The 57374-nt window shown below is 57.5% G+C and carries 53 protein-coding genes and 1 pseudogene (2 of these 54 only partly in view); 30 read left to right on the forward strand and 24 right to left on the reverse strand.

The window, feature by feature from the left end:
- From V8J88_RS24960 to V8J88_RS24975, 4 genes are all read left to right on the forward strand, one after another.
- Nucleotides 1–679: the 3' portion of an N-acetyl sugar amidotransferase gene (locus V8J88_RS24960; protein WP_338847002.1), read on the forward strand. Its footprint begins 503 nt before the window's first position; only the last 679 of its 1182 coding nucleotides appear in the window; its start codon lies off the left edge, out of view; its stop codon occupies nt 677–679.
- Between the two features lie 10 nt (nt 680–689).
- Nucleotides 690–2060, forward strand: a complete 1371-nt coding sequence (locus V8J88_RS24965; protein WP_338847003.1) for an amidase — start codon at nt 690–692, stop codon at nt 2058–2060.
- A gap of 262 nt (nt 2061–2322) precedes the next feature.
- Nucleotides 2323–2703 carry a hypothetical protein gene (locus V8J88_RS24970; protein WP_338847004.1) on the forward strand — a complete coding sequence of 127 codons (381 nt, stop codon included), beginning with the start codon at nt 2323–2325 and terminating at the stop codon, nt 2701–2703.
- Nucleotides 2696–3310 (forward strand): helix-turn-helix domain-containing protein, encoded by a 615-nt coding sequence (locus tag V8J88_RS24975; RefSeq protein ID WP_338847005.1) that lies wholly within the window; start codon nt 2696–2698, stop codon nt 3308–3310. The genes V8J88_RS24970 and V8J88_RS24975 overlap by 8 nt, the downstream gene beginning before the upstream one ends.
- Before the next feature lie 177 nt (nt 3311–3487).
- On the opposite strand, the gene V8J88_RS24980 is transcribed toward V8J88_RS24975, so the two are convergent.
- Nucleotides 3488–3835, reverse strand: coding sequence for a hypothetical protein (locus V8J88_RS24980; RefSeq protein ID WP_338847006.1), 348 nt, complete (start codon nt 3833–3835; stop codon nt 3488–3490).
- A 351-nt stretch (nt 3836–4186) separates the two neighbouring features.
- Between V8J88_RS24980 and V8J88_RS24985 the strand changes: the two genes are divergently transcribed.
- The 4 genes from V8J88_RS24985 to V8J88_RS25000 are packed head-to-tail and all read left to right on the forward strand — an operon-like array spanning nt 4187 to nt 8299.
- The gene (locus tag V8J88_RS24985) at nt 4187–5326 is read left to right on the forward strand and encodes a homoserine O-acetyltransferase (RefSeq protein ID WP_338847007.1); all 1140 of its coding nucleotides are present in this window, start codon (nt 4187–4189) and stop codon (nt 5324–5326) included.
- Nucleotides 5323–5928 carry a methionine biosynthesis protein MetW gene (metW, locus tag V8J88_RS24990; protein WP_338847008.1) on the forward strand — a complete coding sequence of 202 codons (606 nt, stop codon included), beginning with the start codon at nt 5323–5325 and terminating at the stop codon, nt 5926–5928. Before V8J88_RS24985 ends, metW begins: the two co-directional genes overlap by 4 nt.
- Nucleotides 5929–5930: 2 nt before the next feature.
- Nucleotides 5931–7406 carry an MFS transporter gene (locus V8J88_RS24995; RefSeq protein WP_338847009.1) on the forward strand — a complete coding sequence of 492 codons (1476 nt, stop codon included), beginning with the start codon at nt 5931–5933 and terminating at the stop codon, nt 7404–7406.
- A complete protein-coding gene (locus V8J88_RS25000) occupies nt 7403–8299 on the forward strand; it encodes a M48 family metallopeptidase (RefSeq protein ID WP_338847010.1) in 897 nt (298 codons plus the stop codon). The genes V8J88_RS24995 and V8J88_RS25000 overlap by 4 nt, the downstream gene beginning before the upstream one ends.
- A 9-nt stretch (nt 8300–8308) precedes the next feature.
- On the opposite strand, the pseudogene V8J88_RS25005 reads toward V8J88_RS25000, so the two are convergent.
- From V8J88_RS25005 to V8J88_RS25025, 5 genes and pseudogenes are all read right to left on the reverse strand, one after another.
- Nucleotides 8309–8702 (reverse strand): annotated as a pseudogene (locus V8J88_RS25005) (VapC toxin family PIN domain ribonuclease).
- Nucleotides 8703–8862: 160 nt separating this feature from the next.
- The gene (locus V8J88_RS25010; RefSeq protein WP_338847011.1) at nt 8863–9591 is read right to left on the reverse strand and encodes an alpha/beta fold hydrolase; all 729 of its coding nucleotides are present in this window, start codon (nt 9589–9591) and stop codon (nt 8863–8865) included.
- Nucleotides 9592–9682: 91 nt separating this feature from the next.
- Nucleotides 9683–9997, reverse strand: a complete 315-nt coding sequence (locus tag V8J88_RS25015) for an energy transducer TonB (RefSeq protein ID WP_338847012.1) — start codon at nt 9995–9997, stop codon at nt 9683–9685.
- Nucleotides 9998–10325: 328 nt separating this feature from the next.
- Nucleotides 10326–10982, reverse strand: coding sequence for a TonB family protein (locus V8J88_RS25020; RefSeq protein ID WP_338847013.1), 657 nt, complete (start codon nt 10980–10982; stop codon nt 10326–10328).
- A gap of 187 nt (nt 10983–11169) precedes the next feature.
- Nucleotides 11170–11733, reverse strand: a complete 564-nt coding sequence (locus V8J88_RS25025; RefSeq protein ID WP_338847014.1) for a DUF922 domain-containing protein — start codon at nt 11731–11733, stop codon at nt 11170–11172.
- A gap of 138 nt (nt 11734–11871) precedes the next feature.
- Here V8J88_RS25025 and V8J88_RS25030 point away from each other — a divergent pair, with 138 nt between their 5' ends.
- From V8J88_RS25030 to V8J88_RS25050, 5 genes are all read left to right on the forward strand, one after another.
- Entirely contained in the window at nt 11872–12513 is a 642-nt protein-coding gene (locus tag V8J88_RS25030) for a response regulator transcription factor (RefSeq protein WP_338847015.1), read from the forward strand.
- Nucleotides 12510–13994, forward strand: a complete 1485-nt coding sequence (locus V8J88_RS25035) for an ATP-binding protein (protein WP_338847016.1) — start codon at nt 12510–12512, stop codon at nt 13992–13994. The genes V8J88_RS25030 and V8J88_RS25035 overlap by 4 nt, the downstream gene beginning before the upstream one ends.
- A 17-nt stretch (nt 13995–14011) precedes the next feature.
- On the forward strand, nt 14012–15037 hold the full coding sequence (tsaD, locus tag V8J88_RS25040) for a tRNA (adenosine(37)-N6)-threonylcarbamoyltransferase complex transferase subunit TsaD (RefSeq protein ID WP_338847017.1): 1026 nt from the start codon (nt 14012–14014) through the stop codon (nt 15035–15037).
- A 157-nt stretch (nt 15038–15194) separates the two neighbouring features.
- The gene (locus V8J88_RS25045; RefSeq protein ID WP_338847018.1) at nt 15195–15533 is read left to right on the forward strand and encodes a type II toxin-antitoxin system PrlF family antitoxin; all 339 of its coding nucleotides are present in this window, start codon (nt 15195–15197) and stop codon (nt 15531–15533) included.
- Complete coding sequence (locus V8J88_RS25050) at nt 15530–15997, forward strand: type II toxin-antitoxin system YhaV family toxin (RefSeq protein WP_338847019.1); 468 nt, start codon at nt 15530–15532, stop codon at nt 15995–15997. The genes V8J88_RS25045 and V8J88_RS25050 overlap by 4 nt, the downstream gene beginning before the upstream one ends.
- A gap of 14 nt (nt 15998–16011) precedes the next feature.
- On the opposite strand, the gene V8J88_RS25055 is transcribed toward V8J88_RS25050, so the two are convergent.
- From V8J88_RS25055 to V8J88_RS25080, 6 genes are all read right to left on the reverse strand, one after another.
- Nucleotides 16012–17364, reverse strand: coding sequence for an FAD-dependent monooxygenase (locus tag V8J88_RS25055; RefSeq protein WP_338847020.1), 1353 nt, complete (start codon nt 17362–17364; stop codon nt 16012–16014).
- An 84-nt stretch (nt 17365–17448) separates the two neighbouring features.
- Nucleotides 17449–18294 (reverse strand): DUF4184 family protein, encoded by an 846-nt coding sequence (locus V8J88_RS25060; protein WP_338847021.1) that lies wholly within the window; start codon nt 18292–18294, stop codon nt 17449–17451.
- On the reverse strand, nt 18261–19112 hold the full coding sequence (locus V8J88_RS25065) for a sulfurtransferase (RefSeq protein WP_338847022.1): 852 nt from the start codon (nt 19110–19112) through the stop codon (nt 18261–18263). The genes V8J88_RS25060 and V8J88_RS25065 overlap by 34 nt, the downstream gene beginning before the upstream one ends.
- An 8-nt stretch (nt 19113–19120) precedes the next feature.
- Nucleotides 19121–20029 (reverse strand): DMT family transporter, encoded by a 909-nt coding sequence (locus V8J88_RS25070; RefSeq protein WP_338847023.1) that lies wholly within the window; start codon nt 20027–20029, stop codon nt 19121–19123.
- A 91-nt stretch (nt 20030–20120) separates the two neighbouring features.
- Nucleotides 20121–21224 (reverse strand): aromatic ring-hydroxylating dioxygenase subunit alpha, encoded by a 1104-nt coding sequence (locus tag V8J88_RS25075; protein WP_338847024.1) that lies wholly within the window; start codon nt 21222–21224, stop codon nt 20121–20123.
- 236 nt (nt 21225–21460) lie between these two features.
- The gene (locus V8J88_RS25080; RefSeq protein WP_338847025.1) at nt 21461–22129 is read right to left on the reverse strand and encodes an NAD(P)H-binding protein; all 669 of its coding nucleotides are present in this window, start codon (nt 22127–22129) and stop codon (nt 21461–21463) included.
- A 200-nt stretch (nt 22130–22329) separates the two neighbouring features.
- On the opposite strand from V8J88_RS25080, the gene V8J88_RS25085 reads away from it, so the two are divergent.
- The gene (locus tag V8J88_RS25085; protein ID WP_338847026.1) at nt 22330–24549 is read left to right on the forward strand and encodes a DUF4214 domain-containing protein; all 2220 of its coding nucleotides are present in this window, start codon (nt 22330–22332) and stop codon (nt 24547–24549) included.
- Nucleotides 24550–24559: 10 nt separating this feature from the next.
- Nucleotides 24560–25339 (forward strand): ABC transporter substrate-binding protein, encoded by a 780-nt coding sequence (locus V8J88_RS25090; RefSeq protein ID WP_338847027.1) that lies wholly within the window; start codon nt 24560–24562, stop codon nt 25337–25339.
- Nucleotides 25340–25373: 34 nt separating this feature from the next.
- On the opposite strand, the gene hemL is transcribed toward V8J88_RS25090, so the two are convergent.
- Nucleotides 25374–26660: a glutamate-1-semialdehyde 2,1-aminomutase gene (gene hemL / locus V8J88_RS25095; RefSeq protein ID WP_338847028.1), complete on the reverse strand. Its 1287-nt coding sequence runs from the start codon at nt 26658–26660 to the stop codon at nt 25374–25376.
- A 245-nt stretch (nt 26661–26905) separates the two neighbouring features.
- Here hemL and V8J88_RS25100 point away from each other — a divergent pair, with 245 nt between their 5' ends.
- From V8J88_RS25100 to V8J88_RS25160, 13 genes are all read left to right on the forward strand, one after another.
- On the forward strand, nt 26906–27088 hold the full coding sequence (locus tag V8J88_RS25100; protein ID WP_338847029.1) for a rubredoxin: 183 nt from the start codon (nt 26906–26908) through the stop codon (nt 27086–27088).
- A gap of 285 nt (nt 27089–27373) precedes the next feature.
- Nucleotides 27374–27781: a response regulator gene (locus V8J88_RS25105; protein ID WP_338847030.1), complete on the forward strand. Its 408-nt coding sequence runs from the start codon at nt 27374–27376 to the stop codon at nt 27779–27781.
- A gap of 69 nt (nt 27782–27850) precedes the next feature.
- Nucleotides 27851–28216, forward strand: a complete 366-nt coding sequence (locus V8J88_RS25110) for a response regulator (RefSeq protein WP_338847031.1) — start codon at nt 27851–27853, stop codon at nt 28214–28216.
- Nucleotides 28217–28245: 29 nt separating this feature from the next.
- Nucleotides 28246–28812 carry a chemotaxis protein CheW gene (locus V8J88_RS25115; protein WP_338847032.1) on the forward strand — a complete coding sequence of 189 codons (567 nt, stop codon included), beginning with the start codon at nt 28246–28248 and terminating at the stop codon, nt 28810–28812.
- The gene (locus V8J88_RS25120; RefSeq protein ID WP_338847033.1) at nt 28799–29902 is read left to right on the forward strand and encodes a type IV pili methyl-accepting chemotaxis transducer N-terminal domain-containing protein; all 1104 of its coding nucleotides are present in this window, start codon (nt 28799–28801) and stop codon (nt 29900–29902) included. Before V8J88_RS25115 ends, V8J88_RS25120 begins: the two co-directional genes overlap by 14 nt.
- A 283-nt stretch (nt 29903–30185) precedes the next feature.
- Nucleotides 30186–32495 carry a methyl-accepting chemotaxis protein gene (locus tag V8J88_RS25125; RefSeq protein ID WP_338847034.1) on the forward strand — a complete coding sequence of 770 codons (2310 nt, stop codon included), beginning with the start codon at nt 30186–30188 and terminating at the stop codon, nt 32493–32495.
- A gap of 160 nt (nt 32496–32655) precedes the next feature.
- Complete coding sequence (locus tag V8J88_RS25130) at nt 32656–40260, forward strand: Hpt domain-containing protein (RefSeq protein WP_338847035.1); 7605 nt, start codon at nt 32656–32658, stop codon at nt 40258–40260.
- Nucleotides 40261–40281: 21 nt separating this feature from the next.
- A complete protein-coding gene (locus tag V8J88_RS25135) occupies nt 40282–40614 on the forward strand; it encodes a YkgJ family cysteine cluster protein (protein WP_338847036.1) in 333 nt (110 codons plus the stop codon).
- A gap of 92 nt (nt 40615–40706) precedes the next feature.
- Nucleotides 40707–40904: a YjfB family protein gene (locus V8J88_RS25140; RefSeq protein ID WP_338847037.1), complete on the forward strand. Its 198-nt coding sequence runs from the start codon at nt 40707–40709 to the stop codon at nt 40902–40904.
- Nucleotides 40905–41112: 208 nt separating this feature from the next.
- Nucleotides 41113–41304 (forward strand): hypothetical protein, encoded by a 192-nt coding sequence (locus V8J88_RS25145; RefSeq protein ID WP_338847038.1) that lies wholly within the window; start codon nt 41113–41115, stop codon nt 41302–41304.
- 296 nt (nt 41305–41600) lie between these two features.
- Nucleotides 41601–41858: a DUF2282 domain-containing protein gene (locus V8J88_RS25150; RefSeq protein ID WP_338847039.1), complete on the forward strand. Its 258-nt coding sequence runs from the start codon at nt 41601–41603 to the stop codon at nt 41856–41858.
- Between the two features lie 24 nt (nt 41859–41882).
- Nucleotides 41883–43526: a DUF692 family multinuclear iron-containing protein gene (locus tag V8J88_RS25155; protein ID WP_338847040.1), complete on the forward strand. Its 1644-nt coding sequence runs from the start codon at nt 41883–41885 to the stop codon at nt 43524–43526.
- Nucleotides 43527–43550: 24 nt separating this feature from the next.
- On the forward strand, nt 43551–44015 hold the full coding sequence (locus V8J88_RS25160) for a DoxX family membrane protein (protein ID WP_338847041.1): 465 nt from the start codon (nt 43551–43553) through the stop codon (nt 44013–44015).
- Here V8J88_RS25160 and V8J88_RS25165 read toward each other — a convergent pair.
- The 7 genes from V8J88_RS25165 to V8J88_RS25195 form a co-directional block, all read right to left on the reverse strand.
- The gene (locus tag V8J88_RS25165) at nt 44002–44238 is read right to left on the reverse strand and encodes an RNA-binding S4 domain-containing protein (RefSeq protein WP_338847042.1); all 237 of its coding nucleotides are present in this window, start codon (nt 44236–44238) and stop codon (nt 44002–44004) included. The two genes, V8J88_RS25160 and V8J88_RS25165, sit on opposite strands and share 14 nt — an antisense overlap.
- Nucleotides 44238–45341, reverse strand: a complete 1104-nt coding sequence (locus V8J88_RS25170; RefSeq protein ID WP_338847043.1) for a substrate-binding domain-containing protein — start codon at nt 45339–45341, stop codon at nt 44238–44240. The genes V8J88_RS25165 and V8J88_RS25170 overlap by 1 nt, the downstream gene beginning before the upstream one ends.
- A gap of 246 nt (nt 45342–45587) precedes the next feature.
- Nucleotides 45588–45965, reverse strand: a complete 378-nt coding sequence (locus V8J88_RS25175) for an ArsC/Spx/MgsR family protein (RefSeq protein WP_338847044.1) — start codon at nt 45963–45965, stop codon at nt 45588–45590.
- On the reverse strand, nt 45962–49222 hold the full coding sequence (locus V8J88_RS25180) for an EAL domain-containing protein (protein WP_338847045.1): 3261 nt from the start codon (nt 49220–49222) through the stop codon (nt 45962–45964). The genes V8J88_RS25175 and V8J88_RS25180 overlap by 4 nt, the downstream gene beginning before the upstream one ends.
- A 160-nt stretch (nt 49223–49382) precedes the next feature.
- Nucleotides 49383–51233 (reverse strand): thiamine pyrophosphate-binding protein, encoded by a 1851-nt coding sequence (locus V8J88_RS25185; protein WP_338847046.1) that lies wholly within the window; start codon nt 51231–51233, stop codon nt 49383–49385.
- 307 nt (nt 51234–51540) lie between these two features.
- Nucleotides 51541–52587, reverse strand: a complete 1047-nt coding sequence (locus tag V8J88_RS25190) for a phosphatidylinositol-specific phospholipase C (protein WP_338847047.1) — start codon at nt 52585–52587, stop codon at nt 51541–51543.
- 139 nt (nt 52588–52726) lie between these two features.
- Nucleotides 52727–53005, reverse strand: coding sequence for a DUF6150 family protein (locus tag V8J88_RS25195; protein WP_338847048.1), 279 nt, complete (start codon nt 53003–53005; stop codon nt 52727–52729).
- 115 nt (nt 53006–53120) lie between these two features.
- Here V8J88_RS25195 and V8J88_RS25200 point away from each other — a divergent pair, with 115 nt between their 5' ends.
- Nucleotides 53121–53468 carry a hypothetical protein gene (locus V8J88_RS25200; protein ID WP_338847049.1) on the forward strand — a complete coding sequence of 116 codons (348 nt, stop codon included), beginning with the start codon at nt 53121–53123 and terminating at the stop codon, nt 53466–53468.
- Nucleotides 53461–53802, forward strand: coding sequence for a hypothetical protein (locus V8J88_RS25205; protein WP_338847050.1), 342 nt, complete (start codon nt 53461–53463; stop codon nt 53800–53802). The genes V8J88_RS25200 and V8J88_RS25205 overlap by 8 nt, the downstream gene beginning before the upstream one ends.
- Before the next feature lie 16 nt (nt 53803–53818).
- Here V8J88_RS25205 and V8J88_RS25210 read toward each other — a convergent pair whose 3' ends face one another.
- The 4 genes from V8J88_RS25210 to tssA form a co-directional block, all read right to left on the reverse strand.
- Complete coding sequence (locus V8J88_RS25210) at nt 53819–54889, reverse strand: hypothetical protein (protein WP_338847051.1); 1071 nt, start codon at nt 54887–54889, stop codon at nt 53819–53821.
- Between the two features lie 49 nt (nt 54890–54938).
- Entirely contained in the window at nt 54939–56000 is a 1062-nt protein-coding gene (locus V8J88_RS25215) for a hypothetical protein (protein WP_338847052.1), read from the reverse strand.
- A 68-nt stretch (nt 56001–56068) separates the two neighbouring features.
- A complete protein-coding gene (locus V8J88_RS25220) occupies nt 56069–56620 on the reverse strand; it encodes a hypothetical protein (RefSeq protein ID WP_338847053.1) in 552 nt (183 codons plus the stop codon).
- Nucleotides 56621–56697: 77 nt separating this feature from the next.
- Nucleotides 56698–57374 carry the 3' portion of a type VI secretion system protein TssA gene (gene tssA / locus V8J88_RS25225; RefSeq protein ID WP_338847054.1) on the reverse strand. 484 nt of this gene lie beyond the right edge of the window, so the window shows 677 of its 1161 coding nt (coding positions 485–1161); its start codon lies off the right edge, out of view — the gene reads right to left on this strand; its stop codon occupies nt 56698–56700.

The following is a 57374-nucleotide window of genomic DNA, read 5'->3' on the forward strand; positions in this document are numbered from 1 at the left end:
TATTCCGCTCTTGATCTGGGGCGAATCGATTGCCGAAACCTCGGGCCGCGCATCTTATTTCAACCCGGTGCGCAAATTCGACCGCGAATATTTCACCAAAGTCTCGGCTAAACTGCGCCCGGATCAGATGGAAGATGAAACCTTGAGCGCGCGCGATCTCTACCCATTCAATGTGCCCAGCGCGGAAGATTGCGAGCGGGTCGGCCTGTTCGGCATCCACTTGGGCGATTTCATCTTCTGGGACGATGAGCGGCAAATGGAATTTGTGCGCGACACCTACGGCTGGAAAGAAACCCAGATCGAAGGGACATACAAGCGCTACAAGAGCGCCGAATGCATCATGCCCGGCGTGCACGACTACACCTGCTATCTGAAACGCGGCTATGGCCGCGCCACCTTCCACGCCAGCCAGGACGTGCGCGCCGGTCTGCTGACGCGCAGCGAAGGTTTTCAACTGATTGAAGAAAATGATCCGGTGCGCCCGGCGGCGCTGGATTACTACCTGAGCATCACCGGGCTGTCGGAGCAGGAATTCTATGAAACCATGGAACAGCACCGGCACAAAGCCTTGCGCGGCAAAGTGATTCCGATTGCGCCGGCGCGCGAGACGCCGAATGAAGAAGTGTTGCTGCCGTTTGCGCAGCAAATCATCGCCAAACACCGGCCCAAGCCGGAATAAGGGAGGACGCATGTCTAGCGATTCTTTCGCAGGAAAATCAATCGGCGCCATGCACGAACAGATGCGCGCCGGCAAACTCAGTGCGCAAGACCTGGCGGAAATCTGCATTGCACGCATTGCGGCGGTGGAAGCGGATTGCCTGGCCTGGGAAAATTTTGCAGCGGACATCCTGCGCCAACAGGCGCGCGCCTGCGACCAGCGTTTGGCCAGCGGCCAGCCACTGCGCTTGCTGGAGGGCATGCCGGTGGCGGTGAAAGACATCATCAACACCACCGAATACCCGACCCAGATGGGCAGCCCCTTGTGGCAGGGCTTCACCCCCGGCAACGATGCGCGCCTGGTGTACAACTTCAAACGCCAGGGCGGTTTAACTGCCGGAAAATCGGTGACGGCGGAATTCGCCGTGCATGCGCTGGGCAAAACCAAAAACCCGCACGATGCGACGCGCAACCCCGGCACCTCATCGAGCGGCTCAGCGGCGGCGATTGCCGCCGGCATGGTTCCATTTGCGCTCGGCACACAAACCGCAGGTTCAATTGTGCGTCCCTCCAGTTATTGCGGGGTGTGGGGTTGCAAGCCTTCGTTTGGCTTATTGCCGCGCACCGGCATGTTGAAAACCACCGACACCCTGGACACCGCCGGCTTTTTCGTCGGCAGCGCCAGCGATTTGCAGCGCGGCTGGCAAAGCCTGCGCGTGGCCGGACGCGATTACCCGATTGCCGAGCGGGCCATGAGCGACCCGGCGCGCAACAGCCGCCCCGCTGGCCGCCCTTGGAAAATCGCCCTCTTGCAAACCCACACCTGGCAATATGCCTGCGAAGAATCCAAACAGGCTTTACACAACTGGGCGCAACAAGTCAGCCGCGACAGCCGTTTTGTGGTGGAGATATGCGAAGCGCCGGCGATTTTGCAGCAGGCCCACGCTACTCACGCCACGATTTACGAACGCACCCTGCATTACTACTTCCAGCAGGAACACCAGCAAGCCGAATTCGTTTCGCCGGTGATGAATGAAATGCTGGCGCGCGGCGGCCAAATCGCCACCCCGGCCTTCGTCGCCGCCATGGCGCTGCAAGAGCAAATGGCGGCGGAGATGGATGCGTTTTTAAGCGGCTATGACGCCTTGCTCAGCCTTTCGACTTCGGCTTGCGCCCCCTTGCGCGACGAAGACGAAAAACCCGACCCGGCCCTGATCTGGACCATGACCCATCTGCCGGTAGTGGCAGCACCCGCCTTCGTCAACCAGGCCGGCCTGCCTTTCGGCCTGCAACTGGCGGCCAGACGCTATAACGATTTGCAATTGTTCTGCCTGGTGGAAGACTTGTGCGCGGCGGGGTTTTTACCGGAAGCGCAGCATCCGAGGGCGCTGGCGGGGAAATGAGGGACGGGGCCGCAAGGCCCCTTTTTTTTGGCGGGAGCGGATTCAACCGCGCTTGTCGGCGCGCGGGCACGGTGCGGCCTGCTGCTATCGTGCCACTACACTGCGTACTGTTCACGGCCTGCACAAGAGTGTGCAGGCGTCTTTTTCTGCACGACGCCTGAAGCCTGGCCCAACCATGTCATGACATCACTGCTTCGCCTGTGACATCAGGCTTGGCAATTTTTGCTTGCATAAATGTGTTGGCAGGATATAATTCCCTTAAGTGAATATTCCATTAAAGGAATTTATGGCTTCTATGACAAAAAAGGAGCGTCTGGCGCTATTTCTCTCGCGTTTAGATGCCGCTGCGCCAGTCAAGACCGAGGCGGCAGGATTGGCGCTCATTGCGTCAATTCTGAACCAGGTGGAAGATGCGTGCACGCAGATCCCTTACAATCCGGAGGCTTGGGCAGATGATGGCCGTATGTATCCGCCGCAGCAGGATAATCGCCGTACTTATACCGATAAGGTCGGGCGTTATCGCAGCCGGTCACATCATACGTTTATCGCATGCTATGGGGCGATCAGAATTGAAAGTTTGGGCAAGCAGGTGTTGTTTGATAAACCTGGTGCAGATGGGAAAATGGTGAGCGATTATGAATAAATTACTTGAACTGATGCAAACCTTGGAAAAACAATTTCCGGGAGTGGAGTTTATTCTGGATCAAGCTGAGTCAGACGCTGGCAGCAGCTGGATTAATATCGTTGGGCAATCTCTTGCAATAGAATATAGACCTGCTTTTGGTTTTGGTGTTTTTCTATCTGAAGAAGATGGATATGGCAGCCGGCCAGATGAGATATATACAGATGTGGAATTTCTGCTGAGAAGGCTTGGACAATTGCTGCAGCCCGTACCAGGAAACCTATCGCTTGCTATGCGCGCTGGAGAGCATTCCACTACATTGGAGGAATCCGATATTCCGAATGTCCAATTTATTGGAAAGGTTTTAAATCCTCAAGATAGAAAACACATCACATTAAAGGAAATCCGCGATGTGCTTGGCTTGACACAGGCTGAGGTTGCCAATGCCTTAGGTAAACAGCAATCTGCTATCTCAAAAATAGAGAGGCGCGACGATGTGCTGCTCAGTACATTGGTTTCTCTTATTCACAGCATGAATGGCGCCCTTGAAATCAGGGCCTTATTTGATGGGTGTGAGGTCTCTATTTACTCTGATAGAGAAATAAAATCAGAGGCTGTTGTTGAGTAAGGGGGTTTTAGCATAATGTGCTGCGGAATTTTTTGATAGATGTTTAATTTAATAAGGTAATAAAGTTATGTGAAATACAGACTATTTAATAGGAATTATTCAGTCGCTGAGCTTCCATCTTCATTTCAGCTTGGGGGGCGATGCCGGGGCTGAATAGCTACGCTTGATTTTATGTATCTATTCAGCCACTGCGCTAACAAGTCGTTTTATATGCCAAGCGGGTTGCAGCTTCATTATGCCGAGCTTGTCGAACCACGATTTTGCCGTTCGTGGTGAGCTTGTCGAACCACGGTTTAGCATTTGTGCCGCTCTATGAGCAATCGCCAGTCCAACTTGCATGCCATTAACAGGTTTCGCCTCAGCAGAATCCATGCTTCCTGCAGCATTTGTAAATTTTAATCCAACTACGTAACCGTCAATGCCGGCAACTTTGTTGTAGCTCAAAATAACAGTGTATGGTTTTTCATCCACCATTACTACTTCATTTTTTGTGTGGACTTGATTAAGCAGAGAGTGTCCAGCCATAGCGACCTTTCATATTTTGGCACTAAACGGGATGCATAGATGCTCATGGAAAACTTGCATCTAATGTTAAAAGAAGAGGAAAAAGTGTGGTTGCGGATGAAGATTTAAGTTGTTGCAATTTTAACTACTTTTGTAAAAAATGACAAGAAAAATAAGTTTCTCGAAAGCTAACAATCACCCTCAGTGTTCTGCCGTGAACTTCGCACTCGCCGCCTTGAATCCTGTGCAAATTCAAGGTGATCTTCGTTGTGCCTGCGCGGCTTGCTTGGCTCTCCCGCCGCTATCTTGCCGCAGACATCCGCCGGGCATGCTATCATGCCCGGCTGCTATCCACCCACCCAAGCTGAGACCATGGCATCCATCGGTATCGTAACTCCGCAAACCATGCGCTTTGCGCAAGCGCTGCCGCTGCAAAGCGGGGCGTCGCTCTCTGACTATCACTTGATGTATGAAACTTACGGCACATTGAATGCCGATAAGTCGAACGCCATCTTGATTTGCCACGCTTTGAACGCCTCGCACCATGTGGCTGGTTACTATGAGGATGATCCGAAAAAAACCGGCTGGTGGGACAATATGGTGGGGCCGGGCAAACCGGTCGATACCAACCGTTTTTTTGTGATCGGCGTGAATAATCTCGGCTCCTGCTTTGGCTCCACCGGGCCGATGCACATCAACCCGGCCACCGGCAAGCAATATGGCGCGCAATTTCCAGTGGTGACGGTGGAGGACTGGGTGAACGCGCAAGCGCGCCTGGCCGATGCGTTGGGCATCCAACGTTTTGCCGCTGTGATGGGCGGCTCGCTCGGCGGCATGCAGGCGCTGGCTTGGAGTGTGATGTATCCGCAGCGCCTGGCGCATTGCATTGTGATCGCCTCCACCCCCAAACTCTCAGCGCAAAATATCGCCTTTAACGACGTGGCGCGGCAGGCGATTTTGACCGACCCCGATTATCACGGCGGCGATTTTTATGCGCATGGCGTGGTGCCCAAGCGCGGCTTGCGCGTGGCGCGCATGATCGGCCATATCACCTATCTGTCAGATGACGATATGGCGGAAAAATTTGGCCGCGCCCTGCGCGCCGCTGACTACCAATTCGGCTATGGCGTCGAATTTGAAATTGAATCGTATCTGCGCTACCAGGGCGATAAGTTTTCAGAATACTTTGACGCCAATACTTATCTGCTGATCACCAAGGCGCTGGATTATTTCGACCCGGCGCGCGCGCATGAGGGCGATTTGACGCGCGCGCTGGCCGGCGCGGCGGCCAAATTTTTGCTGATTTCGTTTTCCACCGACTGGCGCTTTTCACCTGCGCGCAGTGAGGAAATCGTGCAAGCCCTGCTGGCCAACCGGCGCGAAGTGACCTATGCCGAAATCGACGCGCCGCACGGACACGACGCCTTTTTGCTGGAAGACGAACGCTATATGAAGCTGGTGCGCGCCTACTATGACCGCATCTGGCTGGAGCTGCAGGGAGGGGCGGTATGAATTTTCAGGAATTGCAAAAACTGCGGCCCGATCTGGCTTTTATCGCCGATTGGATTACCGATGGCGCGCATGTGCTTGACATCGGCTGTGGCAATGGCGAAATGATGGCCTATCTGCTGCAAAACAAACGCTGCAGCGGTTACGGCATCGAGATTGCCGATGCCTCAGTGTTGGAGAGCACCAAACGCGGCGTGCGCGTGATTCAGCAAGATATGGAACACGGCTTGAAGCTGTTCGGCAATGCCAGTTTTGACACCATTTTGTGCCTGTCTTCGCTGCAAATGATGGAAAACGTCGAAGAGATTTTGCGCGATTTCGCCCGCGTGGCGCGCGAGATCATTGTTTCTTTTCCCAATTTCGCCTACTGGCCGCACCGCCTCGCGCTGCTGTCGGGCCGCATGCCGGTTTCGCGCTCGCTGCCATATCAATGGTTTGATACGCCCAATCTGCGCTGCGCCACCATCGACGATTTCAGCGAACTGGCGCACAGCGTCGGCCTGGAAGTGGTGCAATGTCAGGCCCTGCACGATGGTCAGCCGGTGCATGTGCTGCCGAATCTGCGCGGCAATCTGGCCGTGTTCCGCCTGCGCAAGAAAGCCTGAGCATGGAAGGGCAAAAACTGCTCAAGAGCAAAATCTTTTGGATCGGGTTGCTGTATTTTTCCGAAGGCTTCCCGCTCGGCTTGTTTTATGACTTGTTCCCGGTGTATTTCCGTCAGCAGGGCGTGGATTTATCCAAAATCGGCGTGATCAGCCTGCTTGGCCTGTGCTGGACTCTGAAATTCATCTGGGCCCCGTTGATTGATTTCACGCGCCGCCATCGCTACTGGATGGTGGCGGCGGATGTGGGCATGGGTTTGATCATGCTGCAATTCGCCATCAATAACGGTTATGGCCCCTGGGTCTGGCTGGCGATTGGCTTATTCACCGCCATGTCGGCCACCAATGATATTGCGATTGACGGCTATACCATTGAGCAACTCGACCAGCGCGAGATGGGGCTGGCGAACGGGATCCGGATTGGCATGTACCGGGTCGGCATGTTGATGGCCGGTATCTTGCTGTGGTGCTCTGACGCCTTGGGCTGGACCGCAACTTGGGGCCTGGCCGCGCTCTTCTTCCTGCTGCTGGGCTTGACTTGCCTGAATGCGCCGCCGGAACCGCCGCGCTTGCGCCCGCGCGATCCGGCGGGCTTATGGGATGAATTGGACGGTTTGCAGCGGCAGCCGCTGTTGCTGCTGGCGATTGCCTCATTTTTCGCCGCCTTGCTGTGGCCGGTGGTGTTGACGCTGGATCCGGCTTGGGCCGCAGACTATAAAAAGCTGTGGTGGTATAAAGGCGGGCCGCCGGTGCTGCTGCTGTTTGCCGCCACCCTGCTGTTCCGCGCCGGTTTGCAAGCCCAGACTGAGAAGCAAAAGCAGGTGGCGCAGCAAGGCCCGCTGTTTGGCGCGCTGATTGCGCTGCTGCAAAAGCCGCATGCCGGCTTGCTGCTCTTGTTTATTTTGATTTTCAAATTGGCCGATGCGTCTATCGGCTTCATGATCAAACCATTTTGGGTCGATTCCGGTTTCACCAATGCGCAGATTGGCATGGTTTCGGTGAATATCGGCTTAGGGCTGTCGATTGCCGGCGGCCTGGTGGGCGGCTGGTACACCGACCGGGTTGGCATTTTTAAAGCCCTGTGGGTACTGGGGCTGTTCCAGGCGGTCTCAAATCTGGGCTATGTGCTGGCGGCGGCGTATGTGCCGCATGTGCCGCAAGGCAGCCCGATTGCGTTTGAACACCAGATGCTGATGTATGGCGCCAGCGTGATCGAATCCTTTACCGGCGGTTTGGGCACGGCGGCGTTTATGGCGTTTTTGATGGCGATTGTCGATAAAGAGCGCGCCACCACGGAATACGCCTTGCTGTCCTCGGTGTTTGCCTTTTCGCGCTCCATCGCCGGCTGGGCCGGCGGCATTGGCGCGCAAGATATGGGATATATGAATTATTTCCTGCTGACCTTTATTCTGGCCTTCCCGGCCTATATATTGCTGCCGTGGATCAAGCAGATCCTGCAACAGGCAACGGAGAAATCATGAAGACAAAATTATTGCTCAGCAGCGCCGCGTTGATGCTGGCCATGCACGCGCCGGCCATGGCGCAAAACCAGGCCTCGGCCAGTCAGGAAGACGGGGTGAAAGTGGGCGGCATGTCCGGCATGCGCAATCTGGTGCCTGCCGAAGAGCTGGAAAAAATGGCCGCGCAACAATATTTGTCGATGAAGCAGCAAGCCGAAACGAAAAAAGCGCTGGCCCCCGACAATCATCCGCAAGTCAAACGCTTGCGCACAATTGCGGATAAATTGATTCCCTACGCCAGCAAATGGAATCCGCGTGCGCCGCAATGGAAATGGGAAGTAAATCTGATCGGTTCCAAACAGATCAACGCCTTTTGCATGCCGGGCGGCAAGATTGCGTTTTACACCGGGATTTTGGATCAGCTGCAGCTGACCGATGATGAAGTGGCCTTGGTGATGGGACATGAAATCGCGCATGCCTTGCGCGAACACGGACGCGAGCGCATGGCCAAAACCAAGGTCACCGGCGCGCTGGCCGGCCTCGCTGCCGGGATTTTGTCGTACAAAGGCGTGAATCCGCAAGTCGCCGACGGCTTGACGCACGGCGTGGCGAATCTGACCCTCTTGAAATTTTCGCGCGACAATGAGACTGATGCCGATGTGGTGGGCCTGGACATCGCCGCGCGCGCCGGCTACGACCCGCGCGCCGGCGTCACCCTGTGGCAAAAAATGGGCGCCGCCAGCAAAGGCGCGCCGCCGCAATGGTTGTCCACCCACCCGGCCGGCACAGACCGTATCGCGGAAATCAAAAAACGCCTGCCGGAAGTGATGCCGCTGTATGCGCAGACCAAGGGCAAAAACGTAGCCAGCTTGCCGCCGTTTAAAACCAATACCAATTTGCCGCCGGTGCAGTGAGGAAATATGTCAGGCGACAGCGCGCTTGTGGCGGGGATTGGCTTGCTTGCCCTGGACTGGCTGGCGGATTGCGCAAGCAAGATCAATGCTTGGTGAGATAGGCGCCTGAAAGCGCACAGCCAAATCATGCAAGCGCTTATCCACTGTCCATATTCTGGCGCCTGGCGTGATCAAGGTTGAGGCCAACAGACAGATATCAACCAAGCCGCAGCCCAAGCCAAACAAGCGCTCCCTTTCAATGAAGTCCATCACTTCTGCGTGGCGCAGGTGGTGTGCCGCAGGCCAATTCCAGTCGCACCACAGGGTGAATCAACGCTTCATCACGCAGCAATAGATTCACCCAATCCGTATTGCCATGACGGAAATGGTCGATCCATACCGGGCTGTCAATCAGGATATTCATGCGCTTTCGGCATATCCGGGTTAGCGCCGCCGAGCGCGGCGAGGCGCTTGGTCGTTTGGATACGAACAAAGGTTTGCATCGCGACGCGAAATACGTCTGTTTTTTCCAAAAATCCGCAGGATGCGTGCCCATAGGCGTATTGCGGCGGGGCTGGATTTGCTTATGTTGATGCTTGCTGCGCTGTGCAATGCTGAAAAAAGTCCAGTAAAGCGGCTGCAGCGGCTTGCGGCGCGGCCTGCAACAGGCAATGCGGAGCGGCAACGCTGACTTTGTGCGCCAGCGGTTGCAGTGCATGAATTTCCCGCCAGGCGCGCGCCGGTACGATGCGATCCTGGCTTGCTTGCAGATACAACAGGGGCACGCGCAATTGACGCAATTCCTGACTGACATCGATTTTCGTCACACTCAATAAACGCTGACGCAACACGGTATGGCTGGCTTGCCGCACTGCCTGCGCCAGCGCCGCGCGCAAGGGCGGCGTGCTGTATTGTCCCAGCAGCGCGAAAGACATCAGACTCGGCGGCGCCAGTTGTATTGGCAGCAGCGTCGCCAAGGGCGCGATGCGCGCTGCGTGCGGGTGCGGATTGCGGATAAAGCTGGCGCATAAAATCACACCGCGCAAACCTGCGGGTGATTGCGCTGCCAATTGCAGCGCCAGCGGCCCGGAGAACGATTCGCCAAGCAAATAAAACGGCCTGTCAGAGGGACAGGCTGCGCGCGCCAGCGGAGCCAAGCCCTGATAGTCCAGCACGGTGTGGCCAGGATAGCGCACGATTTGCGGCGTAATCCGCATAGCGGGGCATGCGGCCAGGGCTGCGCACAAAGGCGCAAATAAATCGCCAGTGCCATCCAGGCCAGGCAAAAGAACCAGGGCTGCGTCTTCATTCATAGGCGTGCTCGCCAGTGGGATATTGGACAGGGTTGATTGTGTCAAATTGTACTGCGCAGTTGTGGATGAGCGGTAATCATATTTCTCAGATTTATTCTTCGACTCTCCAGTCGATATCAAGCAGAATTTCTGCTGGTGCTGCGCTGCCGGGCGCCGCCTGGCAGCTTGCGGCAGCGCGCAATGCCGCTTGATCCAGGGTGGCGGAGGCATTGCTGCGCACGATTTGCGCCGATTGCACTTTGCCATCCGCATCTAATTGCAAGGCCAGCCGACTGACGCCCTGTGCGCCATCCAGCAGGGCTGCGCGCGGATAGTGCAAATCAGGGCAATCCACCAGAGGCGTTACTGCTGTCGCAGGCAGCGTTTGCGTATCGCTGTGTTCTGCTGCAGCGCGCTCTGGCGGCATGACATCTTGCCCGGGTGCTTTATGTGCATCTGACGCGGCATGACCTGAGACATTGGGCGACCACTGAGGGATAAGGCCGCAGGTGCAGCAGCGCTCGTGCCATGGGGGCAATTCAGCAAGCCGCATGAGCTGAAGCGTCGTTTGCGTCAGCCTTGCCTGTAAGCCAGGATTGACCAGCCCGCATGTCCTCCACTCAAACCGGGATATAGCAAAGGGGACGGCGTTTTTGGCGCCGGGGCATGTCGCGCAGCATAATGCAGTGACAGACCTGCAGCCCCGTGCGCCAGCAGCACCATACCCAGCAGGATGAGTTGCAAGTAACGCCGCCTCATTCGATTTTCCACACATAGTCCAGCTTGGCCCAAGCCATTTCCGCTACGCCATCCAGGCTGGCGGCCTGAAAGCGGCACAGGCTTAAGGCCGCCATCGCCGCCTTGTCCAATTGGCGCGAGCCGCTGCTTTTCAAGACTTTGGCTTCCAGCACTTGATTATCTTTGCCGATCAAAAACGCCAGGCTGACCGCGCCTTCTTCGCCATTGCGCAACGCTTGCGCCGGATATTCCGGTTTGGCGCAGTCTTTGGCGTCGGCGCGCGCTTCTGTGCGCAGCGGTGTTTTTTTCTGCGGCGGCTGGCTGATTTCCTGCGCCAGCGTTGCGCCGGACGGCGGATTCAACGGCCCATCTTGCGTTGGGGTGTCTGTCACCCACAGCGTGGTCGGCTCCGTGGGCGCCGGGTGGATTGCAAGCCGTGGTGGAATCCGCAGCGGCGTGAACTTGGTCTTCGGTGGCTCCAGCGGCGGCGTATCCTTGGACTTGGGCGGATCAGCCGGTTTGATGATTGTGATATCCACTGGTTTTGAAGCGGGTTTGAAGATGACCCGCTTACTCAAGCCCTGCACGATGGCGGCCAATAAACTCATGTGGATGACGCCGACCAGCAGCATGCGGGTAAGCGGCGGACGTTCTGCTTGGGTTGAAAAGTGCATATGATCTCCATTCTTTTTCCAATTGATGGAAGGATTTATTTCCATGCTGTGGAAATAATGTAACCTTAAAATGGAAATGTGAGAAGAATTTTTTCTGTTTGATGGCAAAAATTTTGCTATATCGAAGCAAAAGAGGGTGCTGCAGCGCATTCCGCGCCGCCATATCAGCTTGCAATCAGCCGGAAGTTCAGTCGGTCAGGCAGGCGCCCTGGGTGCAGCCATGCCGGGTTTTGGCGTCGTAGTCGCGGTCGGCCTGCTGGCCTTTTTCTATCAGCAGCGTGCCGCGCAGATTGGCGTTTTGCTTGAGTTCCTGGCAGTTGCTCATGCGCGGCATCGACTTGATTTCGCGTTCAATTTGATAGGCCGCCAGTTGGCCATGTTGCTTGTGGCCATTTTCATGCCGGGTCAGGGCGGCCAAAAATGGATTGAATTCTGCGCGGACTTTGTTTTCCGCCGCCAGCAAACGCGGCAGCGTGGTGATGGTCAGCAACTTGACTTGCACAGAATCGATGCCGCATAAGCCGTCTGCGCCCTTGTTGAAGGTGAAATTCCAAACGATTTCCCATCTGGTGTAGCCATGAAAGCTGCGCCCGTTTTCGCGCAGCGGCGTGCTGCGCTCCAAGGCGTCAAACAACGATTGTCCGGGCGTCTGTCGCACATCATAGTGGCGCACCTGATGTTCTTCCGAGACTGCGGCTTGCGCCATACCGGGCAGCATGGCAAACAGCAAGGGGAGGAGTTGGCGGCGCATATGACATCCTTTAGCAACAGAATTGGCAAGATGGGCGAAGGTCTCAGTATGACAGAACCGTGATGGCTTGCAGTCAGGATGTTGGTGGATGATGGAATTGCTATAAAATAGCAATTCCAACTTCCATAAAATAGCATCATGACTGCACCTATCCGCATTTTGCATGCCGATGACCACCCGGTGGTCTTGGATGGTTTCGCCAGCGCGCTGGAACAATACGATATTCACACCGTGGCCAAGGCGCATAGCGTGGAACAGGCGCTGGCGCAATACCGGCAGGAAGCGCCGGATGTGGCGATTCTGGATTTGCGTTTTGGCAGCGCGCTCACCGGGCTGGATGCGGCGCGTCAATTGCTGGCCGAATTCCCCAAGGCGAAAATCGTATTCCTCTCGCAATTTGATCAAGACAGCCTGATCAAAGAAGCCTACCGTCTGGGCGCGCATGCCTTCATCACCAAAGATTGCACGCCGCAGGAATTGGCGCAGGCAGTGCGGCAAGCCCATGCCGGTCAGCTGTATTTCATGCCGGCGATTGCCGAGCGGCTGGCGAATTTGTCGATACGCGGTGACCATTCGCCGCAAAGCCTGCTGGATGAACGGGAATTGCAGATTTTCACGCGCATGGCCGAAGGGCTGACCAACCAGGAAATCGCCGATCAATTGCAGCTTTCCAGCAAAACCATCAGCAACACCAGCCAAACCATTAAAGACAAGCTGGGTGTGCAGCGCGCAGCTGACATCACCCGCCTGGCCCTGAAACACGGTTTGCTGAGCGCATGATGCGGCTGGCCTGGCTGCACAGCCTGCGCGTGCGCCTCTTGAGTCTGGCGCTCTTGCCTTTGCTCTTGATGTTTGCCGCCATGCTGATGTATGCGCGCCAGGCGCAAAACAGCGCGGCTGAGCAGGAATTGCAGGAACGCGCCGCGCTGGCTTCCACCGCGCTGGCGGAAAGTCTGGGGGCGCCTTTGCGCGCGCGCGATTGGCGCAGCATGCGCGTGAGTTTGAATGCAGTGCTGCAGGCCGATCACAGCATTGCCCTGATTGAAGTGTTTGATTTGCAAAACAGGCTGGTGTTGGAGGTTGAGGGCAAGTCCGGGCGCCGTGAAGCGCTGCGCAGTTTCCGCGCGACGATTCGCGACCCGGCGATTTATGTGACGCCGCTGGCAAGCAGCAGCAATGGACAAATTGCCCCGCAGCCTTCGCATATCGGCATCTTACGCGTCAGTTTTTCCAACAAGTGGTTTGTGCAGCGGGCGCAGAGCCGGTTTCAGTTTGATTTGGCGGTGACGCTGTTGGCGCTGGGCTTGAGCGCGGCGCTGGCCTGGCGCATGGCGCGCAATCTGACCGCTCCGCTGCAAGCAGCAGTGCGTGCGCTGCGCCGCTTGCGGCAGCGTGATTTTGAGGTCGAGTTGCATGAAGATGGGCCGGGGGAAATCGGCGAACTGCAAGCTTCGCTGAATGCGATGGCGGCCAGCTTGTGCGCCGCCACGCGCGAGCTGGAAGCCACGGTCGAAGCGCGCACCCGCGATTTGCTGGCGTCGCGCAATGAGGCTTTGCAGGCGAATGAAGCGCGGCGCGCTTTGCTGCAGCGCTTGCATACGATTATTGAAGATGAGCGCAAAGGGATTGCGCTGGAAATCCATGACGAATTGAATGCGGTCTTGATCGGCGTGCGTCTGGAAGCAGAACGCATTTTGCAATTGGCGCAGCAATTGCCGCCAGACGATCCGGCGCAGCAGCAGATCAGCGCGCGTGCACAGGCGATTTTGCAGAGCGCGCGCGCGCTGTACGCCAGTGCGCGCCAATTGGTGCGCCGTTTGCGTCCGGAAATGCTGGAAATGCTGGGGCTGGCCGGCGCGCTGGAAGAAATGTTGCGCCATTGGCAGGACAGCGCATGTGTGTTTGAAATCTCGGCGCAAGAGGTGGGCGAGCTGCCCGAAGGCATCGCCATCAGCGCCTACCGCATCGTGCAGGAAGCTTGTTCGAATATCGTCAAACATGCGCAGGCGCGCCATGCCCGTATCCGTTTATGGCGCAGCCCGACGGCCTTGCAGATCAGTATCGAAGATGATGGCTGCGGTTTTACGCCGCAAGCGGCCAAAGGCTTTGGCCTGGCCGGCATGCGCGAACGCGTCGCCGCCTGGCATGGCGCGGCTGAGTTGACGACAGCGCCGGGGCAGGGCTGCCGCTGGCGCTTTACCCTGCCTTTGCCTGACGCCAGCGCGCCCGCCGCTGCGCCACAAGGTACAATGCCGTTTTGATCTTTTGCAGACTGGCCATGATTGTTTTAGGCATTGAATCTTCCTGTGATGAAACCGGACTCGCGCTCTACGACACAGAGCAAGGCTTGCGCGCCCATGCGCTGCATTCGCAAATCGCCATGCACCAGGAATATGGCGGCGTGGTGCCGGAGCTGGCCTCGCGCGATCATATCCGGCGCGCCATTCCGCTGTTGCAGGAAGTCATGCAGCAAGCCGGCCTGAGTTTGCCAGAGGTGGATGCGATTGCTTACACCCAGGGGCCGGGTTTGGCTGGCGCGCTGCTGGTCGGCGCGGCGCTGGCGAACGGCCTGGCCTGTGCGCTGGATAAGCCGGTGCTGGGCGTGCATCATCTGGAAGGGCATTTGCTCTCGCCGCTGCTGGCCAAGGCGGCGGAATTTCCCTTTGTCGCGCTGCTGGTTTCGGGCGGGCATACGCAATTGATGCGGGTCGATGGGGTTGGTCATTACACCCTGCTGGGCGATACGCTGGACGATGCCGCCGGCGAGGCGTTTGATAAATCCGCCAAGCTGCTTGGTCTGCCATATCCCGGCGGCCCGGCGATTTCAGCGCTGGCCGAACAGGGCGCGCCGGGCGTTTTCCAATTGCCGCGCCCGATGTTGCACAGCAAAGATTTCAATTTCTCTTTTTCCGGCTTGAAAACCGCAGTCTTGCACGCCAGCCGGCAAATGCCGCAGCCGGTGACAGAACAAAGCCGTGCGGATCTGGCGCGCGGCTTTGTCGATGCGATTGTCGAAGTCTTGTGCAAGAAAAGCATGCTGGCTTTAAAACACACCGGCTTGAAGCGGCTGGTGGTGGCCGGCGGCGTCGGCGCGAATCGCCAATTGCGCGCGGCCCTGAATGAGCAGGCGCAAAAGAAGCGGGTGCAAGTGTTTTATCCGCCGCTCGAATTCTGTACCGATAATGGCGCCATGATCGCCTTTGCCGGCGCGCAACGCCTGCTGCGCGACCCCGGCGCCGCCACGCGCGACTATGGTTTCACGGTGCGGCCCAAGTGGCCGCTGCATGAGCTGGCGCCGGTATGATGGTTTGCAAAGGTAATGCATTTGCATTACTATGCAGAAAGCAGAAAGCAGAAAGCAGAAAGCAGAAAGCAGAAAGCAGAAAGCAGAAAGCAGAAAGCAGAAAGCAGAAAGCAGAAAGCAGAAAGCAGAATTTCGATGCAGATACAGGAAGCATGCCATGGAAGCCTTAGCAGATTTCGTCGATTGGGAGTCAAGCCTGACCGATCGCTACCAGACCACTGTGCCGGAAGCGGTGCGCCAAGTCTTGGGCTTGAAAAAACGCGATAAATTGCGTTTCAGCTTGCGCGCCGATGGCTCGGTGTTGTTGTCGCGGGCTGAGCCGCAGGCAGAGCAGGATGATCCAGCCCTGAACGCTTTTTTGGCGCTGTTGGAAAACGATATCAGTCAACAGCCGCAGCGACTGCAGGCGCTTGGCGCTGTGCAAGTGGCGCAGTGGCAAGCGCTGGTGCAAGGGGTGGACGTGGATTTGGACGCGGCCTTGCCTGAAGACGAATGAGCGCGCCGCCCTTGCAGATCAATGGTTGGCGCATTTATGCCCATCCTCTGTTTATCCAACAAGTGCAGGCGCTGGCGCAGCAAGTGCAAGCGCTGCAAAGTAAATATCCGCAAGCCTGGCGCGAAAAGAATGCCGCCAAACGCCTTGCGGCAATACTGAAACTCGCATTTGAATCTATTCCGCAAGACCCGGCGCGCGCCGAATTCCGCCAGGGCAATACCTTGGGCGCAGCAGGCCGTCATTGGATGCGCGCTAAATTCTTTCAGCAATACCGCCTGTTTTTCCGCTTCCATGCCGGGCAAAAGGTGATTGTGCTGGCCTGGGTGAATGATGACTCCTGCAAACGCGCTTACGGCAGCAAAGATGATGCATATGGTGTGTTCCGCAGCATGTTTGAACGAGGCCATCCGCCCAATGACTGGGACGGTTTACTCAAAGAGGCCAAAACCTGGGACGGACTGTAAGCGCAGTGAAGGGCTTATGCGCCGAGTTTGTCACGCACCACGCGCGCCACGATGCCGGGCGCAAACAGTGCGCTTGGCGGGCGCATCAAGGTCATCACTTCGCACAGTGCGCGCAAGCTGGTTTCATCTTTGCCGTTCAAACGGTGCACGGCTGAGACATAGCGGTTGATGAGGTCAGTCCCCGGCAGTTTGCGGCCGCTGGTTTCCTGGAAGCGGAAATCTTCCCCCACCGCCATCATCCACACCGCGCGCATGGCTTTGGCGGCGCGTTTGAAAAAGACCGGAGCCAGATCCGCATGCGCCGGGCCATATTCTTGCAGACAGCGTTGCAATTGTTCGACTTGCAGCGCGGCTGCGCTCATACCCTGGCCATATACCGGATTGAAACTGAAAAAAGCGTCGCCCAGCGCCAGCAGACCGCGCGGCAAATCGCGCATTTTTTCATAATGGCGGTGCTGGTTGGATGGGATTTGATGGCTGTAAAACTCGCTGCAAGGGGTGGCTTGTTCCAGTAATTGCGCAATCAGGGGCGAGGCCAGGCTTTGCGCATACGCCAGAAAACCGGCTTCATCGCGCGGCGCTTGCTCGCCCAGCCAGCCGCACATGGTGACGATGATTTCGCCGTTTTCCTGGCGCAGCACCACGCCGCTGCGTTTGAGTAATGGCGGGACGGGCATGCAGAGGATGGCGTGCGAGTCGCGCAAGATTTTGCCATCGTCCAGATAGCGGCGCGTGGTGTAGGCCATTTTCGCAGTGACTTCCGAGACTTGCGGCTCGGGCAGGCCGAGCGCCTTGAGCCAATGTCGGGTTTGCGCGCTGCGGCCACTGCAGTCGATCACCAGATCCGCCGCCACGCTTTGTTCTTCCCCCGGCGCAGCGTCGCGCGCGGCGAAGCGCACGCCGCAAATACGCTGTTGATCCGCGCTGTTTTCGCACAGCAGGCCGCGCACTTCGCAGCCGGCGGCAAATGTTACGCCGGGCAGTTGCAAGACGCGCTGACGGGTCACGCCTTCCAGCAAGGGCCGGCTCATCATTAATAAATGCAAGCCGGTGTCGCTGCGCAATTTGTACACGCCTTCTTGCATCCACAGACAATCGCCGGGAAAGTTGGCGCGGCGCGCGCCTTGGGCGATTAATTCTTGCGCCAAGCCGGGAAACCATTGCCCCAACAGCGCTTCCCCCTTGCTGAGCAAGACATGCGGATGCCAGCTTTGCGGCACGCCCTTGCGTGCGGCGATTTCCTCTTGCGACGGGGCGTCGCGCTCGATCAGGGTGACGCGTTCGGCATAATCACTGAGAATGCGCGCCGCCATCAGGCCAGCCATGCTGGCGCCGATGACAACGGCGTGGGCAATGCGTTGGGACATAGCGCAATCCTGGGCGGAAATGGGGAGCGCTTATTCTGCCACAGTCAAAAGCGGCGCTGCCTGCAGGATTTGACAGGGGCAGGCTTAAGCGCTGTCCGGCAAACGTTGCCGCTCGCGCCAATCCCACAATGCGCAGGCCAGCAACAGGCCGGCTCCAAAACCGCTCATACAGCCAACCACAAAGCGGAAAATCAAATAATCCGTGCGTTCCGGCAAAGGCGTCAGGCGGATCATGGCGCCGGCAATTGTCGCCAGCAGCAGCCATAGCAACAGCATGCGGCGCTGTGCGCTGGAAATCGAGCCGATGTGCGCTTGCGGCAGCGGCGTGATGCGGCGCAAAGTGTATAAGCCGCCAATCATGATCACGCTCAAGCCCAGCAGCGTGCTGAGATGTTGCAGCAGGTTATACATGCGCAGCTGCAAGCCGTAAGGCAGGCTGACGACTTGCTGAAAGAAGGCGAAATGATCGGCAATCAGCGTGTTCGGGTGGGTGAAGGTGTCCCAGATCAGATGCGTCAGCGCGCCCAGCACAACGGAAGCGGAGACAATCGCCGCCGCATTCCAGCTCAGATGGCGGACTTGCTTGACATTCGCCAGCATCGCGCCAAGACGTGTCCCGATCCAGGGCGGCATGAAAGCTAACAGCGGCGGTTTTAAAAAGAAATGCAGCAACAGCCAGCACAGTATTCCCGCCGGCAGGCAAAACCACAGCAAGCCGGCCAGGCTGTGGCTCTGATCGCGCGTGACCGGCACGGAAATGAAAAACACCAGATCCGGCATCATGCTGCCAATCGCCATCGCACCCAAGGAAGTATGACGCGGAAAAAGCAGCCGCAGTGGAATCACTGCGGCGGGATGGGCCAGGGTGTAGGGCATAATACCGGAAGCGGGCAGGCTCAGCGTTCGAGCGGGCGCGCCGGGTCTGCGCACCACTCGCTCCACGAGCCGGGATACAGGGCCGCACCAGGCAAACCGGCGATTTCCAGCGCCAGCAGATTATGGCAGGCGGTCACGCCGGAGCCGCATTGCATGATGAATTGGTGCGCTGCATCGCCCACGCCCAAGGCTTGCCATTCGGCGCGCAAGGCGGCGCTGTCTTTGAAGCGGCCATCGGCTTGCAGATTGTCTTTGAAAAAGCGGTTCAAGGCGCCGGGAATATGGCCGCCGACCGGGTCGATGGTTTCGTTTTCGCCACGGAAGCGGTCGGGCGCGCGCGCATCGACCACGGTGCGCGCACGGCTTTGCAAATTGGCCAGCACGTCTTGCACATCAACGCTGGCGGTGAGCGCGGCGCGCGCGCCGATGCGGCCCTGCTGCGGCGCCGGCGCCTCCTGGCTGAGGCCATGCCCAGCTGCTTGCCAGGCGGGCAGACCGCCATCCAGCACAGCGACCTTGTCGTGTCCCAACCAGCGGAGCAGCCACCACAGGCGGGCCGCGAACATGCCGCCCTGGGCGTCATACGCCACCACTTGCGAGTCATCATTTACGCCAATCGCGCGCAGCGCGGCGATCAGGGCTTCGCGCGTCGGCAGCGGATGGCGGCCTGCGAATACGCCATCCGGGCGTTGTTTGTCGCCGGATAAGCTGTGATCCAAATGCATGAAATGGGCGCCCGGCAGATGGCCGGCGGCATACGCGCGCTGGCCGGCTTGGCTATCCATCAAATCATGCCGGCAGTCCACAATCACGAGTTGCGGATGGTCAAGCATGGCGTGCAAATCTGCTGCGGAAATCAGAGTCTTGTACATGGGACATCCTATGGTTCGGTGGCGATTGGATCTGAGGCCGGCTTGTTGGCCGGGTTGTTGCGGGTATTGTAATACGTCGCCACCAATCCGCTGGCGACAATGATGGCCATGCCCAGCCAGGAGAGCGGGCTGAGAATGTCTTGCCACAGCAAAATCCCCCACATGCTGGAAAACACGATGCCGGTGTATTGCAGATTGGCGGTGACCAGGGTATTGCCGAGGCGATAGGCGCGCGTCATGGCTAATTGCGCCAGCGTCGCCAGCACGCCGACCGCCAGCAGCAGACCCAGTCCGCGCAGGCTGTGTTGATGCAGTAAATTGACTTCAGGCGCAGCCAGACTGCTGCACAGACCCGCCACCACGCCGGAGACGGAAAAATAAAACACCACGCGGGTTTCCGGTTCGCCCATGCGCCCCAGATCGCGCACCGCCAGATAGGCCAGCGCAGCCAATAAGCTGGAACTGAGCGCAATCAAACCGGCGGCGGCCTGCTCGGCATGAAAGCTGGGGCGCAGCAGCAGCACCACGCCAAGCGCGCTGCACAGAATCGCCGCCGCCAGGCGCCATTCAAATTTGCGCTGACGGCGCCACCAGGCGGCGCCAAACAAAATCGCGGCGATCCAGATCGGCGACATATAGTTGAGCGTCATGGCGGTGGCCAGCGGCAGCAGGCTGATGGCGTAAAACCACATCCACAGCGAAACCACGCCGACCAGGCCGCGCCAGGCATGCCGCCAGCCGTAAGGCGTGCGCAGACTGACGCCCTGCCAGCGCATGAAAACGCCCAGCATCAGCATGCCGACTGCGCCGCGATACAGCACGATTTCCGCCGTGCTGTACGTTTCGGAAGCGAGCTTGACCGCCACTCCCATCAAAGAAAAAGCGAAACTGGCGAACAACATCCACAGGGCTTGCATGAGCGGGCATCCGGAAAAGAAAAACGCGCAAACGCCGGTTGACGTTTGCGCGTTGCATGATACGGGAAGGCGGCTTGCCGCGCTTGTGCGCTTACAGAATGTTTTTTGCGCGGTACCATTCGTGGAAATGCTGCATGCCATCTTCCATCGGCGATTGATACGGCCCGGTTTCATTCACCCCGCGCGCCATCAGAATGCGCCGCCCGGCGTCCATGCGCATGGCGATTTCATCGTCTTCGATACAGGTTTCCATGTAGGCGGCGCGTTCGGCTGCGACCAATTCGCGCTCAAACAGGGCAATTTCCTCCGGATAGTAAAACTCAACCACATTCCGGGTTTTGTTCGGGCCCAGCGGCCATACAGTGGAAATCAACATCACATGCGGATACCACTCGATGGTGATATTCGGATACAGCGCCATCCAGATGGCGCCATACGGCGGCGTTTCGCCATTGCTGAATTTCATCACCTCGTCATGCCATTTGCGGTACACCGGCGAGCCGGCTTTGCGCAGCCCCTGGTTTACGCCCACGGTTTGCACGCTGTAATCGGCGCCGAATTCCCAACGCAAATCGGAGCAGGCGACGAAATTGCCCAGACCGGGGTGGAAAGGCTCGACATGATAGTCTTCCAGATAGACTTCAATAAACGTCTTCCAGTTGTAATCGCAGTCATGCACTTCGATATGGTCAAGCATGAAACCGTCAAAACTGAGTTCGCGCGCAAACGGCATAGTGCGCAATTTTTGCGCCACGTCATAACCGTTTTGCTCAAACAGCAAGCCGTTCCAGCTTTGCAGTTTTTTCGGATGCAGATTCAGGCAGGGCGTTTTTTCAAAATGCGGCGCGCCTAACAGCTCGCCTTTCAAGTCATACGTCCAGCGGTGCAAAGGGCAGACGATTTGTTTGGCGTTGCCACGGCCATTGAGCATCAATGCCTGGCGGTGGCGGCAGACATTGGACAGCAATTCAATGCCGCCATCGGCATTGCGCACCAGCATCCGCCCTTCCTCTTCGGCCGCCAGTGTGGCGTAATCGCCAGCATTGGGGACCATCAATTCATGGCCGACATAACGCGGCCCTTTAGCGAAAAGTTCTTGCATTTCGCGCTGCAGCAAATCTGCATCGAAATACGAGTTAACCGGAAGTTGAGCTTCAGAGCGCGCCAGCTTGGCAAAGGTAGCCAGATCGGACATTCCCATCCCCTTAATCAATGAAAAAAACCAAAGAGAGAAAGAACCCGCAATGACCAGAATTCAAATAGAGTTGAATCGGAAATTTTGGACGAAACAAGCGATTATGGGGGAATGAGGGCTTGTCCGTCAAGAAATTTTTCTGTCATGCAATGGTTCCGGCCTGTGTTGTTCACAGGCGGAACAAGGGCCGTCACGGCTGTTTTCCGGGGTGAAAGGGTTGTGAAATGGTGAATTTATCATTTCCCCAATCCTTCAAATTGATCCCATTGCAAAATTTCGCAGCCTTGTCCCGGATGCTTCAGATTGTGTGCAATCGCGCGGCCCAGTGTTGCAACTTGTACACCACGATATTTACGCATGGCGCCGTGCAGCAATCGGCTCAGGCCGGGCCAGAGCGCGAGTGTAACCGCCTGTGTGAAGCCATAGCGGTTGTGCGGCGTGAGAATCATGGATGGCTGAAACAGGGACAGGCGGGCAAAGCCGAGCGCGCGCAAGCCGTCTTCCAATTCTCCCTTGCTGCGCAGATAGAACGAGGAAGAGGCCGCATTCGCGCCAACGGAGGAGAGCAGGGAAAAATGCTGCACGCCGGCAGCCTTGCAAGCCTGGCCGAACGCCAATACGGCGTCGCGGTCGATGCGCAGAAATTCCGCGCGCGTAATTTGCGAAGGTTGGCCCACGCCCAAGGTGCAAATGGCGGCATGATGGCCGGGGAGCAGAGCCTGGTAGCTGGCGGGATTGAGCACATCGACGGTGTCCTGGCGCAATTTCGCGCTGTCTTGCGGCGCTTGCCAGGGGCGGCGTCCGAGCAGGCGCAATTCCTGCACCTGCGGCATGCCTAAAAGTGTGGCGGCGGTCTGCCCGCCTACTGCGCCGGTGGCGCCCATCATCAGCACCTTGAATTGCATCTGCCTGTATCCTCCTGTCACCGTATTTGCACATCTGGCATGTGTGCAGCCGCATTGCGCCGGCTGATGATGGCGTGGCGTTCAGGGATTGTAGCAGGGGGGCAAAAAATGGGGGAAATTTATATTGGTCAAGCCGGATCTGCACACTAGAATGCGAGACAGGGCGCAAGCAAACCACCATCTTCCTCATGGAGAGAAACATGAAGCAGCGCATGGCTTTTACCTGTTTGATGTGCATGTTTTTTGCATTCCTCAGTCCGGCGCGCGCAGAGGAGTGCAGCCCGCCCGCCTGCCGCACGCTGTTTATTGATCAAATTGCCGAATCCGCCTGGGTCAATCTAGATGTCACGCCACAGCAGGGCGTGGCCGGCATCCGCGATGCATTGTTGCGGGCCAAAAACAGCCATGAAGAAAGTCCGGTGCGCATCCGCCTGGCCCCTGGCGTGTACGCCGACAATCTGGGCAGTGAAATCTTTGTGCAGCGCATGTTGCGCAGCGCTGCGACGCCGGTGTGGCTGGTGGCCAGCGATAAAACGCCGCAAGCGACCAGGCTGGAGCAGGGTTTGAATCTGCTTGGCGTGTCCTGGCTGGCAATTGATGGTTTGACCATCGGCCCGGAAACTGTCGGCGCCTGGAACGCGGCCACGCAACGCCATGCTGACCCGCAGCCCTTGCAAGCCGCCGCCGGCGTGCATGTTTCCGGCGAAGCGCTGCTGGCGACAAGCAACGCCAATCAAAACGGCGTGCTGAACACCAATGTGTACGGCAAATTCAGCGCATCGCATCACATCATCGTGCGCAATATGACCATCCAGAATCTGTTTGAACCGGAGGCGGAAAGCGGCGAAACCAGCATTGGCGCCGGCATGGATGGCATGAAATTCAATCAGGTGCAGGATTTATGGGTGATCAATAATTCGGTGCGTCAGACCAGCCGGCATGGCATCGATAATGTCGGCGTGCATCGCGCCCTGTTCGCGCAAAACGTGGTGGCGCGCATCGGCGGCGGCATGGGGATTGAAGCCAAGGGCGGCTCGTATGACATTGCGTATGAACGCAATCTGTTTTACCGCGTGCGCCGGGTCGAGCTGGGCGGCGAGGCGACGGACGCGACCTATTATTTCTCATTGGACGGGCGCTGGGATTATGAAGCGCTGCGGGTGGCGGCGCGCAATAATCTGGTGATCAATGCGCGTGAAGCGGCGCTGGAATTTTCCGGTTGCACCGAATGCGCCGCAGTCGGCAACAGCTTTATCTGGACCGCAGATTATCAGGCGCCGATAGATGGCGGCACGATTTACGGCGGCGACGCGATCCGCGTGCATGACAGCCAGATTCTGGCGGCCAGCGAAGGCGCCGGCAGCGACTGCCAATTCTGGAATGGCTATGACTACGTCACAGTTGATCCATGCTGGGGCGTGGGGGCGAATGCGCCGGCCCCGATCGGCCGCCGCTTAAAGAGCGCCAGCATCTTGCTGATGAATAATCTGTTCGCCTCATTCGCCGGCCATTTGGGCGACGCCAAAGGCGGCTCGACCACTCCCTGTCCCTTGAACCGGGTGGATGGCGATGCGCAATTTACTGCTGATGGCAATTACTGGCATAACGCCAACCGCGCCTTGCCGGCAGAAGGGTGTGCGGCGCTGGGCGAGGGCAGCCGCTCCACATTTTCCACCGTCAACCCCAGCAGTGCGCCGGGGATGCTGGCGCAAAATCTGGATGAAAGCAGTATGGCGGCCTTAAAGCGTTCTGCCTGGGCCTGGCTCAGTCCGCGCGCCGGCAGTCCTTTGCATGGGGCCGGCGTGAGTCACAGCGTGATGGGCAGCGACGACTTTGCCGGCAATGCGCGCGCGGCGCAAGTGGATATCGGCGGTTTGAATGTGCTGGCGCAAGGAGTGAACGCCTTAACCGGCGCACGCAGCGCATACAGCGTCAGCAACACGGGTGGACAGATCAGCGTGCGCCTGGGGCAGGCCAATCCGCTGGACTTGGGGGCGGCGCAAAGAATTGTGTTTGCTGACAGCGGTTTGGCTTTTGATATCGACGGCGTGGCCGGCAAAGCGTATCGCGTGTATCAGGCGGCGTTCAAGCGCACCCCGGACCCGGGCGGACTGGGATTTTGGATTGCGCAAATGGATCGCGGCGCCACACTCGCGCAGGTGGCGCAGGGCTTTTTAAACAGTGCGGAATTCACAGCTTTGTATGGCAGTGCGCCTGGCAATGAAGTATTCATCGCCCGCCTTTACAACAATATTTTGAACCGCGATGGCGAACCCGGCGGCGTGGCGTATTGGACTGGCCGTTTGCGTGATGGCGCGGCCCGCGCGGATGTGTTGCAAGGCTTTTCCGAGAGTGCGGAAAACAAATCGCTGACCGCCGCCGGCGTGGCGGACGGCATTATCTATACCCCATTCCCTTGAGGAGTTTGCTGTGAGGATTGCAATGTCGAAAGCCGGTTTGCGCGTATGGCCATTGGCGCTGGCCGCCATGCTGGCGCAGTCGGCGCAGGCGCGCGAAGTCAAATTTTTATTCAGTTTCGCCTTGCCGCCGTATGTCATCAAAGGCGAGGGCGGCAGGCCGCCAGCCGGGTTTGAATTGGAAATCGTGCAAGCGGCCCTGGCGGCGCGCGGACATCAACTCAAACCGCAATTCGTCGCCATGGGCGCCATGCCGCAAATGCTGGCGCGGCAGGAGGCTGACGGCGCACAGCGCGGCGCGCCTGAGGTGCGCGAAGGCGAGGGTTTCTTTTATGCTGCCGAACCGACTGTCTTATATCAGGATGTCGCGATCACGCTGCAAAAAAACAATCTGCGGATTGCCGCTATCGCGGATTTAAAGGAAAAGAGCGTGGTCGGATTTCAGGGCGCGTCGCATTTCCTCGGGCCTGAGTTTTCCGCCATCGTCAAAGGCAAAAGTGATTATGCCGAGACTTCGGACGAAAAACGGCGCGTCTTGCAACTGTATTCAAACGGGGTGCAGGTGTATGTCGGCGATGTGAATGTGTACCGCTATTACCGCAAAGCGGCGGCGGGTGTGATGGAGGTGTCAGCGCCGGTGGAAATCCATCAGATTTTCAAACCTGCGCTGCAAAAATTCAATAATGCGGTGTTTCGCGACAAACAATTGCGGGATGACTTCGAGGCCGGTTTGAAGCAATTGAAAAGCAGCGGGCAATACAAGCAAATCATCCAGAAATACACAGGCGAATAAGGCGGCGGGCCGGCCTGGCCGCCGCCTGTGGCGCTTATGCCAGTTGCGCAAACGCGCGTTCAGCGGCGGCGATCGTTTCGTCTATCACTTCCGGCGTATGCTGCGCAGAGACAAATCCGGCCTCAAACGAAGCCGGGGCGAAATACACGCCCGCATCAAGCATCAAATGGAAGAAGCGGTTGAAACGCTCTTTGTCGCCAGCCAGCATCTGCCCCTGGTTTTGCGGAATCTGATCGGCGAAGTACAGGCCGAACATGCCGCCTTGCGCATCGGCGCAGAATGGCACGCCATGTTTGCGCGCGGCATCGCTGAGACCATCCACCAACTGGCGGGTGCGCGCAGTCAGATTTTCATAAAACCCCTCCTGCTGAATCAGCTTCAGCGTGGCAAGCCCGGCGGCCACCGCAACCGGATTGCCGGACAGCGTACCGGCCTGATACACCGGGCCCAGCGGCGCCATTTGCTGCATCAAATCGCGCCGTCCGCCATATGCCGCAACCGGCATGCCGCCGCCAATCACCTTGCCCAGCGCAGTCAGATCCGGCGTGATCCCATACAAAGCCTGGGCGCCATGCAGTCCGACGCGGAAACCGCACATCACTTCATCAAAAATCAGCACCGCGCCATATTCGCTGCAGAGCCGGCGCATGCCGTGCAGGAATTCCGGGCTGCCCTTGACCAGATTCATGTTGCCGGCCACCGGCTCAACGATCACACACGCGATTTCGCTGCCCATTTCGGCAAACACCTGCTCCAGCTGCGGCACATTGTTGTATTCCAGCACCAGCGTGTGGCGCGCGAAATCTTCCGGCACCCCGGCGGAAGTCGGATTGCCGAAGGTCAGCAAACCGCTGCCGGCTTTCACCAGCAGGGAATCGGCATGGCCGTGGTAGCAGCCCTCAAATTTGATGATTTTGCTGCGCCCCGTGGCGCCGCGCGCCAGCCGCAAGGCGCTCATGGTGGCTTCCGTGCCGGACGACACCAGGCGCACTTGCTCAATCGATGGCAGCAGGCGGCACAGCTCTTCAGCCATAATGACTTCGGCTTCAGTCGGCGCGCCAAAGCTCAAACCATCCGCCGCCGCCGCCTGCACCGCAGCAATCACTTCCGGGTGGGCGTGGCCGACAATCGCCGGCCCCCAGGAGCCGATGTAATCTATATAGCGCTTGCCTTCCGCATCCCAAAAATACGGGCCGGCGGCGCGTTGAATAAAGCGCGGCGTGCCGCCGACAGCGCGAAATGCGCGCACAGGAGAATTCACGCCGCCCGGCGTGGTGAGTTGGGCGCGGGCAAACAAAGAGGCATTGCTGCTGGAGTTCATGACGGATCCGGGTTGAAGTTGATCAAGGCTGGTGGATGGTTTGGCGCAACAGAAAAACAAGCCCTTCTGTTAATGCATGGCATATTCCCATCCGGAAATCTGTAATTCACACATCCCTATTATAATGTCGTCCGCGCGCGATCCCCGCATGCGCAGGGCCACGGCTTGTCCTGATGGCGCCAGGGGATGCCGGCGCGGCGCGCGCCGGACCGTGGAGGCGTTGCGCCTCACGCTCAAACGAAAGGATGAAGATGGCTACTGAGTACAAAACCTGGATCTGCCTGATTTGCGGGTTTATCTATGACGAAGAGGCTGGCCGGCCGGAAGACGGCATCGCCCCCGGCACCCGCTGGGAGGATGTGCCGCTGAATTGGACTTGCCCGGATTGCGATTCGCGCAAAGACGATTTCGAGATGACCGTGATTTGATCCGTGCGCAGTTTGCCGGCGGCAGTCGATCTGCCGCGCAAACCTGTCCTGTTTGCGGTTCGCTGAGCGGCTGCAAGCGCCCCGCATCAGATGTGTCGCCAGCGTATTGCAAGCGTCCCGCTTGTGCGCTGCACACTTTCTTTTTTACGGGGAATGTGGTCAGGATGCCAAATCTTGGGGTATCTTTACATAATGGGGGCTGGCGCAGTCTGAAGGCGCGCGCCCGTGAGGGCTACCCTGGAAGATGCAGCATGGTGTTTTGATAATATTAAGCGGAGTATGGTCATGACTACAGCGCAGGAGAAAAACGGCTTGAAGATCATGGTGATCGACGACAGCAGTACGATTCGCCGCTCAGCCGAGATTTTTTTGAATCAGGCCGGCTATCAAGTCGTATTGGCGGAGGATGGTTTTGATGCGCTGGCGAAAGTGAATGATCACAACCCTGCCATGATTTTTTGCGACATCCTGATGCCCAGACTGGACGGTTACCAAACCTGTGCGCTGATAAAAAAGAGCCAGAAATTCCACTCGACCCCGATTGTTATGCTATCGTCAAAAGACGGCTTGTTCGATCGTGCCCGTGGCGCGATGGTTGGTTCGGATGAATATCTGACCAAACCATTCACCAAGGACAGCCTGCTGAAGACGGTGCGTGAACACACCGCCAATCTGGAGAAAACGCAAGCCTGAGCCAGGCCAAGCGCCGGAATGGCCAGGGCAGCCGCAAGGCCGCCACAACCTTAAGCAAGGAAGCACATCATGCCTATACAAAAAGTGTTGATTGTCGATGATTCGCCAACTGAACGTTATCATCTGACTGAAATTTTAGTTAAAAATGGTTTTTCTGTGTCGGTTGCAGAAAACGGTGAGGAAGCGCTGGTTAAAATCAAAGCTGATAAACCGCAACTGATCCTGATGGACGTGGTGATGCCTGGCAAAAATGGCTTCCAGGTTACGCGCGCCATCACCCGCGATCCCGACACGCAAGATATTCCCATCATTATTTGCACCAGCAAAGACCAGGAAACCGACCGCATCTGGGGTTTGCGTCAGGGCGCGCGCGATTATCTGATCAAGCCGGTTGACGCCACCGAATTGCTGGCCAAGATCGCCACGCTGGGCTGAGCCCCGGCCCCACTGACTGAGGGAGAAACATGAGCGCATCCAAGCCCGATGGCATCAGCGGCAAAGCCACCGAATCCGCCGCAAGACGCACCCGTTTGCGCGAATTCCAGTCGCAGTTGCTGGAACGCATGCAGGCGGCGCGCGCCGGCGCGGATGCGCGCATCAGTCAGCTGGGGGTGGTGATGGGCGGGCAGCGCTGGCTGCTGGATCTGACTGAGGCCAGTGAAATCGTGCCGTATGGCGCAATCTCACCCGTGCCCCTGACCCATGATTGGTATCTTGGTTTGTACAATCTGCGCGGCAGCTTATTGAGCGTGATTGATTTTGCCCGTTTCCTTGGCATGCCGCCCACCGTGCCGAATCAGGAATCGCGCATTATCGCCTTCGCGCCGGGCTTGAATTTCAATAGCGGCCTGCTGGTCTCGCGCGTGCTGGGTTTGCGCAATGTGGCGGAAATGGAGTTGCAGGCGAATACGTCGGAACATGCGCAACTTTGGTCATCACATTGTTATCGCGATCAGGACAATACCACCTGGACTGTACTGGACTTGTCCCTGGTGGTGCAGGACAACCGGTTTTTGCATGTTGGTTTGTAAGGCTTGGCGTAGCGACGGTTTGGTTTTGATAAGGAACTCGCAGCAGCAGAAAGCGCGCCTGTTGAATTGGACGCACAGGGAGGCGGAGCGCAAAAGCTTCGTATCTGTTTGCAGCACACTGGGAGAGCTGGGTATGGCGTTTCACGTAGCGCCGGGGGCGAATAAGGGCGACATTGCTGGCCAGCATAGGCAGGCTTTGCGCCGGCGCCGCAGCGGCTCGGCCCCCTTGATGCTGTTGGCGCTTGTGCTGCTTGCGCTGGCGCTTTTGGCGGGGGTGGCGTATGTCTTTATCGGCTCGCGCGGCAGTACGCCGCCGATGCAGACTCTGATCACTGCAGATGCGCTGATGCATTCACAGCGTATCGCGAAAGCGGCGCCGCGCGCGATGCTGGGTGATCCGGAAGCATTCAAGCAGTTGCATGACAGTCGTAAAGAGTTCAACAACAATGTGCGTGTCTTGCTTGAGGGCGGTAACTATCAGGGTGATAAGATTCAAGCGCCATCTTCCGATATGAGTCAGAACCTGAAAGAGCTGCGTATGGCTTGGCAATCCAGCGACAAGGCGGCGGACAGCATCTTCCGGCTGAAGACGGAATTGACCGGCATCTCGGCGGCGCACGAAAAAATGAAGGATTTGACCCCGGTTTTGCAGGAATTGAGCGAGCAAGTTACTAAATTAAAAGTAGAGTGGGGCGGTACGCCACGCGAAATTCATGCAGCAGCGCAGCTGTCGATGTTGACCCAGCGGCTGGCTAAAAATGCCTTGCAGCTCAAGATTTCTGATGGCGTGGACCCGGAAGTTGCTTTTATGGTTGGTAAAGATGCTTCGACTTTCCGCGATATTGTGGATGGTTTACTGGATGGTTCTGAGGCATTGAAGCTGTCACTGAGCAAGGACGCGGAGACGCGCGATCGACTGACCGAACTCAAGGCCCAATTCGCAGAGTATCAAAAGCATGTCAATCAGATTTTGGGCCTGATGCCCAAATTTATTGCAGCAAAGCAGGCCGAGCAATTGATTCTCAGTGACAATGAAAACCTGAAGCAAACGCTGATCAAGCTGCAGAAAAAATACCGTGGGCAGCCATGATGCGGAAAAAATGGCTGTTTTGAGCAGTGTTGCGGCTAAGCCGGCTGGCGTTTGCTGTGTGCGATAGCAAGCTGCTGGCAGCCAGGTTTGTGTCAGGGCTTGAGCGGTATTGCAGTATATGCTTGTGGCAGAGAATGAAAGGCGGGTGCAGCTCAATAGCGGCGCACGCCAAGGCGCGCAGCGGCAGCCGCGCGGAAAAGGAATGACGGGAATACCCGACATGGGGTGAGCGGAGCGGTCAGAGGCATCCGCATCTTTTTGTTGCACATTAGGAGATTGAAGTATGGCGTTCAAATTACCGTTCGGGTCGAGGAACAAAGACTCCGCCGAGCAGGAGGAGAGCGTAGCCGACGCCGACCATTTATCTACCCAGCAGTTCAATACGATCATCCCGAATCCGGATGATATGACTGCCACTATCCCCCTGTCAGAGGTGGATAATGAAGGACTCAAGCCTGAGCCGGCCACGCCGGCTGCAGCGGCTTCCGGCGGCTATGAGCGGGATTTGCGTCTGCCCCTCATCGGGCATATGCCCCTGGCGCAACAGATCCGTATCTTGCTGGTGTTGCTGGGTCTGTCACTGGTGGCGGCGATCGCCTTCGTGTATATCAACTCCAACCGCAGTATTCTGGCGTCCACCCAGACCCAGATTGCATCTGACGCGCTGATGCACTCCCAGCGTATCGGTAAAGCGGCCCCGAATGCGATTCAGGGTAACCTGGAAGCATTTAAGCAGCTGTATGACAGCCGCAAGGAATTCAACAATGACTTGCGCGTGCTGGCTGAAGGCGGCAACTACCAGGGCTACGACATTCAGCCGCCGTCCACCGACATGAGCGGCATTCTGAAAGAAGCGCGCAACGCCTGGAAGAGCACCGACAAAGCGGCGGAAAACATCTATCAGCTCAAAGCTGAATTGACCGGTTTTGGTTTGACGCTGGAAAAAATGAAGGGCTTAACCCCGACTTTGCAGGAATTGAGCGAACAAATCTCCACGCTCAAAGTGCAGGGCGGCGCCACCCCGCGTGAAATTTCCGCCGCCGGCCAGCTGGTGATGTTGACCCAGCGTCTGGGCAAGAGCGCGAATGAATTCGTGACTTCCGAAGGTGTGAATCCGGAAACCTCCTTCCTGCTGGGTAAGGATGCATCGACCTTCCGCGATATTGTGGAAGGTTTTCTGGAAGGCTCCGAGGTGTTGCGTCTGGCCGCCACCAAAGATCAGGAAACGCGTGACCGCTTGACCGAACTCAAGGCGCAATTCGGCGAGTATCAAAAGCATGTGAACACGATTATGGGCAACCTGCCCAAATTCATCACGGCAAAACAAGCCGAGCAACTGATCTTCAGCGAAAACGAAAACCTGAAGCAAACGCTGACCAAGCTGCAAAAGAAATATCGCGCGCAGCAAGACTCGCAAGACTGGTCGTTCTGGGCCATGTTGACCGCCGCCTTCTTCGCACTGCTGACCGCAGCCGGGATTGCGCTGGTGCTGTTGCAAGACAGCCGTAACCGTACCCGTGGCGCGGATATGCGCCGTCAGGAAGCGGAAGTTCAGCGCCAACTGGCGCAAAAGAAGGAAGAAGAAGCGAAGGCGCAAAACGACCAGAACCAGGCCGCAATTTTGCGTCTGATGAACGAACTGCAGGAAGTGGCGGATGGTGACTTGACTGTGGTGGCGACCGTGTCGGAAGACATTACCGGCGCAATTGCAGACTCGGTGAACTACACCGTGGAAGAACTGCGCGGCCTGGTAGGCCGCGTGACCCGCACGGCGGAGCAGGTGCTTACCGCATCCGCCAGCGCCCAGGAAATCTCGACCCGCCTGCTGGAAGCATCCGAAGAGCAGACCCGCGAAATCCAGGAAACCACCGCCGCAGTGTTGAAGATGGCGGAAGAAATTAACGACGTCTCGAAATCTGCAAACGAATCCGCAGACGTGGCGCGTCAGTCGGTGGCGGCGGCGGAACAGGGTTCCATCGCGGTGCAAAATGCGATCAAGGGTATGGATGAAATCCGTGAGCAAATCCAGGAAACCTCGAAGCGGATTAAACGGCTGGGTGAATCTTCCCAGGAAATTGGTGAAATCACCGAACTGATTTCAGACATTACCGAGCAGACCAACGTGCTGGCATTGAACGCGGCAATTCAGGCCGCCTCGGCGGGTGAAGCAGGGCGCGGCTTCTCAGTGGTTGCGGAAGAGGTGCAGCGGCTGGCGGAACGTTCCGGTGAAGCGACCAAGCAGATTGGCGCGCTGGTGCGTACGATTCAGACCGATACCCACGATGCGGTGGCCGCTATGGAAAAATCCACCCAGGGTGTGGTTGAAGGGGCGAAATTGTCTGACGCGGCCGGCGCCGCACTGTCTGACATCTCCCGCGTGTCGAACCGGCTGGCGGAACTGATTCAGGAAATTTCCTTCGCAACCGAGCAGCAAGCGACTTCAGCAGCAGGGGTGGCGCAAAACATCCAGCACATTCTGACGCTGACAGACCAAACCAAGGAAGGTACGCAATTGACCGCAAACTCGATTCGTCAGCTCTCCAAGCTGGCGGAAGAGTTGAAGAACTCGGTATCGCGTTTCCGCGTTGCATAAGACAGCGCCCGGGGTGGATCGTGGATTCATCCCGGCTTTCAAGGCAAGACATGAGTAGAACAGGCATACCCGCAGCATGCAGCATGGCGCTGCGCGCCGGTATGGCCGCCGCATTGCGACTGGCGGGACCGCTGTCGCAGATTGAATTTGTGAGGCAAGCATGACCAATCAATTTCCAGGCAACCAGGACGCACTGCTGGACAGTTTCGATACTGGCCCGCTGTCGTGGGTGATCGGAGAAATCCGTGACTCGCTTGCCCGGTCCAAAACCGCAATCGCCGATGGAGTGGCGGCGGATGACGAAGGAAAGTCAACCTTGCTGGCCCATGCAAAGACCTATCTGCATCAGGCCCACGGCGCATTGCAAATCGTCGATGTTGACGGCGTTGCGCTGATAACTGAAACGGTCGAGGATTTGATCGACCGCATCAAGGCTGGCCAACTGCCGTTTGACCAAGGCAATGCGGACGCCATCGGCGGCGCATATCAGGCGGTAGTGGAATATCTGGAAGAGTTGCTGGCCGGCGCGCGGCCACAGCCGGTGCGCCTGTTCCCGTATTACCGCAGCTTGCTGGAAGTGCGCGGCGCGGAAAGAATTCATCCGGCAGACCTGTTTTTCCCGAATCTGTCGATCCGGCCACAATTGGCGGCCAACCCCAAAGGGGCCAAAGTCGATTACACCGCTTTGCGTCTGCGCTTTGAAAAAAGCCTGTTGATGTTTTTGAAGACCGGCGACAAAGACAAGGCGCTGCCCTTGGTCGAGATTGTCGCCACAGTCGAAAAAGCCCAGGAAAACGGGCAATCGCATGCCTTCTGGTGGGTCTTGCTCGGCTTTGCCGAGACGGTATCCGAGGGGCAGGCCCCGGCGGACACCTTCGTCAAGCAATTGTTTGGCCGCATCAATCTGCAAATCCGCCGCTTGGCGGAAGGCTCGGCCAGTATTTCCGAACGTCTGTTGCGCGACGCCCTGTTTTTTGTGGCGCGCGCCGCCGAGCCGAATCCGCGCGTGCGCCAGATTCGCAGCGTATATCAGCTGGATGGCATGGTGCCGCGTGATTACGAGCGGCCCCGCTATGGGCAGATTGACAGCGCTGCACTGGCCTTAGCCAAAGACAAGCTGAATCAAGCCAAAACCCTGTGGAGCCGCATCGCAGATGATGATGCGAATATGTGGCCGGCGTTTGGCGCTGAAATGCTGGCGCTGACGGAAGCCAGCGAAAAATTGAATGCGCCGGCGCTCACCAAATTGCTGCGTGAATTGAACGGCATCACCAATGCCGCGCATGGCAAACTGAATCAGGCATTGGGCCTGGAAATCGCCACCGACTTGTTGTTTGTCGAAAACTCGCTGGAGCACATCACCCGTTTGCCGGAAGATTTCGCCAATCGCGCAGAAGCGCTTTCGGCCCGCCTGCTGTCACTGCTGGCCGGGGAAACGCCGAGCGAAAGCGCGCAATGGATGGACGATTTGGCGCGCGCCGCCCAGCAACGGCAAACCGTGCTGGCGCTGGCGACGGAAATGAAAGCCAATTTGCGCAATGTTGAAAAAGTGCTGGATGAGTATTTCCTCGATCCGTCCAAGCATGCCGCACTGAGTCAGGTGGACCCCGCTTTGTACCAAATCGGCGGCGCACTCGCCCTGCTGGATCAAAACGATGCGCAAGCGGCGGTGTTGCATACGCAGGCGGCGATCCGCCGCTTTGCCAGCCCCCAAGGCGCGCGCGACGAAGTTGCAGAGCGTCAGGCGATGCAAAATGTGGCGCAAAACCTGGGCGCGCTCGGCTTTTTCATCGAGATGCTGCCCTCCAATTTTGAAGGCGCGAAAAACCGCTTCACCTTCGACCCGGACAGCGGTTTATACAGCGCCAATCCGCTCGAACGCAGCGGCGCGGCGATTCATGTCGAAGTGGCCCCGTTGGACGGCCACAGCGCGACAGAAGAAAGCGACAGCAACGAAGAAGTCCTGACCGTCGAGCAGGAATTGTTGCTGCACCAGCAGCAATCAGCCGAGCTGGCGGCAAATCTGGCGGCGCATCCGGAAGATGTGAAACTGCAGGAACAGCTCAAAGAATCACTGCAGCAAGTGCGCAAAGACGCCGCCTTGCTGGACAACCCGGAAGCCAAAGAACGTGCGCAAGCGGCAATCGATATGCTGGAACGCGCCGATTTCGCCGCCGCCCGGGAAACCATCAGCGGCGCCGGCCCGGTAGAAACGCCGGCCCCGACACCCGCGCCAACGCCTGCGCCGGCGCCGGCCACCGATGATGCGGTGGACGCTGAATTGCTCGAAATCTTCATCATGGAAGCCGACGAAGTGCTGGCTTTCGTGCAGCAAAATGTGCCGGAATCGCGCCGCGCCCCGCACAATCAGGACTTGCTGACTACCATCCGCCGCTCTTTCCATACACTCAAAGGCAGTGGCCGCATGGTCGGCTTGCAAGTCTTCGCCGAAGCTGCCGCCAGTATTGAGCAAGTGATGAATCTGTGGCTGGCCGACGCCAAGCCGGGCAATGATGATTTATACGCCTTGCTGGATTATGCCGCTGCAGAATTGTTCGCCTGGGTCGAAGAGATCAAAGAGAAGGGCCAGTCTGGCCGCAGCTCCTGGCAAATCGTGAATGCCGCAGGGCGCGTGAAAGCGGGCGGGAAATTTGAATTGGATGCGGCGCCGCCGCCGGCGGCAGAGCCGGCGCCGACCCCGGCCCCGACCCTCGCGCCAGCCCCCACCCCGGCGCCGGAACCTGCTCCGGCCCCCAGTCCTGCGCCCGAATTGGCGCCGGTCGAATTGGCCGCAGAGCTTGCGCCGGAAATCAGTCTGCCGCCAGAAGTTCCGGCGGAAATCAGCGCAGAGCCTGTCTTTACGCTGCCGGAAATCAGTGCTGAAGCAGAACCGGTCGTGGCTGAAGAAATCAGTGTTGAAGCAGAACCGGTCGTGGCTGAGGAAATCAGCGCAGCAGCTGAACCCGTCGCGTCTGAGGAAATCAGCATCGAAATTGAACCCGCCATGCCAGAGGAAAGCAGCGCGCCGGAATTGGATATGGCCGCCGAGCTGGAAAGTATGCTGGCCGAATTGCCTGAGCTGCAGACAAACGAGGGCTTAAGTCCGCAAGAAGAGGCGGCGTCAGCGGTCAGCGTGATTGAACTCTCGCAAGCGCAGGATGCGCCATCCAGCCAGCCGGAATTGGCGCCTGAGGCGTCGCTGTTGCCGGTCAGCGCGGAAGCGGATGCGCCGATCGAGGCGGCTGCGCTGGAAATCAATTTGACTGAGCCGGAAGAAACTGAGCAAGACGCGCCGGCTCTGGATGCCTTGGCAGCGGATTTGCAAGCGGCGGAAATCGAATTGGCGGCCTTGAGCGCTGAAGCCGGTGACGCCGCTCTCGACGCAGCGGCATTGCCGGAGCTGAGCGCGCAAGACGCGCAGCCACAGCCGCCGCAACTGGACGCCACGTCAATCGCTCTTGAAGACAGCGCGACCAGCCTGGATTTTGCGCTGGAACTGCCGCAGTCTGAGGCTGCGCCGGTAGCGCCTGAGCATGACGCTGCCGTCGCGCCTGAGGCGGAATTGCACGAAATAGACGCGCTTTTGCATGCGCCTGAGTCCTTGTCTGCGCAGTCGGGCGAAGCGCTCGAAGTGGGCGCTGACGTTGGCGCTGCGCCTGAGACCGCACTGGAATCGCTTGCGGCGCCTGAAGACGCCGTGCCGCAACTGAGCGAAGCGCTGCCAGAGCAGAGCGAAGCGCAACTGCCGGATCCGGCGGAATTGCAGGCGCTGCAGGATGAATTGGCGCAAATCAGCGCCTTGGCGCAGGAAGCGGATGCGCCAGTGGCGCAGAGCGGGACAGAACAGGCAGACGATGCCCTGTCTTTGCCGTCAGCTGAGCCGGACGCCGCCTTGTCGCCGCTGGACGGGGCGGCAAGCGGGAGCGCGCTGGATGACAGCATTCCTGAATTGAGCGCAGCGCTGAGCGAAGCAGACTTGGCGCAAGCGGATGATATCGACTCGCCCGAGGCGCTTACTGCACCGCAAGCCGGCTTGGATGCGCTGCCCGCGCAGGAAGCAGTCGGACAAGCCGCACAGGAAGAAGCGCCGGCAGCTGTGGCAGAGCAAGCGCAAGTCGAAGCGCCACTTGAAGCGGCAACTGACAGCCTGCCAGATTTGGATGTTGCGCTGGCAGAACTGCAAGCGCTGGCGAGCGAAGCGGAGACCTTGCAAGCCGACGCTGCCCCAGCCGTGGAAGCGGCGGTTTTGCCACAGGAAACCATGGCCCCGCCGCAAACAGCCGCACCGGAAAATATGAAACGGATTGGCAATCTGGAAATCAGTTTGCCGCTGTTCAATATTTACATGGCGGAAACCGATTCCATCGTGCGCCGTTTGGCCCAGGAATTTGCGGCATGGCGCAATGACAGCCAACGTCCGCTGGCGGCGCAAGCGGTGCAGGCCGTGCATTCCCTGTCCGGCAGCTCCGCCACTGTCGGCTTTGCTGAAATGCAGGAGTTGGCATACACCTTTGAAAAAGTGTTGGATCATTTGCGCCGTCATCCGGTGCAAATGGAAGAGGTCGATTTTGACCTGCTGGATCAAGTGGTGGATTGCATCAGCGCCATGCTGAACGGATTTGCGCAAGGCCAGGCCAGCCAGCCGCAAGCAGAACTGATCAGCCGTTTGCGCGCCTGGCAACAGGATTGCGCAGCCCGTCCGGTGCTTAAAATTGTGCAGCCGGAACCGGTCAGCGGCCCATCCACCCTGGATGAATTGGAAGCGCGCTTGCTGGCGGAAGGCGCCACGCTTGAGCAATTGGAACAACTGGCGAATATCGCCATCAGCGACGATGTCAGCTTGCAAGACTTGTTGGCGCAATTGGGTGTGGGCGTCGCTGCTCCTGCGCTGACGGCGGAAGCGCCGCTGGAACTGGAGGCCGTGGCGGCGGCAGAAGACGCCGCGCCGCTGGAAGAGGCCGCGCTGGTGGAAGAAGCCGCTCCGTTGGAAGAAGCCGCTCCGTTGGAAGAAGCCGCTCCAGTGGCCGAATCTGCGCCGCTTGAAGCGACGCATGAAATCAGTGTCGCTACCCTGGTTGACAGCACCGCAGCGCCAGTGGAAAGCGCGCCGGAACAAGCGGGTGCGCCGGAATTGCCGTTTGAGGAAATGTATCGCGCCGTGGTGCCGCCGGAAGTGGTGCAGGCGCTGGATCAGGCCAAAGCAGAGCAGGAAGAGGCAGAGCGCGCCGCCGCATTGGCGCTGCAGCAAGTGGCGCAAGAGCAGGCGCGCCTGCAAGCGGAGCAGGAGCAGGCGGAAGCGGAAGCCGAGCGCGCCGCCGCAGCCCAGGCAGCAGAACAGGCCGCAGCAGCCGAAGCCCCAGCGGCCTCCGTCTTGCGCGAAGACGCCGTGGTGCTGGAAACCGCATCCCTGCTCAACGACGAGTTGGACCCCGATCTGTTGCCGGTGTTTATCGAAGAAGGACGCGATTTATTGCCGCAAGTGGGCAGCCAATTGCGCGCCTGGCAGCAAAATCCGGCGGATACCCAATATCCCAAGTCTTTGCTGCGCTTGCTGCATACCGTCAAGGGCAGCGCGCGGATGGCAGGCGCGATGCGTCTTGGCCAGCATGCGCATGAAATCGAAACCCGGATTGAAAACATCATGCATCTGGGGCCGATTTCGCCGCAATCCTGCGAAGAATTGCTGGCGCATTACGACCATTCGGTGCACCTGTTTGAAGTCTTGCAAAATCCGGAACTGGCGCAGCAGCCGGCCCCGGTCTTGCCAGCCGCAGGCGTGATTGCGCCGGCGCAAGAGCAGTCCATCACACTCGACGCCACACCGGCGCCGCGTATCGCGCCGCCGCTTAAGACTGCGCCGGTGGCGACCGCGCCGACCCCGCTGGTGCGTGTGCGGGCGGATATTCTTGACCGTCTGGTGAACCAGGCTGGTGAAGTCTCGATCGCCCGTTCCAAGCTGGAAAATGAGGTGGATCAACTGCGTCAGGCATTGAACGAATTCAATGAAAACGTGGGCCGTTTGCGCGCCCAGTTGCGTGAGGTGGAAATTCAGGCTGAATCGCAAATCATCAGCTCGCGCTCGATGCAGCAGGATCGCGAATTCGACCCGCTCGAATTCGACCGTTTCACCCGTCTGCAGGAATTGACCCGTATGATGGCCGAGAGCGTCAACGACGTCGCCTCGGTGCAAGAAGGGTTGACGCGCGTGGTGGATCGCGCCGGCGCCGACTTGGCCACGCAAGCGCGCCTGACGCGCGACCTGCAACAGGACTTGATGCGGGTGCGCATGGTGCCCTTCTCCAGTATTTCTGAACGTCTGTTCCGCGTCACGCGTCAGGCGGCGAAAGACGTGGACAAGCGCGTCAATCTGGATATTCGCGGCGCTTCGGTTGAAATCGACCGCTCGGTGCTGGAAAAAATGGCCGGCCCGTTTGAACATTTGCTGCGGAATGCGGTGGCGCACGGGATTGAAAGCCGGGCCGACCGTAAAGCCGCCGGTAAGAGCGAAATTGGCGAACTGGCGGTGGAAATCCGGCAGGAAGGTAATGAGGTGGTGATCAGCTTCCGCGATGACGGCGCCGGTCTGAACCTGACCCGGATTCGCGCCAAAGCGCGTGAAGTCGGCTTGCTGGCGCCGGATGCGGATATCAGCGACGCTGAGGCGATGAGCCTGATTTTTGAACCGGGATTCTCGACCCAGGCTGAATTGACCGAGCTGGCCGGGCGCGGCGTTGGTATGGACGTGGTGCGTTCAGAAGCCGCCGGGCTGGGCGGGCGGGTGGAAACCCGTTCTGAAGCCGGCAAGGGCGCGCAATTCACTATTCACCTTCCGCTCACGCTGGCGGTGACGCAGGTGGTCTTGTTGTCCACCGGCGGCAAGACATTTGCCATTCCCTCGGTGCTGGTGGAGCAGGTGCAGCAGCTCAAAACCCAATTCCTGGAAGCGGCTTACCGCGATGGCAGCGTGCAATGGCAGGGCCAGCAAGTGCCCATGCACTATCTGTCGGCATTGCTGGGCGATACCCAGGCGGTGCCGCTGGGGCAGCGCTACAGCCCGGTGATTGTGGTCAAGAGTGGTCATGAGCGGGTCGCGGTGCACGTCGATGAAGTGTTGGGCAATCGAGAAGTGGTGGTGAAAAACATTGGCCCGCAATTGGCGCGTATGCCCGGCATCGCCGGCGCCACTGTGCTCGGTTCCGGCGATATCGTGATGATTTTGAACCCGGTGCCGCTGGCGCAGCGCTTTGCTTCCCATGCAGAGCGGCGTGCAATGGAAATTCAGGCCAAGGCGGAGGAAGAAGGCATGACGCAGGCGGCAGAAGCCTTGCCGCTGGAAGCTGCGCCGGCCCCGCAAGCCCCGCTTGAGACGCCGCCGCCGGCAGAAGACAGCGGCATGCGCAAACTGCCTATCGTGATGGTGGTGGACGATTCGCTGACCGTGCGCAAAGTGACGCAACGCTTCCTGGTGCGTGAAGGTTTCCAAGTGGTGCTGGCGAAAGACGGCCAGGACGCGCTGGAGCAATTGCAAACCATCACGCCGGACGTGATGCTGGTGGATATTGAAATGCCGCGTATGGATGGCTTCGACTTGACGCGAAATGTGCGTAATGACGAAAGAACCGCGAATACGCCGATTATCATGATCACCTCGCGCACGGCGGATAAGCATCGCAACTATGCTTTGGAGTTGGGCGTCAATGCCTACTTCGGCAAACCCTTCCAGGAAGATCAGTTGCTGGAAGCGATCAACAGCTTTGTGCGTTGATCTTGTCAGGATGCGCTGCGCATGAGTGATGCCTGTTTGACCTGCGGCGCTTGTTGCACCTGGTTTCGGGTCAGTTTTTACTGGGCCGAAACCGACGCACACCCGGGCGGCACGGTGCCGGCGCATCTGACAATACCGATCAGTCCGCATCTGGTGGCGATGCGTGGAACGGAGAGCAAACCGGCTCGCTGTGTCGCGCTGCAAGGCGAGCCTGGGCAGCAGGTCGGCTGCAGCATCTACCCCTTACGCTCGTCCACCTGCCGCGAATTCCAGGCTGGCGAAGCGCGTTGCAATCAACTGCGCCAGGCGCGCGGTTTGCCCGCTTTGCCAGCGCCGGATGCTGCGCCGCAATGACGAAAAATCTCCTGACAACCCTCAAGTTCCACATGCCTCTGCCGTAAAAGGTATAGATAAGGCGCAGTGGGTTTGCGCATCAGGAGAGCATCATGGACGTGAACGGAATCAATCGCTTAGCCAGCAGCGTGGCCGATGCCGGCTTGAAGCAGGAGGCCAGTTTTGCCGTGCTGAAAAAAGCAATGAAGATTGAGAGCGAAAGCGCGGCGACATTGTTGGAGACCATCCAACCCGTCTCCAAAGTCAGTCTGCCGGCCCATCTGGGCCGCAACATCAACACCACAGCATAAATCCGGCGCGTCGTTTGGCGCGCTGTTTTTTTATCCCCCTCATTGTTTGTCAGTGCGCCGGGCCATGATTGCCCGCTGGCGCCTGTTTGGCGCCGCTGGAAATTGTTTCTTCCTGCGTCAACAGAGCAGGCATGCAACCCGTTCTGGGCATGAAAGGCGCGCGGTTTGCTGGCGCCTTTTTTTGCAGCATCACTAAAGGGAAATCATCATGAAGAAACTGATTGCAGCCATCATCGCCGCTACTTTTGCAATGGGCAGCGCGCATGCACAAACCCTGAGCCCGAGCGCGAACCCTGTCGCGCAAGTGGAGGCCAAAGCCAAACACGGCAAAAAGCATAAAAAAGTCCACTACAAGAAACACAAAAAGCACGGTAAGAAAATGGCAACTCCAGCCAGATAATGATGGGATGCGGTGATTGCGCACACTGCAGTTGAGCGCGTCTATCCAATATTTGCAGCAGAGATTTTTTGATCTTTGATCAAAGCAGTACGAGCGGCTGACCTGGTCAGCCGTTTTTTTTACACAAGCCGTGTAAGGATTGCCGCGCCCGGCTCGACCAAAGCCTATCCATGTTGTCCTTGGCTTGCCAAAAGATACAAAAATTACTGTTTTCCATACGCAGGCAAAAGCAACAAGGTTATAGTTATCACGCCCGTTCAGTACGGGTAATTATCCAATCTTCAAAGGAGAGATGTATGAACAAGCGTCAAGTTTTGTTGGCTGCGGCAGTGGCGACTCTGGTGGTGGCAAACGCACCGGTGCATGCAGCGAGCGATAAAGAAAAATGCTATGGCATTGCCCTGGCTGGCAAGAATGACTGCGCCTCTGCTGACGGTTCGCACTCCTGCGCCGGTCAGGCCAAGGCTGACAAACTGCCGGGCGAATGGAAATATGTCGCCAAAGGCACTTGTGAAAAATCTGGCGGCAAAACCACTCCTCCGGCGAAGAAGTAATGGATGGATGCCGGGAGTGTGGAGATGCATGATTGGCCCCAACTTGGTTTTGGCATTGCCTTGAAAACCGGACACTACCGGCATTTTTTGCAGGAAAAGCCGCGCGCCGATTGGCTGGAGGCGCACAGCGAAAATTATCTGGCCAGCGGTGGCTATGATGTCCATGTGCTGGAACGTTTGCGTGCGGATTACCCCATCAGTTTGCACGGAATCGGCTTGGGCCTTGGTTCTGCGCGTGGCTATTCTCTTGACCATTTGCATCAATTGGCGCAGCTGGAAGCGCGCATCCAGCCCGCCTTGATGTCCGATCACCTATGCTGGGGCGCGCTGGCGGATCGGAATCTGAATGATTTGCTGCCGATTTCCTATACCAAACCTATGCTCGACCTGATTTGCGAGCGTGTGGCGCAGGCGCAAGACATCCTCAAGCGCCGCATTTTATTGGAAAACGTATCGGCCTATGTGCGCTACCCGGACGCTTGCAGCGAAGCTATGTTTTTGGCGGAAGTGGTGCGCCGCACCGGCTGTGGCGTTTTGCTGGATGTGAATAATCTGTACGTGAATCAGCGCAACCACGGTGAAGACCCGCATGCGGCGATTGCCGCGCTACCGTTGGGAAGCGTGGGTGAAATTCATTTAGCCGGGCATTTTGTGCGTGATGATGTGGTGATTGATGACCATGGCAGCGCGGTGATCGATCCGGTCTGGGATTTATACCGCGCCGCGCTGGCGCGTTTCGGGCCGGTCTCCAGCATGATCGAATGGGACACCAATGTGCCGGAGCTGGAAGTCTTGTTGGCACAAGCCGATTTGGCGCGCAGCCATGCAGCCGAAGTCTTGCGCGTGAGCGGCGCCGGGGCTTCCTCTGCGCCCGAGCTGGCGCCGGCGGATATTGCCGCGCAACAGCAGCGTTTCGGCCTGGCCCTGTTTCAGCATGATCAGGGGACGCTTGCCGATGACTTCCGCATGCCGCCGGAAAATGAAAATTTTTCCGCAGAGGATTTACGCCGCCGCCGTTTTGCCGTGTATCGCGGCAATCTGCATGGGCATTGGAAACTGGCGCTCGGCTTGATGTATCCGGTGCTGAAAAAATTATTGGGCGATACATTTTTTACCGGCCTGACGCGTGAATATGGCGCCGCAGCGCTGTCACAAAGCCCGGATCTGAATCAATTCGGTCTGCGCTTTCCGCATTTTGTGCAGGAGTGCGAGTTGTTGCGCGACTATCCATATATGCCGGATTTGGCCCGCCTGGAATCTGCATTACATCAGGGATATTACGCTGCAGATGGCGCGCCGCTTGATCCTGCTGTGTTGGCGCAAGTGCAGCCGGAGCAACTGGACCATATGCATTTCCAGCTGCAACCGGCATGTTGCCTGTTGCGCAGCGACTGGCCGGTTTTCAAGATCTGGCAGGCGCATCAGCAAGAACCGGTGGAAGATTTCAGCACTGACCCGGAACCATGCCATGTGCTGATTGTCAGGCCGCAATGGTTTTGCCGGATTTTGTCCTTGACGCCAGCATCCTATGCCGCGTTGCAAGCCTTGCAGGATGGTCAAAGTTTGGGACAGGCTTTGGATCTCGCGCTGGAAATTGATGAGGACTATCCCTTCGTTACGGAGTTGCAGCAATGGCTGCAATATGGCGTGCTGCGCATGCCTGCTTAATTTCAATCTTTTCAGGGTAAAAGCATGAATATACTGTGGCGTGCGCAGCAGGCATTTGACCGTTTGGCGCATCAATGGGGCAGCCCGGTGTGCGGTTTGTTCTTGCGCGGCTTTGTCAGCTGGCAGTTTTTCAAATCGGGAATGGTGAAAATCAGCGATTGGGATGCCACGCTGGCCCTGTTCCGCGATGAGTACCAAGTGCCCGTCTTGCCGCCGGAATTGGCGGCTTTTGCCGGTACGGGCGGTGAGCTGTTGTTTCCGTTGTTGTTGGGCTTGGGCTTACTGGCGCGACCTGCTGCGCTGGCCCTGTTTGGCGTGAATCTGATGGCGGTGATTTCCTATCCGCAGTTGCGCGAGTTCAGCTGTCCGGCCGCGCTGAATGATCATCTGTACTGGGGCATCATTTTGCTGGCCCTGACTTGTTACGGCCCGGGCCGGATTTCGCTGGACGCCTGGCTTGCCCGGCGGCAGGGGCTTAACTCTGTTTAACCCGCACACGCAAGGGCAGGCCGGCCACCTGCACCAATTGGCCGGCGCGGATTTTGGCGGTTTTGCGCAATTCCTGCGCGCCATCCACCGACACCGCGCCGCTCGCCACCAGCACCTTGCCGGCGCCGCCGCTATCAACCACGCCGACCAGCTTCAATAACTGGTTTAATTCCACGAACTCCCCATCCAGCAGGAAAACTTCTTCACTTGCGGCTTTTGCCATTATTTACCCCAGATTTTTTTGTACTCATTGCGGTAGCCATTGTCGGGGTCAAAGTAGTTCGCCTTGCCGCCATTGAACACCATGTTTTGCTGTGTCACCACATATGCCGGCGGGCTGTACAAGCTCGGTTTTTCTTTGGCGAATGCGCGGTTGAGTTCGTCGATCAATTGCCAGGCTTGCATATTCACAGGCTCCGGCACTGTGCCGAATTGCAATTTTTGATTGCGGATACGCTTGTACGCGCTCTCCACCCCGCTGCCGGCTGAGAGGGTATGCATGTCTTTGACTTCGGCCAGCGGCGCTTCCGAGGTCGGGCCGGTCATGGCGTCGATATACATATCATTCACCACAATGGTGTGAGTCCAACGCTTGCCATGCTGCTTGGCCATATTCGTCAACATCAGCGGGATTTTTTCATTCGCCGCCATCAAGGGAATTTCTTCCAGCGCCAGCACGCTGCAGGTTTGGCATTGCTTGATGGTCTCTACCACTTCATTCGATTTGGCGACCGAGTACAGCTGGTTCGGGTTGGTCACAATCACCACCCCGGCCTTACCGTTCGATTCCAGCACCGAGAGCAAGGCCGCGCTCTGGCCGACATCTTTGGGATCGGTGCCGATATTGGTAAACAGATTATCGGTCGGCCCCAGTTTATTGGAAGCGTGCCAGCCGACCACCGGGATTTTTGCGGATTGAATCTCTTTTTCCACATCCTTGGCGTTCAAACCGGCCAAAATCAAGCCATCCGGTTTCAGAGCCATGGCGCGGGCAAACGCATCAGCCCGCTTATAAGGCAGGCTCCAGGTGTCCATATGATGTAATTCCCAGCCGGCGGCAGAGGCGGCTTCTTTTAAGCCACGGTGCAGCGCCTGGATACTGGTATCGCGCATATCCGACGTGATCAGAATGATGCGCTGCGCTTTGCCCGGCATTTTCGGGCCGCTGGTTGGCCCGTCCCATTTGTTTTTGAAGGCCATCGATTTGGCGATGCGCGCATTGGCGCGGCTGACAAAAAGTGCAGGACTTTCTTGGGCCTGAACATAAGCAGGCAGGCTGCCTGCCGCAAGCACAAAGGCGATTACTCCGGTAAGTGTCTTTTTCATATCAAACTCGGCGCTTATATACCAAAACGGCAATCAAGGCAGGAAATGCCCGACAAGCCAGGAGACAAATGGCCTGTGCATACATATTCCCAGAAAAACTTGCTGGCAGTCAACAATAATATATTGCGTGCCCATTTCATGCATATTTCAGCTGTTTGGAGATGGAAATGGCATATTTCACTGATTCCGGCGGATATGCCAAAGCCGGCCTGCGTATGGCATATTCCCGCAATTGTTCCTTAATGGTCAAGGTTTTATTGATAGCAACCATTCTTCCAAACCGTCAACAGGACGGGCGATGCGCGCCTGTCCTGCATATAGCACAAGAGGGCGTTGCAGCAGGATCGGATGTTGCGCTAAGGCGTCAAGCAGGGCGGCGGCGTCAGCATCCTGTAAATGCAATGCGGCGTAAGGCTCTTCGTTGTTGCGCAACATGGCGCGCACATCCGTGGTTCCTGCCGCCATCAACGCTTGCGCCAGGGTGTCCAGGGTGGCGCGCGACGGCGCCTGCTTTAAATATTCGATGACGTTCAGGTTTTCCTGATGCCGTTGGCAAAAATCCTGTAATACGGAGAGCGCTTCGCGCGATTTGGAGCAACGGGGATTATGGTAAAGCGTGATCATGCCTGTCCTGTTTCTGTGGGCGGCTGTGCTTGCTGATGCGCTTGGGCAAAGGCAATAAAATCGATTAAGGGCAAGGGCCGGGCGAAATAATAACCCTGCGCTTCATCGCAGCCGCGATTGCGTAAAAACTCGCATTGTGCCGCGCTTTCCACCCCTTCTGCAATCACTTCCAGTCCCAGCGAATGCGCCAGTGCAATGGTGGCGGAAACAATCACGGCATCATTCGGGTCAGTTTCGATGTCTTTAACGAAACTCCGGTCGATTTTGATGCGGTCAATCGCAAACAATTTTAAATACGAGAGGGAAGAATAACCTGTGCCGAAATCATCAATCGCGACTTGAATGCCGCGTTGCCGCAAGGCGCGCAATAATTCGCGCGTTTGCTCCGGGTCGCTCATGGCGGCGGTTTCGGTGATTTCCATCTCCAGTTTTTCACCCGCCACCCCGGCTTGCGTCAATAATCGATCCAGCACCGGCACCAGACTGCTGATTTGGCATTGGCGCGCCGACAAATTCAAGGCCAGGCGCAGATGTTCGAGCGGTGTGTTTTGCCAGGAGGCGATGAGTTGGATTGCGCGTTGCAAAACCCATTCGCCGAGCGGGTGGATCAGTGCGGAATCTTCCGCCACCGGAATGAATTTGTCCGGCGGCACCAAGCCCAGGTCGGGGTGGCGCCAGCGGATCAGCGCTTCGGCCCCGATCAGGCGCTTGTTTTGCAAATCAATTTGCGGCTGCAAAAACAGCTCAAATTCCTGGTGTTCCAATGCTTCCCACAGGCGGTTTTCCAGCATCAGGCGTTCATGCGTGGCGCTGTTCATATCCGGTGAAAAGAATTGGAAATTGCCGCGCCCCTGCGCTTTAGCGGCATACATCGCCATATCCGCATTTTTCAACAGGGTTTTGACATCTTCTCCATCATTCGGATACATCGCAATCCCGACCGAAGCCCCGCTGTGCAGCGTCAGTCCGTGCAGAATATACGGCATGGACAGACTTTGGACGATACGGTTGGCGACCATGGTGACATGATCAGGGCTGTGCTGTTCGGGCAGGATGCAAATGAATTCATCGCCGCCGAAACGGGCGATGGTGTCGGCTTCGCGCACCGATTCCTGCAGGCGCTTGGCGACTTCAAGCAAAAACAGGTCGCCTACCTGATGGCCTTGCGTGTCGTTGATTTTTTTGAAGTGATCGATGTCAATGAACATCACCGCCACGGATTGCCGGTTGCGGCGTGAAATCGAGAGCAATTGCTCCAGCCGCAGATTGAGCGTGATGCGATTGGCCAGACCGGTGAGCGGATCGTGATGCGCCAGGTGGTGGATTTTTTCCTGCGCGCGCTGCTGCTCGGTCAAGTCACGCATCACGCAGACATAAAACATATCGCGCGGCAGTGACACCTGGCTGATCGCCAAGGCCAGCGGAAAGGTATGGCCGTTGGCGTGGCGTCCGGTAAACAGCAATTCCTGGCCTTGATTGCGTTGAAAGTTATCAAGCAGCTGTTCCATACTGCCGCGCCCCTCATGCACCAGCAGATCGCACATTTCTTTATTCGATACGCCTTCTTCCGGGATGCCGAACAGGGTGCGGGCCGCCTGGTTGGCGGAGATCAATTGACAGTTTGGACTGACTTGTAAAATAGCGTCAGTAGCGTGATGCAAAATCGCTTTTAATCTGGCTTCCCGATCTTGCAAATGCGCGGTGCGCTCCTGCACCAGCTCGTAGGTGCGCGCCTGTTCGCCGCTCAGAATCAGCATGGTGCAATTGATCACGCCGGTAATGCTCAGACACAGCACCAGTACAATCCAGCTCTCCCAGCCGCTATTTTGTTTGAAATAGTTCTGATCAGCGTTGATGCGGATTTCAAGTTTGCGGTCTGCCAACTTGATCTGCGAAATAAAGTCGTCAGATCCAGGCGTTTGCAGTGTGTCGAGAATAATAAACGGGCGCCCAGCCTCGCTCAGATCGCTCAGCCGCAGCTTGTAATGGGTGTATTGGGCTTGCTTGAAAATCTGCGAGATCCAGGTGTCCATGTCCAGCGCCAGACCGAGCACGCCGACCACTTGGCCGGGGGCGTATTCGCGGGTGCGGTTTTGATGCGGATAGACCGCCACATGCATCCACTGCAACCAGGGAACTATGCGCACCCCATTCAAATGCGTCGGACAGGCGGTGACTGATTTGCTGCTGATGGCTTTGTTCATGCTGGCGGCGTGTTCCTTGTCGCTCAACATGTCTTTCCCCAGTATTTGCCGGTTCCTGCCTGTCGGGTTCAGATATGTGATCGGCAGCAGGAAGGCGCTTTGATTATTTTTGGAATGCACTTGAAACGGTGCGCCCAGTTCCGCGCTGATGCGCTGCTCCGTGGCGCTCAGCTCGTCCTGACGCAAATGCGGCGCCCAATACAGCTGGAATACTTCCGGGTGCTGGGACAGCCATTTTTTGGCAAAGAAATCAAAGTCGGATTGCGAAATCTCGTGGTCGTCATCATCAAAAATCGAGGTGGAGACCGACAGAAAACGCTCATGCTCACCCAATCGGGCTTGAATATTGTCGCTGATTTTTTGCGCATGCAAATGCACCTGGCGCAAGGTTTGCTCATGTTCCCAATGCCGGGTTTTGTCGTAAATCAGCGCGGATATCAGGAGGCCGGTGCATAAGACTGCGCCGATCAAGGTGCGGCGGCGGCGCCAGAGTTGTTGCGGTTGGCCCAGCCACAGCCAGCACAGCGGCGCCATCAGCAAGATGCCGATCGAATCGCCGGCCCACCACGCGCTCCAATTGCTCATCAGCGTATCAGCAGGAATCAGCCGCAATGCAATTAAAGAGCCGACGCTGATGCTGGAGGAAATCAGACATATCAGTGGAATCACGCCCAAAAAAATCAGGACATCGTGCACATTGCCCAGATCGGCCTTGATTTTACGCAGCAAAATCGAGGCCCCGGCCCAGGCTTGCAAGGTGCAGGCGACAGTCACCAGCAGGGCGCCAATCACGCTGATCAGGTTGAGGCCCTGGTGATCAGCGGCCTGGCTCAGATTCAAAAACAGTGCGCCCAGAAACACCCCGGGCAACCAGCGCAAACGACTGCTGAAAGCGCAGGCCAGGGCTAAGCCGGCAGGCGGGAAAATCGGGCTGGCGTAGCCGGGCGGCAATGCCAGCATCAAAGCCAGGCGTCCCAGCAGAAAATAGCCGACGGCCAGCAAAAAAATGCCGGCTGCATCCTGTTTCAGCGTTTGCCTGCCCGGTGTTTCCATCTGCCGCCTTTACAAATATGCGTTGGATAGGAGAAACCGGCTTTGCAGCAAACAGGAACGCAGCCGGTATGCGTTTGACTCGCCACTTGATTCTAACGAAAAAGCAGGCTGACTGCTTGTTCTGGCGCAACACTTTGCGGTTGTCTGGCAACAGATCATGCTAATTCATGCAGCTTGGCGCATCATTGCTTTCCAATACGCGGATCCGGCCTTGAATCGGCGGCACTTCTTCGGTGTCGATCCAGACATCAAGCACCGTGGGGCCGTCGCGTGTGCAAATCGCTTCAATGTCCAGCCGCGCCATATCCTGCGGCGAGCGGATCGTAATCCCCTGCGCACCGTAGGCGCGCGCCTGCATCGCGAAATCCACCACCGGCAGGGCGAATGCGGTTTGTTCGGCGCGGCGCAAACGTTGCGCATGTTTCACCATGCCCAGCGCGTGGTCATTCAACACCACAAACACCACATTCAGACGCTCGGCCACCGCCACAGTGACTTCCTGCCCGTTCATCAGCATGCTGCCATCGCCGGAAATGCAAATCACCACTTGGCTGCGGTCAGCCATAGCGGCCCCGATCGCCGCGCCGATCGCCCACCCCATCGGTGCAAAGCTGTGCGTCAGACGCAGCCAGCCGGCATCTGCTTTGCGCCTGCCGCCGACGCCTGCGCGCTCGGTTTGCAGGCGGCGCTCGCGCAAGCGCCGGTCATGCGGATGCAGGCAGTGAATGGCCCAGGCCACGCTGTTGCCGGCATCGGCAAAAAACCGTGCGCCATAGGGGAACAGCCGTCCCAGATCATGCATTAAGCGTTGCGGCAAAATCGGGGTTTGATCGAGATGATATTTGCGCGGATAGCGCGCCAGATTCGATTGAATAATCGCCTCAGTCGCCTGCAGCGGGCGGAAATGCTCGCCATCGGATTTGGCGTCATGCGCTTGCTGGCTGCGCAAATGCGGCGTGGAGTAAGTGAATTCAATCAGGCGTTTGAAAATGGCCAGAATGCGGCCCCGGATATGCAGGCGCGCCATCGGCGTGCGTGCAAAATGCTCCTCGATTTCCTCCACATGAATCATGCGTGCGTTCAGCAGGCTGTCGCTCCAGCCATCTGTGTCCCATTCACACATACCGGTGCCAACTGCGATGATCACATCGACGCTCGGATCGCGCAGCGTGGCGCTGGCCAGATTATGGCCGGCAAAGCCGAATACGCCACGGAACTGACGGTGACAGGGATTGATCAAGCCTTTGCCGTCCGGGGTGGCGATGATTTGCGCCCCGGTCATTTCCACGAATTGCAAAATCGGCTGCATCGCCTCAGTGCAACCGCCGCCGATCAGCAGCACCACATTCGCCGCTTTGGCCAGAATGCTGCGCAAGTCTTGAATCGCGGCCTCATCCAGCGCATCCGGCTGTTGCAACAGACGGCGTAAATCGAAGGAAGGTTTGCTCAATCCGGTTTTGCTGCGCATCACGTCAGATGGCAAACTCAAATGCACCGGCCCGCGCGGATTGGCTAAGGCGCGTTGCAGCGCTGACACCAGCTTAGGCTCCAATTGCGCCGGGTGCGATAACAGCGAGTTATAGCGGGTGCAGGCTTGAAACATGGTCAGGATATTCACCCCGGTGCAGGCGGATTCCTGCAGCGGGTGTTTGCCAAAGGTGGGCAGCGCCGGCTGTCCGGTCAAAACCAGCAGCGGGATATTATTGTCATATGCGCTGGCCACCCCGGTCAGCAGATTGGTGGCGCCGGGGCCGGACGTGGAGCAGCATACCCCCAATCCCATTGTGTCCCGCGCGTAACCATCGGCCATGAAGGCGGCCCCGGTTTCATGCCGCGCCAGCACATGGCGCACGCCGCCGCGCTGACTGCTGCGCGCCATAGCGTTATACAGGGGTTCGATCACCCCGCCGGGCACGCCAAACACATAACGCACCCCTAATTGTTCCAGATAAGCGACTAACAGATCGGCGACATCAAGGCCGTGTTCTGTCTGTGGCGGATGTTGCTGCATTCCAACTCTCCCAGATACGACCGGAAACCGTGTCCCCGGTCCTGACCTGCCAATGGCGACGGCTATGGCGCGGTGCAGTATGAAGATGTTAGCAGAGGCAAGAATGGCGGCTGCCGTTTAGCGTGGGTAAAAAGCGACAGGACGCAACAGTAATTGAAAAAGGGAAAATTTAATCATCAGTTTGACAAAATTATCCAAGCGCCTGATGGAAAACAGATAGCATGTCCCCGGGTAACAGGGCTGCGATGGGAAGGGAAGGAACAGGAAAATATTCAGGCCGGCGTTGCCGGCCTGAGCAAAAAACGGGTCAGCGCAGGCGCTGATTCAAGCGGATGATGGTGTCAAGCAGGCCGGGGCCGGGAAAATCAGTGATCACGATGCCGCTATGCTGCAAGCCTTTGCGCTCAATGTATTCCTGGGTCAGCACATTGCTTCCTTCAAACGCGATGGTGCAAATGCCGATGAAGCAGGACACGCGCGGAAAATCAGGGTAGCTGTTTTTCCAGCCGGGGGTGGTCAAGCCGGTCGCCAGGCGCGGCGCGCTGGTGCCGGGACTGGAGTGGCCGCTCACCACAAAGTAGGGGAAAGAGCCGCCCGAGCCGGACAGGTAATTCAGGAAAAATGGCGGCACGGTGGTCGAATTGCGTTCCGCATTCGCGCTTTCCAACTGTGCTTTGATTTTTTCCCACTTGCTGTACAAATCCCAGTTGGTGCGCAGATGGTAGGCGTCTTGCGCATTCAGGCTGCCGTAATGCAGGCCCCAGTCAATCCCGGAGAAGTCGCGCAGCAGCACGATTTTGCCGCGCACCTCGCGCAGGGTGGGGATGTTGGCGCCGCGCCAGAAATATTGGCTGTAGCGCGCATCATTGGCGTAAGTGTTGAAAATCTGGGCAAAACTCATCGTCGTGTTGGCCGCTTCATATTCTTCTTTGACGCGCATCAACACGGTTTCGCCCGGATGTTCCGCCAGGAAGCGGGTCACGGCTTGCAGCACATCGTCATAATTTGCATGCTGATACACAAAGCCATGATGAATCGCAAATTTATTGTCGATGCGGCGGCAGCGGATATCCAGCATGCGCACGCCGGATTGCAATTGTTGCGGCAAAGACATGGATTGGGTTTGCACCGCATCGCCGCCATAAAAAGACATGGTGTCGTGGGTGCCGGGGATGGACAGACGCGACAGCGGCAAATGGTCGGGCAGGGCGCGCATCCAGTCAGCTTGATTGGTTTTGACTTGCGCATCATGCGAATAGGCGGGGTGGTTGTGGCTGTAAGCGTCGCCGGCGGCCAGGCTGATGCCAAGCGTGAAGGCGCAAGCGGTCAGCAAGCGTGCAAAAATTCCGGACATGGTTTTATCCTTCTTCTACAGAATGTGTGCGTTTGAAAGGGGGAGAAACTCACCGGACGGCGAGTGCTGACAATCTTAGCGCATGGGCACAAGCGGCGCCAATATTAAAAGCGAGGGCTTGCTCGGTTTTGTCGGCATATCATCGCCCAAAGCGCCCCCGATAGCGGCTTTCAGTCTGCCAGCCGGCTTCGCCGTAACTATCGACAAAGCAGACTTTGACTTGCGCCATGCCGATGCTGGTGAAATACAGCCAGACCTCGGCATCTTGCTTATCGCGTGTGATATACCAATGCGCATCGCCGCGCGCCAAGCCCCAGCTGCTGACGCGGCGCACCAGTAAATCAGCTTCACCGCGCGAGACCAGCGCGACCCGCAAATGCGCCTCGCCCATGGAAGAGGTTTGAAAGACACGCGCCATATGGCCTCCTGTCACAACATACCGGTATGAGGGTTGTAAAAAATCCATCTCGCATCCAGCCGGCATTTACCGTATCCTGCATAAAACAGCGATGCCGCCCGGCGTGGAGATGGAGATGAGCGAAGACAACGATCCCCGGCTTGCCTTGCGCAATCAGGCGCATCAAGTGCAAATTATTCAACCCGAAGGCGCCAAACGCCCCATGCTCGGCACACGCGACCCGCAGGAAATTGAGCGCCGCCTGCAAGTGCTCAAGCAATGGGGGACGCCACAACATCCGGGGCGCAAAAAAGCGCTGCAGGCGATTGAACAAGCCTTGCCGCAGCGCACACAGACCATTTTGTCGCATCAATTGCCGCCAGCGCTGCAGCAGGAATTGAATGGAGGTGCGGGGCCGCTGTCAGAATCGCGCAAACATCAGCGCGATCCATACAGCGTTTGCTTGAATCAGCCGGATGAATGAACAGGGCGCGCTATTTTCGGCCAGCAAAGCGTTGACCTATGATTCTGGCGGAGTCTGGCGACAAATCGCGCCGGTGGGGTGCGCCGCCGCCAGTGCCATCAATTTTCTGACGCCACCTGCCTCTGGGGTGTTTATGCGCTTGCGCACTGCCTGCGACGTCGCCCAACGTCATCATTGCGGTATTGCCGCGTTTGGATTGGCCGGCATGCACCAGGCCGGCAAGTTGGGGATGTATCGTATTTGCGCCTCCTTTGGTGGTGATGGTGGGTTGATCGCCGAATTTTGCATCTCGTTTGACTTTTGGCATGACAGCCTCCTGTTTGCACTGCAATAAATGCTTGTTTTTTCAGTCACAACTTGGCAGCCCGCTTGCTCAAAATTGTGCTCATGAAAGTGTGCGAGTCCTGCTTTGATAATTCTTTGCGTTTGCCGGAGGCAAACACCGTCATGCCGGTAAAGTGTGGCGATTGGGTGGTGTCATTACCCTTTGGCCTCTGCATAATGCCGGAAGGGAGTGGGGCGGTTTGTTGAATACCTTTGCGGCTGCCGATGGTCGGGCTGGATAAACTTAATCCAGAGACGTGTTTTTTCAGTGCTTCGGCTTCTGACTTATTGATATTGCCGCGCGCCCCGTCCTGCAGGTGGTCGAATTTCTTTTCCCAGTCGCCAGAGGCATTCTTGAAATAGATTTTGTGTCGCGCCGCTTTCACGGTTCCGGCCAAGTCGCCGCTTTCATGCACATAGATGGTGGACTTGATGCGCACATTATCGCCATGTAACTCTTTGAGTCTTTTCTGCCCCTCCTCACGCGCCATGTCTTCAATATTGGAATGTACGCTGGCCGGTTGCGCGCCGAGCGGATCGCTCAGGCCGCCGGCATGCTGGGCGCGGCTGTGCGCGATTTCTGAACCCCATTTTGAGGTTTTGTTGGTGGCAGGGACGAAAGATGAATCACTCATCAAATGCGCGCTTAAATGATCCCTGACCTTTTTTTGATCCGGAGTCCAGGCGGCGCGATCAATCCGCGCGCCACCCAGCGAAGTTCCAGATGTAAATCCGGAACTGTCGCGATCACCCTTGAATTTGACACGCACCGTGCCAGTTTTATACGACTTGAGTTGCTTTAACTGGTCAATCTTGAGCTGATTGGCGCTGCCGGTGTGCGGCGCCGTCAGATCGTCAATTGCGCGCGCCTTGGCGTTTGGGTGGCGGGAAGGCGCGGTGGAGCGCAATTGCAATTTTACTTGCAAGGCCTGACCAGCCTTGAGCGTGCCCCGGCGAAATGCGTACTTACCGCCACCCAGTGCGGTGACCGGGACAGTAATCGTTTTGCTGCTTCCTGTCCCCAGATCAAACTTGCGTTTCGCTTTGACATGCGAATGCTTGTTGTGCCGCAAGTGCTTGTTTTTTGCAATGCCCATGATCAATCCTTGCTGTTATTACCATGCTGCGCCACAGACTGGCGCCGCCTTATTTCTTCACACTGCCATTGCTGGTGCGTTGAATCGATTTTTGCACATCCAATTGCCGCCCTGAGCTGTGCATTTCGCGGTGTTCATCTTTCAGCCGCTTATGAATATTCGGTGCGCTCTTGCTCAGTTCAAGGCTGTTGCCGATATGCCGGCCCATCCCCACCGCCAAACCATAGCCAATCATGGCGGCGGTCATCACCTTATTGCCGCGAATCTTGGCGAGCGGCTTGGAAAACATGAATTTGACCGGGAAGTGACGGAAAAACTTGCCGTAAGTTGTGTTTTTGGGGAAGGTTTTGTCCATTGCCGCCTTGGTGTTTTTGCGCGGTTTGGGCAAGTTGTAGACCGCCATGGTGGCGATCGCCATGCCGATTGCGCCGGCCATTTTGTCTTGCACCAGATCGCCAAACGCATGCGCGCCATGCTTGAGCTTGTTGCCGCTGTCCAGTTCGCCATAATGATCTTTGGCATTCCAGAAGGCGGTTTTTATATGCTGTGCTTTGGTATTCAGAAAACGCTTCGGATCAAAAATCAGATTGCCAAACTGCTTGGCCTGGTGCACCCGTTGATCCAGATAGCGCATCGCCAGATGCGGGTTTTGGTAGATTTGCTTCAGATGGCGCGGGTCAACCATGTCCAAGGTGGAGTCAAACATCTTGCTTTTGACGCCGCCGCCAACATGCGTCACGCCCTTGGTGATCTTATCCATATTGTCAGCCAGCAAATCCACCCCCTTGTTGAAGACGGCTTTTTTGATGCGGGTGTGAAACCAGTCATCCGGGTTGGGTTTGAGCTTGAGCTTCTCACGCGTCATGCTGCTGGCGGATAAAGCTGTTTTTTGCACCGCATGATCCAGCATATCGGAAGCATGTTGCTGTCCCTGTTTGCGCAAAGTGTGAAATTGCAGTTTGGCCTTTAACAAGTGTTGGGCCAGATCAGGGTATTTTTGTTGAAACATCTGGCTTTGCGTTTGCATGTTTTTTTTGAAAACCTGCAAGCGTTGTTCCACTTTCTGGCTGACAGGCGGCGTGCTGCCGCCGGTTTCGTTTTCTTTGGGCATAATGCGCTCCTCAGTCGATTGCCGCCGGCTCAGGCTGGCGGCGATTGCGATTGATCATGCAAGGCTCTTCAGGCAAATTTCCGGGTATGCGTCACGGTCACCGAACCTGCCGGATACTTCGCCGCTTTGCGTGCAATCTTGTCTTCCACATCGCGGTAAGTCATGGGCCGGATGCCATCGCCCAAACCGCCATTCACTTTGGGCCGGTTCAGACGGGTGGCAGGCTTGCCGGCGGCTTTCCGCTTGAGATGCTTCGACGTGTCACTGCCGAGCGGCTCAATGAAAGCCAGCCCTTTTTTGCCAGAATTCCGATTGAAGTCCTTGTTCTGTGGAAACATATTGCTTTGCTTGCCATGTCCCTTGAGCTGGGCGGGCTGGATATGGCCGGCATCCCATTTCATTTTGGGTTTGATGGTTTGCTTGAAGTTATAGGTCTTTGTTTTTTTCACCCCGCTGTCACTGGTGTAATGCAGCTTCACCTGGACCTTGGTTGGAATCGAGATCGAAGGCATATTCACATATTTGCGTGAAGCCTTGGTCGGCGCCGCGCCTTTGCCGACAGAGGGGTGATATACCGTCTTTTCGGCCTTTTTAATTTTCTTTGACATGGAGTGGGGCATGGCTTGCTCCTTATTGAGAGGGTTTCAGTTTCAAACATGAGCTGCGACAAATACATTGCGCTGCCTGGCGGTGGGACTTATCCAGCCTTCTCTTCCGTCTCCAGCCCCAGCATTTCAAAAATATTCAACTGCCCGCCCAGGCGCAGAAACAATTCCTGATACAGCTCCACCGTATTCAAGCTGCCCCATTCGGTAGCGCGCCGCACCAGGTAGGGCACCGGGCTGTGCGGCTCCAAGCGCATTAAAAATTCAGCGGTTTCAGCCAGACGCGCGTAGGCGTCGGCGCGGCTCTTGATTTCCGCTGCCGGCGCTGGCGCAGCGGTGAATTGCGGCGCCGCGCTCGGGACACTCACGGCAGCGGCGGCCCCGGGCAGGGAGGCATTGCTTGCGCTTTGCGAGGTTGCAGCGGCGCTTTGCGCCTGTGGCCGCACGCCGCGCTTGTACAACTCGCTTTCGACAAACGACAAAATCTGTTGCAGCAGCGTGGTCATGCTGCTGACGCCCGGCGCCTCTTCGGCAAACAGCGCATCCATGCAGTCATTCAACTCTTCAATCGCCTGCAAAGATTCGCTCAGCATTTGCTGTAAATGGGAAAACGCCTCGGTGCCGGTGCTGCTGATGCTGGTGTTGAGTTCGAGCAGGCTGACGCCTTCCGGCGCATGTTGCGCGCCATTGTTTTTGCTGGCGCTGGCTTTGAGCTGCTCATTACGGTGCGCCTGCTCCCAATCCGCCCAGTTGTATTGACGCTCACGGC

This window comes from Massilia sp. W12, assembly GCF_037300705.1.
Lineage (GTDB): Bacteria > Pseudomonadota > Gammaproteobacteria > Burkholderiales > Burkholderiaceae_D > JACPVY01.

Coding starts and splice junctions, on each gene's coding strand:
- V8J88_RS24965 (WP_338847003.1), top strand. CDS start 690: ATGTCTAGCGATTCTTTCGCAGGAAAATCAATCGGCGCCATGCACGAA.
- V8J88_RS24975 (WP_338847005.1), top strand. CDS start 2,696: ATGAATAAATTACTTGAACTGATGCAAACCTTGGAAAAACAATTTCCG.
- V8J88_RS24980 (WP_338847006.1), bottom strand. CDS start 3,835: ATGGCTGGACACTCTCTGCTTAATCAAGTCCACACAAAAAATGAAGTA.
- V8J88_RS24985 (WP_338847007.1), top strand. CDS start 4,187: ATGGCATCCATCGGTATCGTAACTCCGCAAACCATGCGCTTTGCGCAA.
- metW (WP_338847008.1), top strand. CDS start 5,323: ATGAATTTTCAGGAATTGCAAAAACTGCGGCCCGATCTGGCTTTTATC.
- V8J88_RS24995 (WP_338847009.1), top strand. CDS start 5,931: ATGGAAGGGCAAAAACTGCTCAAGAGCAAAATCTTTTGGATCGGGTTG.
- V8J88_RS25000 (WP_338847010.1), top strand. CDS start 7,403: ATGAAGACAAAATTATTGCTCAGCAGCGCCGCGTTGATGCTGGCCATG.
- V8J88_RS25010 (WP_338847011.1), bottom strand. CDS start 9,591: ATGAATGAAGACGCAGCCCTGGTTCTTTTGCCTGGCCTGGATGGCACT.
- V8J88_RS25015 (WP_338847012.1), bottom strand. CDS start 9,997: ATGCCGCCAGAGCGCGCTGCAGCAGAACACAGCGATACGCAAACGCTG.
- V8J88_RS25020 (WP_338847013.1), bottom strand. CDS start 10,982: ATGCACTTTTCAACCCAAGCAGAACGTCCGCCGCTTACCCGCATGCTG.
- V8J88_RS25025 (WP_338847014.1), bottom strand. CDS start 11,733: ATGCGCCGCCAACTCCTCCCCTTGCTGTTTGCCATGCTGCCCGGTATG.
- V8J88_RS25030 (WP_338847015.1), top strand. CDS start 11,872: ATGACTGCACCTATCCGCATTTTGCATGCCGATGACCACCCGGTGGTC.
- V8J88_RS25035 (WP_338847016.1), top strand. CDS start 12,510: ATGATGCGGCTGGCCTGGCTGCACAGCCTGCGCGTGCGCCTCTTGAGT.
- tsaD (WP_338847017.1), top strand. CDS start 14,012: ATGATTGTTTTAGGCATTGAATCTTCCTGTGATGAAACCGGACTCGCG.
- V8J88_RS25045 (WP_338847018.1), top strand. CDS start 15,195: ATGGAAGCCTTAGCAGATTTCGTCGATTGGGAGTCAAGCCTGACCGAT.
- V8J88_RS25050 (WP_338847019.1), top strand. CDS start 15,530: ATGAGCGCGCCGCCCTTGCAGATCAATGGTTGGCGCATTTATGCCCAT.
- V8J88_RS25055 (WP_338847020.1), bottom strand. CDS start 17,364: ATGTCCCAACGCATTGCCCACGCCGTTGTCATCGGCGCCAGCATGGCT.
- V8J88_RS25065 (WP_338847022.1), bottom strand. CDS start 19,112: ATGTACAAGACTCTGATTTCCGCAGCAGATTTGCACGCCATGCTTGAC.
- V8J88_RS25070 (WP_338847023.1), bottom strand. CDS start 20,029: ATGCAAGCCCTGTGGATGTTGTTCGCCAGTTTCGCTTTTTCTTTGATG.
- V8J88_RS25075 (WP_338847024.1), bottom strand. CDS start 21,224: ATGTCCGATCTGGCTACCTTTGCCAAGCTGGCGCGCTCTGAAGCTCAA.
- V8J88_RS25080 (WP_338847025.1), bottom strand. CDS start 22,129: ATGCAATTCAAGGTGCTGATGATGGGCGCCACCGGCGCAGTAGGCGGG.
- V8J88_RS25085 (WP_338847026.1), top strand. CDS start 22,330: ATGAAGCAGCGCATGGCTTTTACCTGTTTGATGTGCATGTTTTTTGCA.
- hemL (WP_338847028.1), bottom strand. CDS start 26,660: ATGAACTCCAGCAGCAATGCCTCTTTGTTTGCCCGCGCCCAACTCACC.
- V8J88_RS25100 (WP_338847029.1), top strand. CDS start 26,906: ATGAAGATGGCTACTGAGTACAAAACCTGGATCTGCCTGATTTGCGGG.
- V8J88_RS25105 (WP_338847030.1), top strand. CDS start 27,374: ATGACTACAGCGCAGGAGAAAAACGGCTTGAAGATCATGGTGATCGAC.
- V8J88_RS25110 (WP_338847031.1), top strand. CDS start 27,851: ATGCCTATACAAAAAGTGTTGATTGTCGATGATTCGCCAACTGAACGT.
- V8J88_RS25115 (WP_338847032.1), top strand. CDS start 28,246: ATGAGCGCATCCAAGCCCGATGGCATCAGCGGCAAAGCCACCGAATCC.
- V8J88_RS25120 (WP_338847033.1), top strand. CDS start 28,799: ATGTTGGTTTGTAAGGCTTGGCGTAGCGACGGTTTGGTTTTGATAAGG.
- V8J88_RS25125 (WP_338847034.1), top strand. CDS start 30,186: ATGGCGTTCAAATTACCGTTCGGGTCGAGGAACAAAGACTCCGCCGAG.
- V8J88_RS25130 (WP_338847035.1), top strand. CDS start 32,656: ATGACCAATCAATTTCCAGGCAACCAGGACGCACTGCTGGACAGTTTC.
- V8J88_RS25135 (WP_338847036.1), top strand. CDS start 40,282: ATGAGTGATGCCTGTTTGACCTGCGGCGCTTGTTGCACCTGGTTTCGG.
- V8J88_RS25140 (WP_338847037.1), top strand. CDS start 40,707: ATGGACGTGAACGGAATCAATCGCTTAGCCAGCAGCGTGGCCGATGCC.
- V8J88_RS25145 (WP_338847038.1), top strand. CDS start 41,113: ATGAAGAAACTGATTGCAGCCATCATCGCCGCTACTTTTGCAATGGGC.
- V8J88_RS25150 (WP_338847039.1), top strand. CDS start 41,601: ATGAACAAGCGTCAAGTTTTGTTGGCTGCGGCAGTGGCGACTCTGGTG.
- V8J88_RS25155 (WP_338847040.1), top strand. CDS start 41,883: ATGCATGATTGGCCCCAACTTGGTTTTGGCATTGCCTTGAAAACCGGA.
- V8J88_RS25160 (WP_338847041.1), top strand. CDS start 43,551: ATGAATATACTGTGGCGTGCGCAGCAGGCATTTGACCGTTTGGCGCAT.
- V8J88_RS25165 (WP_338847042.1), bottom strand. CDS start 44,238: ATGGCAAAAGCCGCAAGTGAAGAAGTTTTCCTGCTGGATGGGGAGTTC.
- V8J88_RS25170 (WP_338847043.1), bottom strand. CDS start 45,341: ATGAAAAAGACACTTACCGGAGTAATCGCCTTTGTGCTTGCGGCAGGC.
- V8J88_RS25175 (WP_338847044.1), bottom strand. CDS start 45,965: ATGATCACGCTTTACCATAATCCCCGTTGCTCCAAATCGCGCGAAGCG.
- V8J88_RS25180 (WP_338847045.1), bottom strand. CDS start 49,222: ATGGAAACACCGGGCAGGCAAACGCTGAAACAGGATGCAGCCGGCATT.
- V8J88_RS25185 (WP_338847046.1), bottom strand. CDS start 51,233: ATGCAGCAACATCCGCCACAGACAGAACACGGCCTTGATGTCGCCGAT.
- V8J88_RS25190 (WP_338847047.1), bottom strand. CDS start 52,587: ATGTCCGGAATTTTTGCACGCTTGCTGACCGCTTGCGCCTTCACGCTT.
- V8J88_RS25195 (WP_338847048.1), bottom strand. CDS start 53,005: ATGGCGCGTGTCTTTCAAACCTCTTCCATGGGCGAGGCGCATTTGCGG.
- V8J88_RS25200 (WP_338847049.1), top strand. CDS start 53,121: ATGAGCGAAGACAACGATCCCCGGCTTGCCTTGCGCAATCAGGCGCAT.
- V8J88_RS25205 (WP_338847050.1), top strand. CDS start 53,461: ATGAATGAACAGGGCGCGCTATTTTCGGCCAGCAAAGCGTTGACCTAT.
- V8J88_RS25210 (WP_338847051.1), bottom strand. CDS start 54,889: ATGGGCATTGCAAAAAACAAGCACTTGCGGCACAACAAGCATTCGCAT.
- V8J88_RS25215 (WP_338847052.1), bottom strand. CDS start 56,000: ATGCCCAAAGAAAACGAAACCGGCGGCAGCACGCCGCCTGTCAGCCAG.
- V8J88_RS25220 (WP_338847053.1), bottom strand. CDS start 56,620: ATGCCCCACTCCATGTCAAAGAAAATTAAAAAGGCCGAAAAGACGGTA.